53 protein-coding genes (2 of these 53 cut by a window edge) are annotated in these 56,706 nt (G+C 63.8%); 22 read left to right on the top strand and 31 right to left on the bottom strand.

Annotated features, from left to right (window positions below):
• Window positions 1-453 carry the start of a M3 family metallopeptidase gene (locus AC1KVG_RS04230; RefSeq protein WP_481093586.1) on the bottom strand. Its footprint begins 1,572 nt before the window's first position, so the window shows 453 of its 2,025 coding nt (coding positions 1-453); the start codon lies at window positions 451-453; the stop codon falls past the left edge of the window.
• Between the two features lie 115 nt (window positions 454-568).
• Complete coding sequence (locus tag AC1KVG_RS04235) at window positions 569-1,672, bottom strand: PLP-dependent cysteine synthase family protein (RefSeq protein ID WP_115039700.1); 1,104 nt, start codon at window positions 1,670-1,672, stop codon at window positions 569-571.
• A gap of 133 nt (window positions 1,673-1,805) precedes the next feature.
• On the opposite strand from AC1KVG_RS04235, the gene AC1KVG_RS04240 reads away from it, so the two are divergent.
• The 6 genes from AC1KVG_RS04240 (at window position 1,806) to AC1KVG_RS04265 (ending at window position 9,258) form a co-directional block, all read left to right on the top strand.
• On the top strand, window positions 1,806-2,207 hold the full coding sequence (locus AC1KVG_RS04240; protein ID WP_268212814.1) for a CopL family metal-binding regulatory protein: 402 nt from the start codon (window positions 1,806-1,808) through the stop codon (window positions 2,205-2,207).
• A gap of 82 nt (window positions 2,208-2,289) precedes the next feature.
• Window positions 2,290-4,125: a copper resistance system multicopper oxidase gene (locus tag AC1KVG_RS04245; RefSeq protein ID WP_481093631.1), complete on the top strand. Its 1,836-nt coding sequence runs from the start codon at window positions 2,290-2,292 to the stop codon at window positions 4,123-4,125.
• Window positions 4,126-4,343: 218 nt separating this feature from the next.
• Window positions 4,344-5,423, top strand: coding sequence for a copper resistance protein B (locus tag AC1KVG_RS04250; RefSeq protein ID WP_481093632.1), 1,080 nt, complete (start codon window positions 4,344-4,346; stop codon window positions 5,421-5,423).
• Window positions 5,424-5,656: 233 nt separating this feature from the next.
• On the top strand, window positions 5,657-6,181 hold the full coding sequence (gene gloA / locus AC1KVG_RS04255) for a lactoylglutathione lyase (protein ID WP_481093587.1): 525 nt from the start codon (window positions 5,657-5,659) through the stop codon (window positions 6,179-6,181).
• A 346-nt stretch (window positions 6,182-6,527) separates the two neighbouring features.
• Window positions 6,528-7,286, top strand: a complete 759-nt coding sequence (locus tag AC1KVG_RS04260) for a hypothetical protein (RefSeq protein ID WP_104550615.1) — start codon at window positions 6,528-6,530, stop codon at window positions 7,284-7,286.
• A gap of 106 nt (window positions 7,287-7,392) precedes the next feature.
• Entirely contained in the window at window positions 7,393-9,258 is a 1,866-nt protein-coding gene (locus tag AC1KVG_RS04265) for an XVIPCD domain-containing protein (protein ID WP_481093588.1), read from the top strand.
• A 135-nt stretch (window positions 9,259-9,393) separates the two neighbouring features.
• Here AC1KVG_RS04265 and AC1KVG_RS04270 read toward each other — a convergent pair whose 3' ends face one another.
• Entirely contained in the window at window positions 9,394-10,551 is a 1,158-nt protein-coding gene (locus tag AC1KVG_RS04270; RefSeq protein ID WP_481093589.1) for a hypothetical protein, read from the bottom strand.
• Window positions 10,552-10,780: 229 nt separating this feature from the next.
• Entirely contained in the window at window positions 10,781-11,254 is a 474-nt protein-coding gene (locus AC1KVG_RS04275; RefSeq protein ID WP_481093590.1) for a hypothetical protein, read from the bottom strand.
• A gap of 542 nt (window positions 11,255-11,796) precedes the next feature.
• Here AC1KVG_RS04275 and AC1KVG_RS04280 point away from each other — a divergent pair.
• Window positions 11,797-14,262 (top strand): hypothetical protein, encoded by a 2,466-nt coding sequence (locus AC1KVG_RS04280; protein WP_481093591.1) that lies wholly within the window; start codon window positions 11,797-11,799, stop codon window positions 14,260-14,262.
• Window positions 14,263-14,635: 373 nt separating this feature from the next.
• On the opposite strand, the gene AC1KVG_RS04285 is transcribed toward AC1KVG_RS04280, so the two are convergent.
• Window positions 14,636-15,319, bottom strand: a complete 684-nt coding sequence (locus AC1KVG_RS04285; protein WP_481093592.1) for a hypothetical protein — start codon at window positions 15,317-15,319, stop codon at window positions 14,636-14,638.
• 89 nt (window positions 15,320-15,408) lie between these two features.
• Between AC1KVG_RS04285 and AC1KVG_RS04290 the strand changes: the two genes are divergently transcribed.
• Entirely contained in the window at window positions 15,409-16,044 is a 636-nt protein-coding gene (locus tag AC1KVG_RS04290; RefSeq protein WP_481093593.1) for a Crp/Fnr family transcriptional regulator, read from the top strand.
• Between the two features lie 275 nt (window positions 16,045-16,319).
• Here the strand turns inward: AC1KVG_RS04290 and glmS are convergent, their stop codons facing one another.
• On the bottom strand, window positions 16,320-18,149 hold the full coding sequence (glmS, locus tag AC1KVG_RS04295) for a glutamine--fructose-6-phosphate transaminase (isomerizing) (protein WP_481093633.1): 1,830 nt from the start codon (window positions 18,147-18,149) through the stop codon (window positions 16,320-16,322).
• Window positions 18,150-18,353: 204 nt separating this feature from the next.
• Between glmS and AC1KVG_RS04300 the strand changes: the two genes are divergently transcribed.
• The 6 genes from AC1KVG_RS04300 to AC1KVG_RS04325 all read left to right on the top strand — a co-directional run bounded on the left by AC1KVG_RS04300 (window position 18,354) and on the right by AC1KVG_RS04325 (window position 25,916).
• Window positions 18,354-19,625, top strand: coding sequence for an efflux RND transporter periplasmic adaptor subunit (locus tag AC1KVG_RS04300; protein ID WP_316693475.1), 1,272 nt, complete (start codon window positions 18,354-18,356; stop codon window positions 19,623-19,625).
• 40 nt (window positions 19,626-19,665) lie between these two features.
• Window positions 19,666-20,385 (top strand): ABC transporter ATP-binding protein, encoded by a 720-nt coding sequence (locus tag AC1KVG_RS04305; RefSeq protein WP_168957192.1) that lies wholly within the window; start codon window positions 19,666-19,668, stop codon window positions 20,383-20,385.
• Between the two features lie 12 nt (window positions 20,386-20,397).
• Window positions 20,398-21,690 carry an ABC transporter permease gene (locus AC1KVG_RS04310; RefSeq protein WP_481093594.1) on the top strand — a complete coding sequence of 431 codons (1,293 nt, stop codon included), beginning with the start codon at window positions 20,398-20,400 and terminating at the stop codon, window positions 21,688-21,690.
• Between the two features lie 63 nt (window positions 21,691-21,753).
• Complete coding sequence (locus AC1KVG_RS04315; protein ID WP_481093595.1) at window positions 21,754-22,962, top strand: ABC transporter permease; 1,209 nt, start codon at window positions 21,754-21,756, stop codon at window positions 22,960-22,962.
• Window positions 22,963-23,211: 249 nt separating this feature from the next.
• Window positions 23,212-24,555 (top strand): sigma-54-dependent transcriptional regulator, encoded by a 1,344-nt coding sequence (locus tag AC1KVG_RS04320; RefSeq protein ID WP_481093596.1) that lies wholly within the window; start codon window positions 23,212-23,214, stop codon window positions 24,553-24,555.
• Between the two features lie 8 nt (window positions 24,556-24,563).
• A complete protein-coding gene (locus AC1KVG_RS04325; protein ID WP_481093597.1) occupies window positions 24,564-25,916 on the top strand; it encodes a sensor histidine kinase in 1,353 nt (450 codons plus the stop codon).
• A 40-nt stretch (window positions 25,917-25,956) separates the two neighbouring features.
• Here the strand turns inward: AC1KVG_RS04325 and AC1KVG_RS04330 are convergent, their stop codons facing one another.
• The gene (locus AC1KVG_RS04330; protein ID WP_481093598.1) at window positions 25,957-26,922 is read right to left on the bottom strand and encodes a right-handed parallel beta-helix repeat-containing protein; all 966 of its coding nucleotides are present in this window, start codon (window positions 26,920-26,922) and stop codon (window positions 25,957-25,959) included.
• A 109-nt stretch (window positions 26,923-27,031) separates the two neighbouring features.
• Window positions 27,032-28,396: a bifunctional UDP-N-acetylglucosamine diphosphorylase/glucosamine-1-phosphate N-acetyltransferase GlmU gene (gene glmU / locus AC1KVG_RS04335; protein ID WP_023902452.1), complete on the bottom strand. Its 1,365-nt coding sequence runs from the start codon at window positions 28,394-28,396 to the stop codon at window positions 27,032-27,034.
• A 144-nt stretch (window positions 28,397-28,540) separates the two neighbouring features.
• Here glmU and AC1KVG_RS04340 point away from each other — a divergent pair, with 144 nt between their 5' ends.
• Complete coding sequence (locus AC1KVG_RS04340) at window positions 28,541-28,924, top strand: GtrA family protein (protein WP_006450430.1); 384 nt, start codon at window positions 28,541-28,543, stop codon at window positions 28,922-28,924.
• A 188-nt stretch (window positions 28,925-29,112) separates the two neighbouring features.
• On the opposite strand, the gene AC1KVG_RS04345 is transcribed toward AC1KVG_RS04340, so the two are convergent.
• From AC1KVG_RS04345 to AC1KVG_RS04390, 10 genes are all read right to left on the bottom strand, one after another.
• Window positions 29,113-29,682: a chorismate mutase gene (locus tag AC1KVG_RS04345; protein ID WP_006450429.1), complete on the bottom strand. Its 570-nt coding sequence runs from the start codon at window positions 29,680-29,682 to the stop codon at window positions 29,113-29,115.
• A 233-nt stretch (window positions 29,683-29,915) separates the two neighbouring features.
• Window positions 29,916-30,338, bottom strand: coding sequence for a F0F1 ATP synthase subunit epsilon (locus tag AC1KVG_RS04350; protein WP_006450428.1), 423 nt, complete (start codon window positions 30,336-30,338; stop codon window positions 29,916-29,918).
• Between the two features lie 143 nt (window positions 30,339-30,481).
• Window positions 30,482-31,888: a F0F1 ATP synthase subunit beta gene (gene atpD, locus AC1KVG_RS04355; protein WP_055824761.1), complete on the bottom strand. Its 1,407-nt coding sequence runs from the start codon at window positions 31,886-31,888 to the stop codon at window positions 30,482-30,484.
• Window positions 31,889-32,032: 144 nt separating this feature from the next.
• Entirely contained in the window at window positions 32,033-32,896 is an 864-nt protein-coding gene (atpG, locus tag AC1KVG_RS04360) for a F0F1 ATP synthase subunit gamma (RefSeq protein WP_055824759.1), read from the bottom strand.
• A gap of 190 nt (window positions 32,897-33,086) precedes the next feature.
• Window positions 33,087-34,634: a F0F1 ATP synthase subunit alpha gene (gene atpA, locus AC1KVG_RS04365; RefSeq protein WP_055824757.1), complete on the bottom strand. Its 1,548-nt coding sequence runs from the start codon at window positions 34,632-34,634 to the stop codon at window positions 33,087-33,089.
• Between the two features lie 47 nt (window positions 34,635-34,681).
• Window positions 34,682-35,209, bottom strand: coding sequence for a F0F1 ATP synthase subunit delta (locus AC1KVG_RS04370; protein ID WP_006450424.1), 528 nt, complete (start codon window positions 35,207-35,209; stop codon window positions 34,682-34,684).
• Between the two features lie 3 nt (window positions 35,210-35,212).
• Complete coding sequence (locus tag AC1KVG_RS04375) at window positions 35,213-35,683, bottom strand: F0F1 ATP synthase subunit B (RefSeq protein WP_006450423.1); 471 nt, start codon at window positions 35,681-35,683, stop codon at window positions 35,213-35,215.
• Between the two features lie 113 nt (window positions 35,684-35,796).
• Window positions 35,797-36,099 (bottom strand): F0F1 ATP synthase subunit C, encoded by a 303-nt coding sequence (atpE, locus tag AC1KVG_RS04380; protein ID WP_002814105.1) that lies wholly within the window; start codon window positions 36,097-36,099, stop codon window positions 35,797-35,799.
• Window positions 36,100-36,171: 72 nt separating this feature from the next.
• A complete protein-coding gene (atpB, locus tag AC1KVG_RS04385; protein WP_481093599.1) occupies window positions 36,172-36,972 on the bottom strand; it encodes a F0F1 ATP synthase subunit A in 801 nt (266 codons plus the stop codon).
• 25 nt (window positions 36,973-36,997) lie between these two features.
• Window positions 36,998-37,363, bottom strand: coding sequence for a hypothetical protein (locus AC1KVG_RS04390; protein WP_005920882.1), 366 nt, complete (start codon window positions 37,361-37,363; stop codon window positions 36,998-37,000).
• A 529-nt stretch (window positions 37,364-37,892) separates the two neighbouring features.
• On the opposite strand from AC1KVG_RS04390, the gene AC1KVG_RS04395 reads away from it, so the two are divergent.
• Entirely contained in the window at window positions 37,893-38,705 is an 813-nt protein-coding gene (locus AC1KVG_RS04395; protein ID WP_162498308.1) for a hypothetical protein, read from the top strand.
• A 284-nt stretch (window positions 38,706-38,989) separates the two neighbouring features.
• On the opposite strand, the gene lpdA is transcribed toward AC1KVG_RS04395, so the two are convergent.
• The 5 genes from lpdA to AC1KVG_RS04420 form a co-directional block, all read right to left on the bottom strand.
• Entirely contained in the window at window positions 38,990-40,822 is a 1,833-nt protein-coding gene (lpdA, locus tag AC1KVG_RS04400) for a dihydrolipoyl dehydrogenase (protein WP_115039682.1), read from the bottom strand.
• A gap of 16 nt (window positions 40,823-40,838) precedes the next feature.
• Complete coding sequence (locus AC1KVG_RS04405; protein WP_481093600.1) at window positions 40,839-41,486, bottom strand: hypothetical protein; 648 nt, start codon at window positions 41,484-41,486, stop codon at window positions 40,839-40,841.
• Entirely contained in the window at window positions 41,483-43,261 is a 1,779-nt protein-coding gene (locus AC1KVG_RS04410) for a dihydrolipoyllysine-residue acetyltransferase (RefSeq protein WP_481093601.1), read from the bottom strand. Before AC1KVG_RS04410 ends, AC1KVG_RS04405 begins: the two co-directional genes overlap by 4 nt.
• A 128-nt stretch (window positions 43,262-43,389) precedes the next feature.
• Window positions 43,390-44,148 carry a DUF2884 family protein gene (locus AC1KVG_RS04415; protein ID WP_481093602.1) on the bottom strand — a complete coding sequence of 253 codons (759 nt, stop codon included), beginning with the start codon at window positions 44,146-44,148 and terminating at the stop codon, window positions 43,390-43,392.
• A gap of 251 nt (window positions 44,149-44,399) precedes the next feature.
• Window positions 44,400-44,960 (bottom strand): DNA-deoxyinosine glycosylase, encoded by a 561-nt coding sequence (locus AC1KVG_RS04420; RefSeq protein ID WP_481093603.1) that lies wholly within the window; start codon window positions 44,958-44,960, stop codon window positions 44,400-44,402.
• A gap of 141 nt (window positions 44,961-45,101) precedes the next feature.
• Between AC1KVG_RS04420 and AC1KVG_RS04425 the strand changes: the two genes are divergently transcribed.
• A complete protein-coding gene (locus tag AC1KVG_RS04425; protein ID WP_006450414.1) occupies window positions 45,102-45,773 on the top strand; it encodes an OmpW/AlkL family protein in 672 nt (223 codons plus the stop codon).
• 246 nt (window positions 45,774-46,019) lie between these two features.
• Here the strand turns inward: AC1KVG_RS04425 and AC1KVG_RS04430 are convergent, their stop codons facing one another.
• The 5 genes from AC1KVG_RS04430 to AC1KVG_RS04450 all read right to left on the bottom strand — a co-directional run bounded on the left by AC1KVG_RS04430 (window position 46,020) and on the right by AC1KVG_RS04450 (window position 50,430).
• Window positions 46,020-46,577, bottom strand: coding sequence for a CcdC protein domain-containing protein (locus AC1KVG_RS04430; protein ID WP_006450413.1), 558 nt, complete (start codon window positions 46,575-46,577; stop codon window positions 46,020-46,022).
• A gap of 162 nt (window positions 46,578-46,739) precedes the next feature.
• Entirely contained in the window at window positions 46,740-47,543 is an 804-nt protein-coding gene (locus AC1KVG_RS04435; RefSeq protein ID WP_006450412.1) for a MetQ/NlpA family ABC transporter substrate-binding protein, read from the bottom strand.
• A 136-nt stretch (window positions 47,544-47,679) separates the two neighbouring features.
• Window positions 47,680-48,375, bottom strand: coding sequence for a methionine ABC transporter permease (locus tag AC1KVG_RS04440; protein WP_168957210.1), 696 nt, complete (start codon window positions 48,373-48,375; stop codon window positions 47,680-47,682).
• Window positions 48,372-49,379 carry a methionine ABC transporter ATP-binding protein gene (locus AC1KVG_RS04445; protein ID WP_023902439.1) on the bottom strand — a complete coding sequence of 336 codons (1,008 nt, stop codon included), beginning with the start codon at window positions 49,377-49,379 and terminating at the stop codon, window positions 48,372-48,374. Before AC1KVG_RS04445 ends, AC1KVG_RS04440 begins: the two co-directional genes overlap by 4 nt.
• Window positions 49,380-49,533: 154 nt before the next feature.
• The gene (locus AC1KVG_RS04450) at window positions 49,534-50,430 is read right to left on the bottom strand and encodes a DMT family transporter (protein ID WP_481093604.1); all 897 of its coding nucleotides are present in this window, start codon (window positions 50,428-50,430) and stop codon (window positions 49,534-49,536) included.
• 108 nt (window positions 50,431-50,538) lie between these two features.
• Between AC1KVG_RS04450 and AC1KVG_RS04455 the strand changes: the two genes are divergently transcribed.
• The 4 genes from AC1KVG_RS04455 (at window position 50,539) to AC1KVG_RS04470 (ending at window position 53,496) form a co-directional block, all read left to right on the top strand.
• On the top strand, window positions 50,539-51,024 hold the full coding sequence (locus tag AC1KVG_RS04455; RefSeq protein ID WP_006450408.1) for a YajQ family cyclic di-GMP-binding protein: 486 nt from the start codon (window positions 50,539-50,541) through the stop codon (window positions 51,022-51,024).
• A gap of 7 nt (window positions 51,025-51,031) precedes the next feature.
• On the top strand, window positions 51,032-51,859 hold the full coding sequence (locus tag AC1KVG_RS04460) for an alpha/beta hydrolase (protein ID WP_481093634.1): 828 nt from the start codon (window positions 51,032-51,034) through the stop codon (window positions 51,857-51,859).
• 148 nt (window positions 51,860-52,007) lie between these two features.
• Window positions 52,008-52,568, top strand: coding sequence for a DUF1415 domain-containing protein (locus AC1KVG_RS04465; protein ID WP_481093605.1), 561 nt, complete (start codon window positions 52,008-52,010; stop codon window positions 52,566-52,568).
• A 121-nt stretch (window positions 52,569-52,689) separates the two neighbouring features.
• Window positions 52,690-53,496: an SDR family oxidoreductase gene (locus AC1KVG_RS04470; RefSeq protein ID WP_115039673.1), complete on the top strand. Its 807-nt coding sequence runs from the start codon at window positions 52,690-52,692 to the stop codon at window positions 53,494-53,496.
• A 151-nt stretch (window positions 53,497-53,647) separates the two neighbouring features.
• Here the strand turns inward: AC1KVG_RS04470 and AC1KVG_RS04475 are convergent, their stop codons facing one another.
• Window positions 53,648-54,361 (bottom strand): pseudouridine synthase, encoded by a 714-nt coding sequence (locus tag AC1KVG_RS04475; RefSeq protein ID WP_115039672.1) that lies wholly within the window; start codon window positions 54,359-54,361, stop codon window positions 53,648-53,650.
• Window positions 54,358-55,425, bottom strand: coding sequence for a class I SAM-dependent methyltransferase (locus tag AC1KVG_RS04480; protein ID WP_481093606.1), 1,068 nt, complete (start codon window positions 55,423-55,425; stop codon window positions 54,358-54,360). Before AC1KVG_RS04480 ends, AC1KVG_RS04475 begins: the two co-directional genes overlap by 4 nt.
• A gap of 585 nt (window positions 55,426-56,010) precedes the next feature.
• Here AC1KVG_RS04480 and AC1KVG_RS04485 point away from each other — a divergent pair.
• On the top strand, window positions 56,011-56,271 hold the full coding sequence (locus tag AC1KVG_RS04485; RefSeq protein ID WP_006452568.1) for a hypothetical protein: 261 nt from the start codon (window positions 56,011-56,013) through the stop codon (window positions 56,269-56,271).
• 102 nt (window positions 56,272-56,373) lie between these two features.
• Here AC1KVG_RS04485 and AC1KVG_RS04490 read toward each other — a convergent pair whose 3' ends face one another.
• Window positions 56,374-56,706, bottom strand: the final stretch of a protein-coding gene (locus AC1KVG_RS04490) for a PQQ-dependent sugar dehydrogenase (RefSeq protein ID WP_481093607.1). 1,005 nt of this gene lie beyond the right edge of the window; only the last 333 of its 1,338 coding nucleotides appear in the window; the start codon falls outside the window, past its right edge; its stop codon occupies window positions 56,374-56,376.

The following is a 56,706-nucleotide window of genomic DNA, read 5'->3' on the forward strand; positions in this document are numbered from 1 at the left end:
AAAGCGCGCCTTGGACGCGTCATCCAGCTCGGCACCGCCGAGGCGGAAATCGCGCAGCGCGTTTTCCAGCACCTTGCGACGTGCCGCGTCGTAGTGCGCCGCTTCCGGTGATTCCGCGAGCGCCTTGTATTGCGCGTACAACGCCAGGTTCTGCGCCAGCGCGCTGCCGAAGCGGCTTAACTTGGGCAGATTGCTGTTGTAGGCCTCGCGCAGTTCCGGCGTATTGACCACCGCCTGCAAATGGCCCACCTGCCCCCACGCGCGCCACAGCCGCTCGGTGGCGTCGTCCAGCGGCACCACGAAGCTGTCCCAGCTGACCGGGCTGACCTGCTCGGCCGTTTTCACCGCAGCCTCGGCATCGGCCAGCAGGCGATCGATTGCCGGGCCCACGTGTTCGGGGCGGATCGCATCGAAGGACGGCAGTCCTGACAGGTCGAGCAGCGGGTTGGTCATGGAGCGCTCCGGCGGTGGACTGGATGACGGGTGACTGGATCAAGAATCAACAAGAATGGCTAGCAAAACGTCGCGAGGCGCAGCAGTGTTGATGGCAGCTTCTAGGATATGGCGGTCATTCCAGCGCCGCACAAGGCAACGTGGGCAAGTCACCGCCGCTGACGGCGATGGCAATGGCCGCATCGCTGTCGGTGACGTCGATGGTGTGCGCCACGTACCAGGCCGGGTCGTAATAGCTGTGCGCATAACGCTCGCCGGCATCGCAGAGGATGGTGACGATGGAGCCGGTGCGGCCTGCCTCGCGCATGCGCTGGGCGGCCTGCAGCACACCGACGAAATTGGTGCCGGTGGAACCGCCGACGCGGCGGCCGAGCGTGGCGCTGACGTGGCGCATCGCCGCCAGGCTCAAGGCATCGGGCACCTTGATCATCATGTCCACGCAGCTGGCGATGAAGCTGGACTCCACCCGCGGGCGGCCGATGCCCTCGATGCGCGAGCCGCCGGTGATGGCCAGCTCCTTGGGGCACTGCCCGTCCACCGCGCGACAATAACCGTCGAAGAACACCGACACCTCCGGGTCCACGCACAGGATGCGGGTTGCGTGGCGCCGGTAGCGCACGTAACGGCCCAACGTGGCGCTGGTGCCGCCGGTGCCGGGGCTGCACACGATCCACTCGGGAATCGGGTGCGGTTCGTCGGCCAGCTGCTTGAAGATCGACTCGGCGATGTTGTTGTTGGCGCGCCAGTCGGTGGCGCGCTCGGCGTAGGTGAACTGGTCCATGAAGTGCCCGCCGGTCTCGCGCGCGAGCTGGTGCGAGGCGCTGTCCAGATCGCAGGCGCGCTCCACCAGATGGCAGCGGCCGCCCTGGAATTGAATCGCGGCGATCTTTTCGGGCGAGGTCGAGGCCGGCATCACCGCGATGAAGGGCACACCCAGCAAGCGTGCGAAATACGCTTCGGAAATCGCAGTCGAGCCACTTGAGGCCTCGATCACCGGCCGCCCCGCACGCAGCCAGCCGTTGGTCAGCGCGTACAGAAACAACGAGCGCGCCAGCCGATGCTTGAGGCTGCCGGTTGGGTGGCTGGACTCGTCCTTGAAATACAGGTCGATGCCCGGATAGCCCGGCAGGTCCATCGGAATCAGGTGGGTGTCGGCCGAACGGTTGAAATCGGCTTCGATCTTCTGGATGGCGGCGGCCACCCACTGGCGCTGCGACATGGCAGGACTGTGCGGCGAAGGAAGCCCCAATTCTACCGCTGCCAGGCGCGCAGCCACGGCCGGCGGGTCATCGGGCGGACAGCTGGGAGCCGATGCTATGCTCATCGCACCTGTTCGCCTGCCCTGACCGCCTGTGCTGCGTTGCCTGCTCCGCCTGCTGCTGTGCCTGTGCCTGGTTGCCAATACGGCCACCGGCGCGTGGGCGTCGGTGGGCATGGCGATGCCGGCGATGGCCTCGGGTGCGATGGCACCGGCTGCGTCAGCTGCGCAGGCTTCCATGCCGGCCGCAATGCCTTGCCATGCCGACATGCAGCCGACTGCCGCCGTGCCTACCCACGACAACGCCAAGCACGCGCACGCAGCCGATTGCTGCAAGCTGGGCAGCTGCGACTGCCTGCAGCACTGCAGCCTCGCCTTGCTGACCCTGCCTGCGGTGCCCGCAGGCCTGCTCGGTCACTCGGCGTTGCCGGCCAACCTGGCCGAAGGACGCAGCAGCCCGGTGCCCGAGCAACCGGTTCGACCTCCCATCGCCTGAGCGCTGACGGCCTTGGCCGTCATCGGGCCCGCGTGCTTACTGCGCGGGGTTTCTAAGCGATGCGATGCGCCCACCCTCCTCGGTGGGCCGCAGCGGAGATGTCATGTCTTTCGATCCCAATTCTTTCGATCCACCCTCCAACGGCAGCCTGAGCCGACGCCGCTTCGTGCAGGGCATCGCCCTGGGCGGTGTTGCCGCCACCACCGCCCTGTGGCGCAGCGATGCGCGTGCGTCCAACCCGGTGAACACGCCGGTCCTGCGCGGCAGCAGCCAATCGCTGCAGATCGGCTGCATGCCGGTCAACCTCACCGGGCGCGCGCGCACCGCCATCACCGTCAACCAGAGCCTGCCTGCGCCCACGCTGCGCTGGCGCGAGGGCGACACGGTGAGCGTGCGCGTACGCAACGCGCTGCCCGACCAGCCTACCTCGGTGCATTGGCACGGCCTGTTGCTGCCGGCCAACATGGATGGCGTGCCGGGGATGAGCTTTGACGGCATCGCGCCGGGCCAGGAATATCACTACCGCTTCGCGCTGCGCCAATCCGGCACTTACTGGTACCACAGCCATTCGATGTTTCAGGAGCAAGCCGGCTTGTACGGCGCCATCGTCATCGACCCGCTGACACCGCCGCCGTATCGGCATGATCGCGAGCATGTGGTGCTGCTCTCGGACTGGACCGATCTGGAGCCGGCCGCGCTGTTCCGGCGGCTCAAGCAGATGCCCAGCCACGACAATTACGCACAGCGCACCGTGGGCGATTTCCTGCGCGATGCGCGCGAAGACGGCATGCGCGCAACGCTGGCCGATCGCGGCATGTGGGGGCGCATGCGCATGACCCCCACCGACCTGTCCGACGTCAACGCCAATACCTACACCTACCTGCTCAACGGCGTCGCGCCGGCCGGCAACTGGACAGGGGTGTTCACCCCCGGCGAGAAGGTACTGTTGCGTTTCATCAACGGCTCGTCGATGACCTATTTCGATATCCGCATCCCCGGCCTGCGCATGACCGTGGTGGCCGCCGATGGCCAGTACGTGCACCCGGTGAGCGTGGACGAGCTGCGCATTGCTGCTGCAGAAACCTTCGACGTGATTGTCGAACCCATCGGCCAGGATGCGTTTACGTTGTTCGCGCAGGACATGGGTCGCACCGGATTCGCCTGCGGCACGCTGGCGGTGCGGCATGGCTTGCAGGCGCCGATTCCTGCACTGGATCCGCGCGCAATCCTGACCATGCAGGATATGGGACATGGCGATGGCATGGCGCATGCAGATCACGCCATGCATGGCGGTGATGCGACGCAGGGCGATCCACACGCAGCGCACGCGATGGCAATGCCGATGCCGGCAACGCACATACATGGGCATGCGAACCAGACTGCGCAGAACAAAGTACCTCACCACCCCGCCAGCGAAGACGGCAACCCGCTGATCGACATGCGCAGCAATGCCACCGCACCGCGCCTGGACGACCCTGGCGTTGGCCTGCGCGACAACGGCCGCCGCGTGCTGTGCTACGCCGACCTGCACAGCGTGTTCGACGATCCGGATGGACGCGAGCCCGGGCGCGAGATCGAGCTGCATCTCACCGGGCATATGGAAAAATTCGCCTGGTCGTTCGATGGCGTCGGCTTTGCTTCGGCAGAGCCCTTGCGGCTGCAGTACGGCGAGCGGCTGCGCATCGTGCTGGTCAACGACACCATGATGCAGCATCCCATCCACCTGCACGGCATGTGGAGCGACCTGGAAGACGCCGACGGCAATTTCCAGGTACGCAAGCACACCATCGACATGCCACCCGGCACCCGCCGCACATACCGCGTGCGCGCCGATGCGCTGGGCCGCTGGGCCTACCATTGCCATCTGCTGTACCACATGGAAGCGGGCATGATGCGCGAAGTGCGGGTGGAGGCATGAGCGCGCCTCGTACGCAAGACGTGGTGCTGCTCGCACTGCTGCTGAGCGCATCGGCTACTGCACAGGAGCATGTGCCTGAGGCGATGGATTCATCCGCGCATGCCGATGGCACGCATGCAATGCAGATGACCGACCACGCAACGGCTGCCCAGCCGCAGACGTCCACCGCGACAAAGGCATCGCCGCCATCTGCGCAGGAGACCGCAGATGCCATGCAGATGGATCACGCGCATCTGCAGCACACCAGCGCCGCGTCGCCACCGGCGAACGCTGCCGACAGCACGCCTGCGCAACGCCCGGTGCAAGCCGACGTTTCGGCATCGCCGACATCGATGCATAACGCAGGCATGCAGCACGCCGACGTCAAGCATGCCGCACACCAGGCCTCTACGAATCCACAACCGGGTCACAGCCAGCAGCCCCAGGCAGACATGGACCACGGGGCAATGGACCATGCGTCGATGGAACACGCCCCGATGCAACATGGAACAGCGCAGCATGGGCCGATGGATCACACCAACATGCAGCACGCGCTGCACACCGAAGCGGCGACCCAAACGCCGGCATCGCCCACCACCAGCGCACTGCCGCGCGAGCCTATTCCCGAGCCCACCGCCGAGGAGATTGCTGCGGCATTTGCACCTCTGCAGCACCATGCGATGCACGCGGCAGGCATCAATCACTACGTGTTGCTCGATCGACTGGAAGCGTCCAATACCAACCGCGGCAGTGGTCAGGATTGGGAAGCACGCGCCTGGATCGGCGGCGACATCGACCGGCTCTGGCTGCGCAGCGAAGGCGAGCGGCAGGACGGGCGCACGCAGGACGCATCGTTGGAGGCGTTCTACGGTCACGCCATCTCGCCATGGTGGGATGTACTGGTTGGCGCACGTCAGGACATCGGCGCGGGCGCGCGTCGCAGCTGGGCCGCGTTCGGCGTGCAGGGACTGGCACCCTACAAGTTCGAGACCGAAGCCACGCTCTACATCGGCAGCGGCGGCCGTGCCGCACTGCGACTGGAAGGCGAGTACGAGGTGCTGCTGACCAACCGGCTGATCCTGCAACCACGCGTGGAAGCCAGCATCGCGCTGACCGACGATGACCGGCGCGACATCGACAGCGGATTGGAACAGGCCGAGTTCGGCCTACGGCTGCGCTACGAAATCACCCGCCGCTTCGCGCCGTACATCGGCTGGGTACACAGCCGTAGCTTCGGCGATACCGCCCGAGGCGCCACGATCGAAGACGAACCGGCGCGCGACAGCCGCTTCGTTGCCGGCTTGCGCATCTGGTTCTGAGACGGCAGCTGTGCGTGCATGGACCTGATCGTTCGGGTCCATGCAACACCCTCTAAGAGGGCAAGGAAGTCTGCTTACAGCGATCACCTAAAGAACAGCCGCGATGAGCGAAAGAAGCATAACGGCCAGATCACCGATTTCTCGCATTGCAGACATACCGACAACCATTGCCTCGCTACTATCGGCATCCACCGCAGACAGACCTGCTCCCCCATTCCATCGAGGAGACCGCAATGCCTTTGACCGACCTGCAACACGTTCCCGGCGCCAGCGCCGCACCTGCCGACACCGGCGGCTTCGTGTTCAACCACACCATGCTGCGCATCAAGGATGCCGGGCGTTCGCTGGATTTCTACACCCGCGTGCTCGGCTTCCGCCTGCTGGATGCACGCGATTTCGCCGATGCGAAATTCAGCCTGTACTTTCTCGCCTTGTTGCCGGAAGGCACCGCAATCCCCGAAGAAGATACCGACCGTCGTCTGTGGATGGCCGGCATTCCCGGCGTACTGGAACTCACCCACAACCACGGCACCGAAACCCAGGACGGCCCGGTCTACCACGACGGCAACAGCGAGCCGCGCGGCTTCGGCCACATCTGCATCTCGGTGCCCGACATCCACGCCGCCTGCGCCCGCTTCGACGCCCTCGGCGTGCCGTACCAGAAGCGCCTGGAAGATGGCCGCATGAAGCACCTGGCCTTCATCAAGGACCCGGACGGCTATTGGGTGGAGATTATCTCCAATACGCCGCTGGCCTAAGCACGCGGGCCACCCGGCAACTCTGACGTTTCAGCAGATGGGTAAGGCAACAACGGGGATGCGGACGTGAAAACGCCTCCCGTCCCCTGCCCGGAGGCTCTACGCCCAGCAGGAAGCCGGCACCGCCAGGTGCGGCGTGACGACTGGACACATCGCCGGGCTGGAGTAGACTTTCGCCGCCCTCCGCAATGGATGCACATTGATGCTCGCCAGGAAGATCCCACTGATCCTTGCGTTAGCGCTGCTCGCCGCCTGCAAACCGGAGCCACCGGATGCCGCGGCTTCGAAGACGCCAACCCCCACGGCCAGTACTGCCACTAAACCTTCAGACAAGGACGCTTCTCCCATGCAGGATGCAACCCAGGGTTCAACCCAACAGATCCAGCCGCCCCGTCCGGACAGCGTGCTGTATTTCATCAGCAACGTGGACGGCGACGGCGCGACGTCTTACGAGGTCGCCAATGGCAGCTGGATCAATTACTGGTATGGCTTCCAGTTCGAACTCGGTGGTACGCGTTATTACACCGGCTTTGCCTGGGAAACGCCCGAGCTCTATGGCGCCGAGCGTGAGAATCACTCTGCTGCGCCGGGTACCAAGGTGACCTTGGCCCACGCCACCTTTGTGACCAGCGAACCGGGGAGTAAATCGCCCTGGAAGCTTCTTGGCGCAGAGCCGTACATCGGCGAATTCGGCGGAATGGAACAAGGCAACACCGTCGACACGACGCGCAAGGCAGAGAACGTTGTCACTGACGACGGCCGGCTGGTCCTGGCCGTGCCCACATGGAGCCTGCAGTCGGGCGTACGGATCCTTTCCTACGATGCATTCGTGTTCAACCCGAAGGAAACCGATGACGTCAACGACAAGCATTGGACCTATATCGGCAATATCCCGGCGGGGCAGGACAACAGTGCAAATTGTGGCGAGGATGCGCCCGGGAAGATTGCCTGCGTCAAGAACAGCAGCACGCTTGCGTTCGTTAAGCAGCCCGGCCTGCCCGCGCTGCGGGTGAGCGTTTCTGCAGACCCGCCGACCAGCGGGGGTGACGAAACGCTTGAATACCGCTACGATGCGGCCCAGAAATCGTACTTGCCGACCCCTTAATACAGGACCAAAGGAATTGGTTCGGGCGGCGTACCGCTGCAGCCGCGTGGCTGCAGCACTCAATCAAGGACCTTGAGCGATGCCGACGAATTACTCACGAGCCCAAGTGCTCGACATCATCGAACGTGAAGCGACCGAGCGGAATATTCCGCGTGACGACTTCCTGCGTTTTGCCCACGTAGAGACTGGCGGTGCCTTCGACGAGTTGGCCAGCCGCGGAGCCGGTGGCGCGAAGGGGCTCTTTCAGTTCACTCCCCCGACTGCCGCGCAATACGGCATCGCTGGGCGCGAGTTGGACGCTGTGGTCAACACCGACGCAGCCGCGCGGTTGTATCTGGATAACAGGACGAGTCTGGTTGACCGGCACGAACGCGATGGCCGGCCTTACCTCTCGGGCAAACCTGCGCCGGACGGCCTGGACATGTACTTGGCCCATCAGCAGGGCGCCGGTGGCTACCGCTCTCTTCAGACTGCGATCGCCACGGGATCTTTTGGTCTGGAAAGCACACGCGCCAACATCATCAACAATGTCGGCGAGAAAGAGCTGAAGTCACTGACGGGTGTCGATTCGGCGACGTTCCGCAGTATGTCCGACAAGGATATGGCGCAGACGTTCGTGCAGTACTGGGATACGAAGATGGACCGTATCCGTATCCCTGAAAAAGGCATCGAGCCCATTTCGGCCACGCAGCAGACACCGTCGTCGCAGGCTGCGCCATCGCAGTCCGCGCCTGCCCAGCCGGAGAAGGCTGCAGCGCAGGGCATCGCGCTCCACGCCGCCTATGACCTCACCAACAAATACGACCACGTCAAGTACGGCCTGGGCGCGAAAGATCCGGACAAAGGCAAGGTCGATTGCTCTGGCTGGGTGGTCGAGATGCAGAACGCGACCATGGATGAGATCAACAAGGGCGCCGGCAAGGCTGTCTTCACCAAGGACGAAAAGTTCAGCCCTGGTTTCGACAGTGCATCCGAACTGCTGCGCAAGGCCGAGCAGCGCTCTGGTGTGCTGATCCAAGGCAAAGACGTCACTGCCCAGACCCTCAAAGAGGGCATGATCATTGGTGAGGACAATGGTCCCCAGAGCTGGGACAAGGGGCGCTACAAGGGCATCGACCACATCACCATGGTGGTGCGCGACCCCAAGGATGGCGAACTCAAGATCAGCCAATCGCGTGGTGGCGAGGGTGTCGAACTCAGCTCGTTGGATTCTTACCTTGAGCGCAAGCACGCCAAGGGGGTCAAGCTTTACGCCAGCGACCCGCTGTCTGAGGCGCGCGACCTGCTGCAGGACCGCAGCCAGGACAAGCAGCAGTCCCACGCAGCCACAGAGCACACACCCAGCCAGGCACGCGCCGCCGCTGATGCGCCGGGTGTCCTGCGCGAAAATGCACGTGGCACCGAAGTTCATGCCTTGCAGCAGACGTTGCAACAGCTGGGCTACAAGGACGCTGGCGGCAATGAACTCAAGGCCGACGGCGCATATGGCCAACGGACGAGTGACGCGGTCAAGGCATTCCAGCGTGCACACGGGCTGCAGGACGATGGCGTGGTTGGCCGCGACACGCTCACTGCACTGAAGCAGGCAGAAAAAACGCCGCTGCTTTCGGAGAAAACCAACCCCGACCACCCGCTGTTCAACCAGGCCGTCAGCAAGCTGGAACAGCTGGGTCCGAACGCATTCGCCAACCGGCAGCAGCTGGTGAACGCTGCCGGCCACATGACCTTCGAAGCAAAGGTCAGCGGCCTGCAGCGCATCGACATGGTGGCGCAAAGCAAGGATGGCAACGGGTTGTTTGCCGTACAGGGTCAGCCACATGACCCGGCACACCAGCGGATCTACACGGACAAGGCGGTAGCTGCAGAACGTCCGTTGGAGCAAAGCAGCAATGCTGTGCGACAGGAAGCGCCGCAGCCGCAGGTTCAAGATCAGCACGAGCAGCAACGCAACCAGCCGCGCAGCGTAGTTTGATAGATCTGCAATCCAGAACAGAAGGGGCACTGATCGATAGATCAGTGCCCCTTCTGTTCTTAGTGATGTATTTACCGTGATTTTTTGTCAGATCACATCAGGCGCTGGATATCCGGCGTCGAACGATCTGACAATTCAATTGGATGCCGCAACAGCTTCCCTGTCGGGGAACCACTGCGGCAAACGCTCGGCTAATTTCGCCGCACACTCGTCGCTATAGGCTTGCGCAGCGGCTTTGACCAATGCGTAATCGTTGGCTTCCCATTCCTCGATCGACGCAGTGCGAGGAGTGGGCTGGCAACCCAAGCTATACGGACTGGCTTTGCGCTTCAGGAACCCGCTTGACTCACCACCGATGCTGACTTGGTAGCGTAGTTCGTACGGGGATTTATCGTCGCTCAGGCTCTGGTAGACCAGCCGCCATTCGGACATGAGCACCTGCAATGGAAACGAATCAATCGGCATTGCGCCGGGCTTTGCGGTGAAATAGCGCTTCAACTGCGCGTTGATTGCCTCGCGCTGTATCGCGTACCCAGGGTTGCCGATATTTTCTATCGACTCACCTTTCAACTGGCGTTTGTCAAAGGTGAATCCACCAACCCTGCCGAAGATCGCAGCAGCCATCAAATTTCCAACAACCTGCCCAGCGATGACCGCGCCGGTATGACTACGACGGATCACGTGCAACATCTCATCACCGGCCGGCTGACCATTGGAGCTGACGACCATGCGCGCCTGTAATGGCAGCAGCAGGGCCCAGTCCGCAGAAAGCGATAGCGCAGCCGCTGCATCCCCACCGGCGATGGTCGCAGGCAGATCTTCTGCCACCACCACTACCGTCCCTGCCTCAGCAGCAACCGCATAGGCGGTTGCGGTTGAAAAATCCCCGCCCGCAAATGCAGGGACGACCGCGATGGCTTCGGCAACACGCGCAGCCGTACAGAACGCGCTGGAAGCACGCATCTGTACTTCATGAAATTCGATGCCGTTGATCTGATGCACGACCGCATCCTGGCCGTACTGCGCCACCAGTTTGGCAACAATGGCCTCCTGCTCGACCGGCTGCTGGCCGCAGACCTTGGCCGCGGCGATGCGCGACCAAGCGAACTGCAGCGCAGGATCCCACCCCATCGCGTCTTCGCCCACAAACCCGTGGTCGTAGTGGTAGGCGTAGATGGCCGGGTCGATTTCTTGCAAGGTCATCCCGCCCACACCCGCATAACCGGGCGGAACATCGCCAGCCATCGCAACGCCGCTCAGTGCCGAGATCGCCACCGCAATCAATGCTTTCATAGATTCCTTCCACTGGAAATGGCGTCGCATTGCGTGTCCCCCACGCAATGCGACAAGACACTGTCAGACCGCGCGGACAGCGGCCAATAGCACAGTGCTCGGTCCATCAGACAACGATCCGCAGTCGGCTTGAACGCTCAGTTGCGAACATAGTGTGGGCGCATCACGCGCACTTGGCAGTCGGGGCGGTCCCCACATCTGTAGGGACCGCCCCGGAAGTGGCGGTTATCTATGCATGCAACAGTCCGCCAGTACTGCGCTGCCACTCGCGCGGCGGGCGCAGTGCGGCAAGCGTGTGGACCAACTCGCGATAGCTGTGGGCCAATTGCGCGAACAGGCTGGCATCGCTGCAACGCGTGTCGGCCACATCGGAATAGGCGCCGCGCCCCAGGTCGATGAAGTAGTCCACGCTGAGCCGGCGACGTTGCGCCACGCCGGGAAACAGCCCGGCAATCAGCAGACAGCCATCGCCCACATCGCGTAGCAGATCGGCACGCACACTGCCCATCTGTTCCTGCGCATGCAACCACGCCAATGCCTGCGTGCGCGAAAGCAGATGCGCATCGCGCTGGAAGCGCAGCAACACGAACACCAGATAATGCTCGCGCGATTCGTCCAGCGGCCGCGCGATGCGCTGCCCTGCCTCACGTACCAACGCCTGCCACAACTCGGCCGGCGCGCCCTGTTTGAAAGACTCGTGCATACGTCCTCCTGCGTGGTGGGACCCTCGCCAAGACAGAAGCATATTCCGGGCCAAACGGTTGGCAGTGCCGGGTGTCGAGCGCTAATGCAACCCGTGCCGACGAGCGCAGATGGCGGCATGGTGCGTGGCCACATGCCAGCGGCATCGAAGCCGCATGTCCATCGCAACGGCCGGGTGGATCCGAGACACCTCACTGTGTCGATGCCTCGGCATGTCGACGAAAGCGCGCAACAGCACGACTTGTCCGAAAAAGTGACCTGGCTCGCGCAGCGAGACATTGGCATCAAACGAACGCGACTGTGTGATCCATGTTCGCATTCAAACGCGTGCGCCTCTCTAGGATGGCCGCTGCCCGGCGCGCCCGATGCCGCTGGACATCCAGGTTCTGCGGTCGCGGAGGCGCGATGCACATGCATGACGCCCAGCCCTTGCCGTGCTGCATCGGCGGTCGCAGAACTTCCCAGCGGGATCAATGCGCAGTGGTTTGGCGCGCTCCCGCAATTCCCGGAAGTCTTGTGCTTCCGCAACAGGAGTCATCCGAGATGGGTGTAAAAACGTCAGTCGTTTCACTATTCCTGGCATCCACGCTGTGGCTGTCCAGCAGCGATGGCCACGCCTTTGCACGGCCTGGCAGCGCGCCGGAGACGCGCACACCTGCAAGCAACAGCAAAACCACCGCGATCGGTCCTGCGTCCGCGGCGTATCCAGGTCCGACAGAGGTGCCCGCCGGCACGGCGATGACGTTCTGGGCATCGCAACCGGTCGACCGCAACGAGACGGTGGTAGTCAGCGGTGGCAACATCGACCCCAGCGCCACGGTGCGCCTCACGCGGCTCGACGATGGCGCGGTGGGTAGTCCGTTGGAGGCGACAGACAGCACCAATAGCGGCTGGAGCAGCGTGACACCGACGCAGGCCACCGAGCAATCGCTCAAGTTTCAGCTTCCCGATAGTGCGCGCGGCGTCTATGCGTATCAGATCGTCACCGGCAGCGGTGCGGGGGCAACGACGCTGGTGAATGCGCCGGATATCTGGTTCGTGCAGGGCAATGTCGGCGGCGGTGCATCGCCGCGTGGCAGGCTCAATGTGTTCGGCACCGCCTTGGGCAGGATGTCGGCATCGAGCCAGCCGGTGCGGCTTGCGCTGGTCAAGAATGGCACCGTGCAGCGTATCGTGATCGCCGACGAATCGAATCCCAAAGAAGGCATGTACGCACAGAGCTTCGCCATTCCGGCCGACATGCCCGAAGGCGACTACGAGCTGTATTTGCACAATGGTTCCGGCGGTCCCAGCGCATGGAGCCGCTATCAGAATTTCGGCGTCGGCGCAGATCGCACCGCCCCACGTCGCACCATCACCACCGTCAGCATTGCCTATCCGACCAACTGGCCGAACATCCAGTGCAGGGTGGCCCCGGCGATCGGCAACGGCGCACCGGACGATGCGAGTTTTGCCGCCGCATTCGCCTGCGCGGCCAACGGCGGTGTGGTGTCGATTCCCGCCGGCAGATACACCTTGTCGCAGCAATACGCACAAGGATTCAATCAGACGATTCCTAACCACGTGGTGATCGCGGGCGCGGGCAAGGACGCCACGGTGCTGTCCTTTCCGATTGCCAATAACACCACGTTGTTCAAGGGCAACGGCATCTTTTACACGCCGCCACGTCAACCCAAGTGCGATCAGCAGATCAACTGGGCCACCAACCTGTTTGGCATACGCGACCTGGCCATCGAAGCGCCCGCCATGCGCGAAGGAACCGGCATCGTGTTCGAGCATATGCCGCTGACGGATCTGCGCTCGGTCCCCTTCGTGCGCGATATCCGGCTCACCCTCGGCAGGCAAACCGATCGCACGGCCAACGGGCCGCTGACGACCGGCATCCAGGCAAGCAATATCTCCAACCTGCAGATCAGCGGAAACGACATCACTGCCAGCAAGCCGATCACCATGGATAAACACGTCTACGGCGCCACCGTGCAAAACAACACACTGCGTTGGCATGAGCTGGCACTGACGTTCAATCATGATGTGCAAAACGCGCTCATCACGCACAACCGGCATCTGTCCGCCGGTGCGCCCTACCATCAAACGCCCTCGGAACTGGGTTTCGCTGCGCCCGGTCGTGATGTGTACTACGCAGACAATGCCAGCCAGTATCCACAGGATGCGCAGCAAACCTGGCAGCTGACGCTGGACGAGGGCATCGGCAACTATCTTGGCAAGGTCGCTGCCAGTTCGGGGACGACGCTGACGTTGGCCAACAATGCAAAAGACGTTCCGTATCTGTGCGATCCCGATGGCAACTCGGTGATGATCGTGTCCGGCAAGGGTGCCGGCCAGATGCGTTACCTGATGGGCAATACATCGCCGCTGGGTAACCGCGTGAACCTGGACCGTGCATGGGACATCCCGCCCGATCAGAGCTCCATCGTCACCATCGTGACGACCAATGGGCGGATGTTGTTCGTCAATAACGACCATGGTGGCGCTGGCCCGATCACCAACTTCTTTCCATCCGCCGACGTCATCCATGCATACAACCGGCTGCATCGCTTTGGTGCTGGAATCGTGCAGCCCACCGGGTTTTATACCGATGCCAACTCGCTACTGGCAGGCTGGCATTCGCAGATGCTCAATAATGAAATTACTGCAGATGCGGTTGCCAACCCGTCCTCGATCGGTGGCCAGACGGCAGTATTCAACCTGCAGGGAAGCAATCTCATGATCAGCGAAGGCAAGCGGGAAAATGCCTGGTACACCGATGCCGTCACCAGCACCGGCATCATCCGCAATAACCGCTTTGCCGCAGGCGCAACTGGAAGCGTGGGCCTTTGGGATCGGGTGAAGAACTCGCTGATCGAGAACAACACCACCCCGGAGGTCCGCATTCAAAACGAAAACGTCAAGGACGCATTGATCCGCGGCAACCGCACGGCAAGCGGGCAAACGTCGCCGGTCATCATGAATGAGCCCCGCCCGGGAAATGGAAATCTGATCGTGCCGTAGCTGACGCGGGTACCGGTACGCTGCGCCCATCGTGTCGCAGCGTACAGGCCTAATTGCTCAGCCCGCGCAACAGGCGCGTTACGCCGAGGACGCGGCTCTGGATAACACCATCTGGTGAACGCTCTTCGGCATGAATCCGCGTCGAAGGCGCCCATCTCGCAGTGAGCGCAGCGCTTTATCGGCCGTTCCTACTCCACCGTCACCGACTTGGCCAAGTTGCGCAGCTTGTCCACATCGGTGCCGCGCGCCAACGCGGTGTAATTACGCCAACAGTTGCACCGGAATGGTGTGGATCACCGGCGACAGCACGCCGGCGTGGCGCGGGGTGCGGATCACGTGCACGCCTTCGGAACTGCCACTGCAGGGCACGTCATCAGGTACGCAAGACCAGTGCCTTTCGCTCTTCACGATTCACGAGCCACGTGAGCAATGCACCGGGCAGCAGGAATCCCAGCGTTACAAGCAAGCCGTGGAGCATATGTACCGCCGGCTCGTCCAGCACGGCGATGTGCTTCATCGGAGACAGCCACGGAGAAAGATTGAAGAACGCGATCGTCAAGACGACAAGCGACAAAGTCCAGTTCACCCCACGCTTGCGCGCCGAATTCCAGGCGTAAGCGGCCAGCACAACAACAAAGAGTCCTTCGATCACCCAAGAGGCGGTGCCAAGCCGTCCCCACATTCCCAGACCAAAGTGGGTCTGGGAATGCGGCAAAAGTGCCAGGTCATTGTTGTGCATTGGCCAGTCGGCAAGGAAGTGAGAGAAAGACGCGATGAACGCCAGAACTGCAACGCGCCTGTCTTTCCAGAAGAGGCCAGCCCAGACCAAAGACCAAACGACCGCCGCCAAGAGCGAATGATCCCAGTCGATGAATGTCAGGTCGAAGAACAGATAGGGGCCTGCAGCAAGGTTGGGCGTTACGATGTCCCAGCCAAGCATGATGAAAATACCGTCCAGGATGTCGAGGAAGCCGACGCCCAGCAGTAGCGGAAGCGTCGGGATGCTCGGAAAGCGGGCTTTCAAGGCTAGTCCGATCGCAAAGTGACCCACATACATGGCTGGTGCTCCAAAGATTAGGCCTGCATGGTGCCCCCGTTGAACCCTCCAGACTGTAAAATCAGAACAGTTCGACCACGGTCCCGGCTATGCCTGACGATGGAACCCTGAGTCCAGAGATTGCAGAGATTTTTCTCTCTCAGGCATCGGTTCGAACGTGTGTTGCGGGCCGGCGGATCTTTGATCTGGGCTCTTCCCCTGCCTGCATGTTCGGCATTCTCAGCGGCTCGGTCCGGGTCTCACTGGAGCCGATTCAGCTCAGCGAGAGGCTGTCGCTGGTCCTTGGACCAGGCCAGTGGTTTGGGGAAGTTCCGCTACTGGATGAGCGGGCGCGGGCATTCAGCGCGGTCGCCCACGGACGTAGCAAGATCGCCGTCGTCTCGACTGCCGCCTTCAACCGTGTGATCGCATCCAACCCGGCGGCGCTCCTGGCCATCACCCGCCTGGTGTGCTCACGCTATCGCCAGGCCTTGGACTGGATTGAAGCCAACCAGGCACGTTCGCTCGAACGCCGGCTGGCGGCTCAGCTTCTCACTGCCCAACACAACGTCCGCATGCCACAGAGTGCGCTGGCCGACAGGCTGGGCGTCTCCCGTCCTACCGTGAACCGGCTCTTGAAAGCATGGAAAGCCCAAGGCTTGATCGACGTTGGCTACGGGAAAGTGAATGTGCTGAACATGGAAGCCCTGGCATCGATCCTCGCAGGGGAGCTAGAGCGCGACTAGCGCCCCTTGGCGCCTGGATGATCAGGCCAAGCGCTCCACCGCGGAACCGGCATGCGCGATCCGATTCTGTGGATGGCAGACCAGCAGGAGTTGCAAGCGTCGCGCTGTAAAAACGCAAAAGGGCGGGAGCAATGACGCCCCCGCCCTTTCGCTCTTTTCGGGTTTGGACGAAGCATTACCCGTCCGCCCGCCACACATCGGCGCTGGTTGGACGAACCATTGTCCAGTCGGACCGAGAGTTCCCTGCGACCGCCCACGATGCTGGGCTTCTGCCGCTACTCCACCGTCACCGACTTGGCCAGGTTACGCGGCTTGTCCACATCGGTGCCGCGTGCCAGCGCGGTGTGATAGGCCAGCAACTGCACCGGGATGGTGTGGATCACCGGCGACAGCACGCCGGCGTGGCGCGGGGTGCGGATCACGTGCACGCCTTCGGACTCGCTGAAGTGGCTGTCCTGGTCGGCAAAGACGAACAGCTCGCCGCCGCGTGCGCGCACTTCCTGCATGTTGGATTTGACCTTTTCCAGCAAGCGGTCGTTGGGTGCGATCACCACCACCGGCATCGCCGCATCCACCAGCGCCAGCGGGCCGTGCTTCAACTCGCCGGCCGGATACGCTTCGGCGTGGATATAGGAGATTTCCTTGAGCTTGAGCGCGCCTTCCAGCGCGATCGGGTAATGCAGGCCACGGCCAAGAAACAGCGCATTTTCCTTGGCCGAGAAGCGCTCGGCCCAGGCCATGATCTGCGGCTCCAGATTCAAGGCATGCTGCACGCTGCCCGGCAAAAAGCGCAGCTGCTCCAGATAATCGGCTTCATCTGCCTCGCTGATGCGGCCCTGCAATTTGCCCAGCACCATGGTGAGCTGGAACAACACCGCCAGCTGCGTGGTGAACGCCTTGGTCGAGGCCACGCCGATCTCCGCGCCGGCACGCGTGTAGCAGACCAGTTCGCTGGCGCGCGGGATCGCGCTTTCGGGCACGTTGCAGATCGACAGCGTGTGCAGATGCCCCAGCGATCTGGCGTATTTCAGCGCCTCCATCGTGTCCAGCGTTTCGCCGGATTGGGAGATGGTGACGATCAGATGTTTGGGGTTGGCATAGGCGGCGCGGTAACGGTACTCGCTGGCGATTTCCACGCTGCACGGCAGCCCGGCGATGGCTTCGATCCAGTAACGCGCGGTCATACCGGCGTAGTAACTGGTGCCGCAGGCCAGGATCTGCACGCCTTCGATGTCGCGCAACACCGCTTCGGCATTCGGGCCAAATAAAAACGCAGGAAATCCCTTCGCATCGATCGCCGCTTCGATGGTATCGGCCAGCGCACGCGGCTGCTCGTGGATTTCCTTCTGCATGAAGTGCCGGAACGGGCCGAGTTCCAGCGATGCCAGCGACACATCGGACAGATGCAGCGGGCGTTCGACCGGCGCGTCGTTGCCATCGAAGATGCGCACGCCATCGCGGCGCAGTTCGGCCGTATCGCCCTCTTCCAGGAAGATCACCTGGCGGGTGGCCTGCACGATCGCCGAGACATCGGAGGCGACGAAGTTCTCGCCCTCGCCCACGCCGATCAATAACGGGCAGCCCATGCGCGCGCACACGAAGCGCTCCGGCTCGGCCTGGCTCATCACCGCCAGCGCGTAGGCACCGGTGAGCTCCTTGACCGTGCGCTGCAGCGCGATCAGCAGATCGCCGGCGCTACCCAGATGATGATGGATCAGATGCGCGATGACTTCAGTATCGGTCTGCGACTCGAAGGTGTAGCCGAGCGCGCGCAGTTTCTCGCGCTGCTGCTCGTGGTTTTCGATGATGCCGTTGTGCACCAGCGCCACGCCGGCGCTGATATGCGGGTGCGCGTTGGCCTCGGTGACGCCGCCATGGGTGGCCCAGCGGGTGTGGCCGATGCCCAGCGTCGCGCCGAACTGCTCGGCCTGCGCTGCCTGCGCCATCTCCACCACGCGCCCGGTACGACGCACGCGGCGCAGCTGCGCGCCATCGAGTACCGCAATGCCGGAGGAATCGTAGCCACGGTACTCAAGACGCTTGAGTCCTTCGATCAGGACCGGGACCACATCGCGCCCGGCGATCGCTCCGACAATGCCGCACATAGGACAACCCTTGAAGACGAAGCCGCGCATTTTAGCGTGTCCGATCTTGTCCGCTGCATGACCGTGCCCGGACAGCGTGTCCGCGCCAGTGTCCGCGGACACTGCGGACACCTGCCACCCGAGCACAAAGACCTTTATTTTCAGACACTTGGCAATTGGCACAGGTTCTGCTTTATCGCAGTGACGCCATCGAGCCAGACGATCATGATTCGCGATACCTCTGCCCAGGACCAGGTTCTCCGTACATCCGCCCAGAGCGCGCCGTGGCGCCGTTGGCTATGGCCTGGCATCGCTGCGGTCGCCGTGCTGGCCGGTATTGGTTGGGCGGTCACCGCGTGGAGCGCCGGCAGCCGCTCGTTCGATGCCAGCCGGGTGCGTATCGCCACCGTCAGCCAGGGCGACCTGGTGCGCGACATCGCCGCAGACGGCCGCGTCATCGCCGCCAACAGCCCGGTGCTGTACGCCATCTCGGCCGGCACGGTGACGCTGAGCGTGGTGGCCGGCGACGTGGTCAAGCAGGGCCAGGAGCTGGCGCGCATCGACAGCCCGGAGCTACGCAGCAAGCTGGCGCAGGAGCAGGCCACGCTGGCCGGTCTGGAAGCCGAATCCAGCCGCGCCGGGCTGGATGCCACGCTGGCCCGTGCCAACGCCAGCAAGCTCACCGACCAGGCCAAGATCGACAAGCAGGCTGCCGCACGCGACCTGGAGCGCTATCAGCGCGGCTACGATGGCGGCGCCGTGCCGCAGGTGGAACTGGCCAAGGCGCAGGACACCTTGAAGAAGACCGATATCGACCTGCAGCACGCGCAGCGCGATGCCTCGCTGAAGAGCCAGGGTGCGGATCTGGATTCGCGCAACAAGCGCCTGCTCGCCGACCGCCAGCGCGCGGTGGTGGCCGAAGTGCAGCGCCAGGTCGATGCGCTCACGCTGCTGTCGCCGTTCGACGGCCAGGTCGGCCAGGTGCAGGCGGTGCAGCACACCCAGGTCGTGGCGAATGCGCCGATCCTGGGCGTGGTGGATCTGTCCAAGTTCGAAGTCGAGATCAAGGTGCCGGAGAGCTTCGCGCGCGATCTGGCGATCGGCATGCCAGCGCAACTCACCAGCGGCAGCGGCGAACCCTTCCCCGGCGCCATCTCGGCGGTGTCTCCGGAAGTGGTCAACGGCGAAGTCACCGCGCGCATCCGCTTTGCCGACAAGCAGCCGCCGGGCCTGCGCCAGAGCCAGCGCATGAGCGCACGCGTGGTGATGGACACCCGCCGCAACGTGCTCAAGGTCGAGCGCGGCCCGTTCGTCGAACAATCCGGCGGCAGCTACGCCTATGTGATGGATGGCAATACCGCGGTGCGCCGCCCGGTGCGCATGGGCGTCAGCAGCCTGGGCGAAGTGCAGGTGCTGTCAGGGCTGCAGGTCGGCGACCGCGTGGTGGTGTCCGGTGCAGATAACTTCGGCGATGCGCCGCGCGTCACAGTTCACTAATTCTCTTTCGCACACACCTCTTTAAGCAAAGGACTCGGCAATGCTCAAGATGCAATCGGTCTCCAAGGTCTTCCGCACCGAACAGGTGGAAACGCACGCGCTGCGGTCGCTGGACCTGCATGTGCGCGAAGGCGAATTCGTCGCGGTCACCGGCCCTTCCGGCTCGGGCAAGACTACCTTCCTCAACCTGGCCGGGCTGCTGGAAACCTTCACCAGCGGGCAGTATCTGCTCGATGGCGAAGACGTCAGCCATCTGTCCGATGACGCGCGTTCGCGCCTGCGCAACCAGAAGATCGGTTTCATTTTCCAGGGCTTCAATCTGATTCCCGATCTCAACCTGTTCGACAACGTCGATGTACCGCTGCGCTATCGCGGCATGGCCGCAGCCGAGCGCAAGCAGCGCATCGAAGAGGCCTTGACCAAGGTCGGCCTGGGCTCGCGCCTGAAGCACTACCCCACCGAGCTGTCCGGCGGTCAGCAGCAGCGCGCCGCGATCGCGCGCGCGTTGGCTGGCAGCCCGCGTCTGCTGCTGGCCGACGAACCCACCGGCAACCTCGACTCGCAGATGGCACGCGGGGTGATGGAACTGTTGGAAGAGATCAACAGCCAGGGCACCACCATCGTGATGGTCACCCATGATCCGGAACTGGCCGCACGCGCGCAGCGCAACGTGCATATCGTCGACGGCCAGGCCACCGATCTGGAACGCAATCCCAGCCTGATGCGTGCGCCCGTGACAGCGCCTACCCTGGCCGACTAAAGGAAGACTTTCATGTTCGGCTATTACTTCACTCTGGCGGTGCGCAGCTTCCGCCGCAACAAGATACTCACCGCGCTGATGGTGCTGGCGATCGCACTCGGCATCGGCGCCAGCATGACCACGTTGACGGTGTTCTACATCCTGTCTGGCGATCCGATACCTCAAAAAAGCGAACGACTCTTCATCCCACAAATCGATGCGCGCTCGCCGGGCCATCAAAGCACGGAAGCCCTGGAGCAATTGACACGCTTCGATGCCGAAAACTTACTGCGTGAGAAGCGCGGAGACCTTCAAGCGATGATGAGCGGCGGAAGCGTCCCGTTGGAGCCGGATAATTCGTCGGTGCGCCCGATGAAACTGGAGGCGCGCTATACCTCCGCCGACTTCTTCCCGATGTTCAATCCGCCATTTCTCTACGGTGGCGCGTGGACGGCAAACGAGGACGGTAGCAGAGCGCGTGTCGTTGTGATTACCGACGAACTCAACAAAAAACTCTTCAACGGAGAGAATAGCGTTGGGCGTACGTTGCGTATAAATCGTCAGTCGTTCCGCATCGTCGGAGTTCTGCGCGAATGGCGACTGACCCCCAAGTTCTACGACCTCAGCAACAGCAGTTACGCCAAGTCGGAACAGTTGTTCGTTCCGTTCAGTGCCGCGATGGAACTGAAATTCCAGTCCAGCGGCTCGCGCTCCTGCTGGGGCGACAGTAAGGATGCAAACAGCACCGACCAAAAATGCTCATGGATTCAGTACTGGGTTCAGCTGGATAGCCCGCAAAAAGCGGCGGCCTACCGTCAATACCTGGAGAATTACTCCGACCAGCAACGGCGCGCCGGGCGCTTCGAGCGGCCGACCAATGTCCAGCTGCGCAGCGTCATGCAATGGATGGACTACAAGAAAGTGGTGCCCAGCGACGTTCGCCTGCAGACCTGGCTGGCATTCGGATTTCTGCTGGTGTGTCTGGTCAATACCGTGGGCCTGTTGCTTGCAAAGTTCATGCGTCGCAGTGGCGAAATCGGCGTACGCCGCGCGCTTGGCGCCACCAAACGCAGCATTTTTGCGCAATCCCTGGTGGAGGCGGGAACGATCGGCCTGGCAGGCGGCATCTTGGGGCTCGGCCTCGCCACGCTAGGACTGTGGGGCGTGCGACAACAACCCTCTGATTATGCAGAGCTCGCACATCTTGATCCGCTGATGCTGCTGGTCACGTTCGCGCTTGCCCTGTCGGCAAGTGTCGTTGCCGGGATACTCCCGGCATGGCGCGCCTGTTCCGTGCCACCTGCCATCCAACTCAAAGCGCAGTGAGATGCCGCCCTGACGGCGCCGCGCGCGCGTCGCCGTTGGCCAGCAACCATCAAGGAATCTTCAATGGAAATCCGCCCCATTCTGTCCACCCTGCGCCGGCACAAGACCGCTGCGGCACTGATCATCCTCGAGGTGGCGCTGAGTTGCGCCATCATTTCCAATGCGCTGTTCCTGATCGGCAATCGCCTGGATCGCACGCAGCGCCCCAGCGGCCTTGCCGAAAACGAGCTCGTGACCATCAGCATCAGCGGCATCGGGGAAGACGATAACGCCAATGCACTCACCGAGACCGACCTGGCCGCCTTGCGCAGTATCCCCGGCGTCAAGTTCGCCTCCGCAGTCAGCCAGATACCGTTCGGTCAGAGCATCTGGATCACCGGCCTCAAACTCACCGCCGATCAGGATATCTCCACGATTGACGTCAACAGCTACAACGGCGACGCCCAGACGCTGGACGCGATGGGGCTGAAACTTGTGCAGGGACGTCGTTTCACGGAGAGCGAATTCAGCTGGGACAGTGAAACGAAAGCTGATAGCCCAAGCGTCATCCTCACCAAAAGCGCAGCAGACAAGATGTTTCCCGGGCAATCGGCACTGGGCAAATCCATTTACATTGGACCGACACCCAGCAAGGTCGTTGGAATCGTCGAACACCTGGCGCGCGTTCTCGATTACGGCGGCGATTCCTCATACGACGACTCCATGCTGTCTCCGATCAAGGTGAGCTACAAAGATGGCGGGATGTATTTGCTACGCACCGATCCGGCGCGACGACAGGAAGTACTGCGCCAGGCCGTCGCAGTGCTGGAGAAGAACAGCTCCAACCGCATCATCAAGAGCCCCACAACAGTAGAGGAAATGCGCAACGACTATTATCGCCAGGATCGCTCCATGGCCTGGCTGCTTGTCACCATGAGCATCGCGCTACTGATCGTCACCGCATTGGGCATCGTCGGCCTTGCCAGCTTCTGGGTGCAGCAGCGCACCAAGCAGATCGGCATCCGCCGCGCACTGGGTGCGACACGAGGCCAGATCCTGCGTTACTTCCAGATCGAAAACTTCCTGCTCGCCTCGATCGGCATCGTGCTCGGCATGTTGATGGCGTATTCGATCAACCTCTGGTTGATGGCGCGTTACGAGTTGCCACGCTTGCCGTTGATCTATCTCCCGATCGGCGCAGTCACCTTGTGGGTACTCGGCCAGATCGCGGTGTTCTGGCCGGCCCGCCGCGCGGCGCTGGTGCCACCGGCGGTGGCAACGCGTAGCGCGTGATGTACCGCTGCACATCGTCGGGGCGATGCCTCCGACGATGTGCAGCGGCGGTAAGCCGCTTAGACAGATCGCTCGATTGGTCACCACCTCCAAAACCGCAACCGCCTGTGCAAACCAAACGTAGTGGTGTGCAATCCAACCAAGCGCATGCATTCACACACTTCAGCTGCAATGCGCAACACAGTTCCGCCACGCACCGAATCCTGTTCTGATAGCCCTTCCTGCCAGCCCCCACTATCGAGCAACGCGATGCCGCAGATTTTGATCATCGACGACAACACCGCCGTGGCCACCGCGCTGGAGGTGCTGTTTTCGTTGCACGACATCGACGCACGGCACGCGCATTCGCCGCAGGCCGGATTGGCGCTGCTGGACGAGCAAGGGTTCGATCTGGTGATCCAGGACATGAACTTCACCGCAGACACCACCTCCGGCGAAGAGGGCGAAGCGCTGTTCGCGCAGATCCGTCAGCGCCATCCCGATCTGCCGGTGATCCTGCTCACCGCCTGGACCCATCTGGGCAGCGCGGTGGGCCTGGTCAAGGCCGGCGCGGCCGACTATATCGCCAAGCCCTGGGACGACACCAAGCTGCTGACCACGGTCAACAACCTGCTGGAACTCTCCGAAGCGCGCCGCGAACTGGAACGCCGCCGCGAGCGCGAGCGGCGCGGTCGCGAGCAGCTGACCCAACGTTACGATCTACGCGGCGCGGTGTTCGCCGACCCGGCCAGCGAACGCGCGATCGCGCTCGCCTGCCAGGTCGCACGCTCGGACCTGCCGGTGCTGATCACCGGCCCCAACGGCAGCGGCAAGGAGAAGATCGCCGAGATCATCCAGGCCAACTCGCCGGCGAAAAACGGCCCGTTCATTGCGCTCAACTGCGGCGCGCTACCCGGTGAATTGATCGAAGCCGAATTGTTCGGCGCAGAAGCCGGCGCGTATACCGGCGCGAACAAGGCGCGCGAAGGCAAGTTCGAAGCCGCCGATGGCGGCACGTTGTTTCTCGACGAAATCGGCAACCTACCATTGGCAGGTCAGATGAAGTTGCTGCGCGTGCTGGAAACCGGCCGCTACGAGCGCCTGGGCTCCAATCGCGAACGCCACGCCAAGGTGCGTGTGATCAGCGCCACCAATGCCGATCTGCAAGCGATGATCCGCGAGGGCAGCTTCCGCGAGGATCTGTATTACCGGCTCAACACGGTGGAAATCGCGCTACCCGCACTGGCCGAACGCCCCGGCGATATCGGGCCGTTGGCCGAGCACTTTCTGGCCGGCGACAAACCGCTGTCCACGCAGGCGCGCGATGCCTTGCAACGGCATGCCTGGCCCGGCAACGTGCGCGAGCTGCGCAACGTGCTGCAACGTGCGTCTTTGCTCGCGCAAGGTGTGCGTATCGAAGCCAGCGATCTGAATTTGCCACACGCAGCCGCGCCGCGCCCGGCGGCGCCGGCGGCAGGCGAACCGGATCGTGCTCGCATCGAACAGGCACTGGCGCGCGCGCAAGGGGTCATCGCTCAGGCCGCCGCCGAGCTGGGCCTGAGCCGACAGGCCCTGTATCGGCGCATGGACCGCTACGGCATCACCTCGGAATGAATCCCCGCATGTGGCAGCGTTCCTTCACGTTCTCGCTGTTTTTGCGGCTGTTGCCGGTGCTAGCGCTGGCGGCCGCGCTGCCTTGGTTCACGGCGTACTGGCTGGACCGTGGGTGGGAAGTGGCGGTGTTATCGGCAGTGGTCCTGCTGTCGGCAATGTGGTTCAGCCTCAGCCGCGCCACAGCGCCGATGCGCTCGCTGTTCCGCGCATTGGCCGGCACCACCAGCAGCTACCGCGATGGCGAATACAACTTCGGCGTGTACTGGCGCGGCACTGACGAGCTGGCGCAGCTGGTGCAGGCGCATGCAGAACTGGGCGAGGTACTGCGCGCGCAACGGCGCAATCTGGTGCAGCGCGAATTGATGCTCGACACCATGTTGCAGAACACCCCGGTGGCGATGTTGCTGGTGGTGGCCGGTGGCGATGGCGTGCGCCGTATTGGCTTCTCCAACAACGCTGCGCGCAAGCTGCTGCATGACGGCCGCAAACTCGAAGGCCAGCATCTGGACGATGTGCTCGGCCGCATGCCAAACGAATTGCGTGATGCGTTGGCACGCGGCGGCGATTGTCTGTTCGCAGTACGCGAAGACGGCGATGACGAAGACGACGAGCAGATCTATCACCTCTCACGCCGCAGTTTTCATCTCAACGGACGCGGCCACGAGCTGTTGTTGATCCGCACCTTGACCAACGAATTGCGCCGCCAGGAAGTGCAGACCTGGAAGAAGGTGATCCGTGTGATCAGCCACGAATTGAACAACTCGCTTGCGCCGATCGCCTCGTTGGCACATTCCGGCGCCGAGTTGCTGCGTCGCGAACGCACCGATCGGCTCGGCATCGTGTTCGAAACCATCGAAGAGCGCGCACGCCATCTGGAAGGCTTCATCCGCGGCTATGCACGCTTTGCCAAGTTGCCGCAGCCGCAGCTGCAGACCATCGAATGGGCGCCGTTTCTGGAGCGCTTGCGGCAACAGATTCCGTTCCAGCTGCAAGGCACGCTGGCGGATGTCTCCAGCCGCATCGATGCGGCGCAGATCGAGCAGGCATTGCTCAACCTGCTCAAAAACGCGCACGAAGCCTGCAGCGAGGCGCAGCCACCCAACAGCGATGTCGCTGTGCGCGTCACCCGCGTGCCGCAATGGCTACGCATCGAAGTGCTGGACCGCGGCAATGGCATGAACGAGGCCGTGCTGCATAACGCGCTGATGCCGTTCTACTCGACCAAGCGCAACGGCACCGGGCTCGGACTTGCGCTTACCCGCGAGATCGCCGAAGCCCACGGCGGACGCATCTCGCTGCACAATCGCGAACACGGCGGGTTATGCGTCACCTTGTTGCTGCCGTCTGCGGTGGCCGGTTAGTTCGCTGCAAGCTGTAGCGAACAACCGTTTGATAACGGCTTCACTCGCCACGAAGCGTGCCACGCTCTTCGATGCGCGGTTTCTTCAACGCACCACAGGCGTCGTCTGCACCCGTCGTTCGCGTGGCGTCGATCGCGCCGTAATAGCCAGCCCCCACCGTGTTGTCGAAGAACTGCCCGCCTTGCGAGGGACACTCGCCTTCAGGCTTGATCCAGTCCGAAAACGCCGCGTACTTGCCGGCACGGACGAAGCGGTTGGCACCCACATACGTATTGTCCGAGGCATCGCGGGTGCGTACGGCATCGCCGTTGACGTTGGTAAAGGTATTGCCTTCGATGCGGTTACCGGAGGAGTGACGCGCCAGATACAGCGCATGGATGAAGCCCGAGGTCTTGGTGTCGTTTTCGATGGACACGAAGCGATTGCGTTCGATGCGGTTGTCGCGCGAATTCTGCAAACGGATCGCTGCGAACGAGTACGCAGCCTCGCTGCTGCTGCCATGGATGCCACCGATCCGCTCGAAGGTCATATTGCGGATCACGTTGCCGCTGTTGCCGTCCTGGCTGCGTTTGCTGCTGCCCAGGTCCATTGCCATCCAGTAATTGCTGACTTTCAAACCGGTAAAGGTCAGCCGCGTGGCAGCATTGCCGCCGCCCTTCAGCGTGAACCAGGTCGCGCCACCGCGTCCATCGAACCACGGTGGCGTGGCGGCATCGGATGCTGCGATGAAGCGAATGGACGCGCCGTTGGTGAATGTCCATTGCACCGACTGCCGCAAATAGGTGCCTGCGGCAATCACCACATCTACCGCGCCGGTGGGGCGCCGTTCGAGCAAGCGCTGTTGGGCGGCACTCAAACTACGCAACGCCGTCGAGGCACTGGTGCCCGCCGCGGCGTCGTTGCCATCTGGCGCCAGATACAGCCGAAAGGTCTGTGCGGATACCGCCCCTGGTAGCAGCGCTGCCAAGAACACCATCAATAGCAGTGCGTAGCGTCGCGTTTGCATCGGGCACCTCGTAATCGTTGGCGACGTGCGTGGTCTGCCAGTGTCGTCACTGCACAGCACAGGTGCAGCATGCGGTGCAGTACGACGACCAAGCCGCATGCAGCCACCGCTATTTCTTGGTCGGACGCTCCCAGCCTTCGATCACGGTCTGACGCGCACGCGCCACGCTGAGCTGGCCGGCAGGCGCATCGCGGGTGATCACCGAGCCCGCGCCAATGTTGGCCATGGCACCGATGACGATCGGTGCCACCAACGCGCTGTTGGAGCCGACGAAGGCGCCATCGCCGATGGTGGTCTGCGACTTGTTCACGCCGTCGTAGTTGCAGGTGATGGTGCCGGCGCCGATGTTGACCTTGCTGCCGATCACCGCATCGCCCAGATAGGTCAGATGGTTGGCCTTGCTGCCTACGCCCATCGTGACCTTTTTGGTCTCGACAAAGTTGCCGATATGCACGCCATCGGCCAGCACCGTGCCAGGCCGTAGCCGCGCGAACGGGCCGATCATCGCTGCGCCCTCGGTCACCACCCCTTCCAGATCGCAGTGCGCACGCACCTGCGTACCGGCGCCGAGCGTGACATCGCGCAGCCGTACGAACGGGCCGATCACTACGCCATCGCCCAGCGTCACTTCGCCTTCCAGAATCACATCGATATCCAGTTGCACGTCATTGCCCACTGTCACCGTGCCGCGTTGCTCCACGCGCGCCGGGTCGGCCATGCGCACGCCGCGCAGGCACAGCGCACGTGCCGCACGTGTCTGCCAGGCGCGCTCCAGTAGCGCAAGTTGCCACAGGTCGTTGGCACCTTCCACATCCTGCGGATCACTCACGTGCACCATGTCGGCCGGGGTGAAATCGGCCGCGGCGCTGGCAAACACATCGGTGAGGTAGAACTCGCCCTGCGCGTTCTGGTTCGACAAACCACTCAGCCAACGACGCAGCGCCGTGGACTCGGCGGTGAGGATGCCGGTGTTGATGGTGCGGATGCGGCGCTGCTCGTCGTTGGCATCCTTCTGCTCGACGATCGCGGCGACCTTGCCTTCGGCATCGCGGAGGATGCGGCCGTAACCGCTGGGATTGGGCACATCGGCCACCAGCACCGCCATGCGTCCGGGTGCGTGCAGCAGTTGCAGCAAGTCGTTGGACTGGATCAGCGGCACATCGCCGTACAACACCAGCACCGTGGCTGCGTCCGGAATCGCATGCATCGCCTGCTGCACCGCATGCCCGGTGCCCAGTTGCTGACGTTGCTCGGCCCAGTGCAGATCGCTTTGCGCAGCGAACGCCGCCTGCACCTGCTCACCGCCGTGCCCGTGCACCACATGGATCGCGGCTGGCTGCAACTGCCGCGCAGTGGCGATCACGTGCGCCAGCATCGGCTGGCCGGCCAGCGGCTGCAGCACCTTGGGCAGGGACGAGCGCATGCGCTTGCCCTCTCCCGCGGCCAGGATCACGACGTGCAGGGGCAAAGTCATCGAAGCGTTCCAAAACGTGAGATGGACAAATTCTAGTCGCTGTCTCGGCAGCGCGTCGTTACCGCATCGCCGTCTTTTGGTGATTACGATTTTTAAGCGCCGCTGCCGTTAGCATGAGCGCCCTCTCACGATCACCCGGCCCGCATGAGTCTGTTCCGCCAAGGCAGCCAGTTCACCCTGATTGGCGCCCTGCAATTGGCTGTGGATTGCGGCATCTTCATTGCCGCCACGGCGGCGGGCATGCCGACAGTGCCTGCCAATCTGCTCGGGCGCATCAGCGGTGCAGTGCTTGGCTTCTGGCTCAACGGCCGCTACACCTTCGCCCAGGAAGGTGGTGCACGTCTGGGCTGGCAGCGCTTCCGCCGCTTTGCGGTGATGTGGCTGGTGCTCACACTGATCAGCACCTGGCTGCTGTCGGCGACGGTGGATCTGCTCGGCCTGCGTCAGGCCTGGCTGGCCAAACCGCTGGTGGAAGGCGGGTTGGCGATCGTGTCGTTTTTTCTTGGCCGGCATGTGGTGTATCGCTGAGCGAGCGCACTGACGCTAACGCAGTGACCGAAGACGCTGCTGCTTTCGATTGAAGAAAACGCGATCCATGTCGCCGCCAGGTGCAGATCAGCCAATACACGTTTAGCGCATCGCTGATCGCGTGCTCGGTAGAGCGTCCCCCTCCTGAGGGGACGATCCGCACTTAGGTGCTGGTGGCGGTACGGGGTTCAGCGGCAGAAATCGCCCAGACTGCGTACCAGTGCGGCGCGATGCAGCGCATCCAGCTGCCATTGCGCGGCGTAATGCGCTGCTGCGCGCGCGGTGCTGGCCGGGCACTGGGGCGCTGCGCGCAAGGGTGCAACGTCGGCCAATGCATCGAGCAATTGTCCTTGCAGCTGATCTAGGCGCACACGCAACGTCGCCAGATCCGGACGTGCGGTGTCCGGCGCGCGTCCGCGTTCGCGCCAGTGATTCAACAGTGCGTACTGCACCGCCTTGTTGGCCTCGATCTGCGCCGCAAAGAACCGCGCCGCATCCTCGGCATCCAGCCCGTGCGCAGCGGCCTGATCGCGCACGCTCTGCAGCACCGCCGCCTCGCGGGTCTGATCCAGCACCGGCTTGCCGCTGTCCCACTTGCTCAGCGCCACCGCATCGCCGATCGCATTGCGCTGCACGATGCGATCCAGCAACGGATCCAGCGGCGGCTGGCTACGCGCCGGCAGTGCACAGCCCAGCAGTGCGACGGCCAGCAGGCCGGTCAGCGCGTAACTGCGAAAGCCATCGATCGTGCGGGTCATTGGGTGTTCCTCAACGTGCATGGGTGAGAGGCCGCGCCGCCTGCAGAAGGCGGCATCGTGCAAGGCACGCAGTGTGCCTGCTCCCTCGGTGCAGGTGGACCGCGCCACGCAGGCGCATCTCCAAAAACGAAAACGCCGACACGATGGTCGGCGTTTCCAGTGCCACACCTGCGTGTGGCTGTACATCTGTTGTCACGCTTGCACGCGCCGCGAGGGCGCACGCCATCGTGCGTTTAGTGCTTCAGCGTACGACGCAAGCGCTCCAGCGCCTGCAGCTGCACGGTCGCCTCGGCCAACCGACGCTGTGCTTCCGCCACATCCACCGCGTCGCCACGGTTGGCCAGCAGACGTTCGGCCTCTTCCTTGACCTTGCGTACCGCAGCTTCGTCGATGTCCTGGGCACGCACCGCGGTGTCGACCAGCACGGTCACCACCTGCGGCTGCACTTCCAGGATGCCGCCGGAAATGGCGAAGTCCAACTGCTCGCCGCTGGCGGTGGTGACCACCACCTTGCCCGGCTTCAGCCGCGTGATCAGCGGCGCGTGCTTGGGCGCAATGCCCAGCTCGCCCAATTCGCCGGTGGCCACGACCAGCGTCGCCTCACCGTGGAAGATTTCCTTCTCGGCGCTGACGATGTCGCAACGGATAGTGCTCATGGTGCCTTACCTTGTGAGGCGGGGATTGGGGATTCGGGAGTCGGGATTGGCAACCGCAGCTTTCACTGTGGCCACTCACCTCGTCTCCGCACCCCGCTCACCGCTGTACCAAATCCCGAATCCCGAATGCCAAATCCCGGCTCTTACGCCTTGGCGCTCATCTTGTTGGCTTTCTCGACGGCTTCTTCGATGCTGCCGACCATGTAGAACGCCTGCTCCGGCAGGTGGTCGTATTCGCCGTCGCAGATCGCCTTGAAGCCGCGGATGGTGTCCTTCAGCGAGACGTACTTGCCCGGCGAGCCGGTGAACACTTCGGCCACGTGGAAGGGCTGGCTGAAGAAGCGCTCGATCTTGCGTGCGCGCGATACCGACTGCTTGTCTTCTTCGCTCAGCTCGTCCATGCCCAGGATCGCGATGATGTCCTTCAGTTCCTTGTACTTCTGCAAGGTCTGCTGCACGCGCTGGGCGGTGTCGTAATGCTCGTGGCCGATCACCAGCGGGTCCATCTGGCGGCTGGTGGAATCCAGCGGATCCACGGCCGGGTAGATACCCAGCGAGGCGATGTTACGGCTCAGCGTGACGGTCGAATCCAGGTGGGCGAAGGTGGTCGCCGGCGACGGGTCGGTCAGGTCGTCCGCAGGCACGTACACGGCCTGGATCGAGGTGATCGAACCGCTCTTGGTCGAGGTGATGCGCTCCTGCAGCACGCCCATTTCTTCGGCCAGGGTCGGCTGGTAGCCCACTGCCGACGGCATGCGGCCGAGCAGCGCGGACACTTCGGTACCGGCAAGCGTGTAGCGGTAGATGTTGTCCACGAACAGCAGCACGTCCTTGCCCTTGCCGTTCTCGTCCTTCTCGTCGCGGAAGTACTCGGCCATGGTCAGGCCGGTCAGCGCAACGCGCAGACGGTTGCCCGGCGGCTCGTTCATCTGGCCGTACACCATCGCGACCTTATCCAGAACGTTGGAGTCCTTCATCTCGTGGTAGAAGTCGTTGCCCTCACGGGTACGCTCGCCCACGCCGGCAAACACGGACAGACCGCTGTGCGCCTTGGCGATGTTGTTGATCAATTCCATCATGTTGACGGTCTTGCCGACGCCGGCGCCGCCGAACAGGCCGACCTTGCCGCCCTTGGCGAACGGGCACATCAGGTCGATGACCTTGATGCCGGTTTCCAGCAACTCGGTGCTGGAGGACTGGTCTTCATACGACGGCGCAGCACGGTGGATTTCCCAATGGTCCGAGGCCTGCACCTCGCCAGCCTCGTCGATGGGGCGACCCAGCACGTCCATGATGCGGCCCAGCGTACCGGCGCCGACCGGCACCGAAATGGCACGCTCGGTGTTGGTGGCCAGCAGGTTGCGCTTCAGGCCGTCGGTGGAGCCGAGCGCAATCGTGCGCACCACGCCATCGCCGAGCTGCTGCTGCACTTCCAGGGTGATGGCGGTGCCTTCGACCTTCAGCGCGTGATAGACCTTCGGTACTTCATTGCGCTGGAATTCGACGTCGACGACCGCGCCGATGATCTGAACGATCTTGCCCTGACTCATTTTGCTGCTCCGGTTAGCTTTGTTCTGTCCGAGTGGCAGATGCCATCTCGTGGAATTTTGTGATCTGGGATTCGTGATTGGGGATTCGCAAGGGCGCCATCCGCTGCGCTCCTACCAATCCCGAATCCCCAATCCCGGCCGTGCCTATACCGCGGCTGCGCCGCTGACGATTTCCGAAATTTCCTGGGTGATCGCCGCCTGACGTGCCTTGTTGTAGACCAGTTGCAAGGTGCCGATCATCTTGTTGGCGTTGTCGCTGGCGGCCTTCATCGCCACCATGCGCGCGGCATGTTCGGAGGCCACGTTTTCCAGCACGGCCTGGTACACCAGCGACTCGATGTAGCGCGTCATCACGTGCTCCAGCACGGTGGCGGCATCGGGTTCGTACAGGTAATCCCAATCGTGATGGGCCACCTTGTGCTCGGCGGCCGGCAGCGGCAGCAGCTGATCGAAGCTGGCCTTCTGCGTCATCGTGTTCACGAAGCGGTTGTAGACCAGATACACGCGGTCGACCTTGCCCTCGACGAAGGCATCCAGCATCACCTTGATCACACCGATCAACTGCTCGATCTGCGGACTGTCGCCCAGATGGGTGACGCTGCCGACCATGTTGACCTTGATGCGACGGAAGAATGCCGAGGCCTTCTGACCGATGGTCACCACGTCGATCTCGGCGCCCTGCTCCTGCCACGGGCGCACTTCGCCCAGCATCTTGCGGAACAGGTTGTTGTTCAGACCGCCGGCCAGGCCGCGGTCGGAAGAGATCACGATGTAACCGACCCGCTTGACCTGCGCACGCTCGACCAGGAACGGATGCTGATAGTCGGTGCTGGCCTGCGCCAGATGTCCGATTACCTGCTTCATCGCCTGCGCGTACGGACGCGAGGTCTTCATACGGTCCTGCGCCTTGCGGATCTTGGAGGCCGAGACCATTTCGAGCGCGCGCGTCACCTTGCGGGTGTTCTGCACGCTCTTGATCTTGGTTTTGATTTCGCGTCCGCCTGCCATTGCTCGCTCGCTTCGCTGGTGGGATTCGGGATTGGTGATTCGGGATTGGCCAAAGCCTCCCGCATCCCGCACCACGACTCCCGAATACCTGAATCTGGAGATTCGTAAGTGGTGCTTCGAGTGGCCTAAGCCCCCCGAACCACCGCTCTTACGAATCCCGACTGCCCAATCCCAAATCCCGGCTACTGACTTACCAGCTACCGGTGGTCTTGAACTCTTCGATGCCCTTCTTGAAGCCGGCTTCGATGTCGTTGTCCCAGCCGCCGGTGGTGTTGATCTTGGAGATCAGCTCACCCTGGGTGTTGGCGAAGTGCGCGTGCAGGCCTTCTTCGAACGCCAGCAGCTTGTTGACCGGCACTTCATCGAGGTAACCCTCGTTGACGGCGTAGATCGACAGCGCTTGGTTGGCGATGGACATCGGCGCGTACTGCTTCTGCTTCATCAGCTCGGTGACGCGCTGACCGCGCTCGAGCTGCTTGCGGGTGGCTTCGTCCAGGTCCGAGGCGAACTGCGCGAACGCCGCCAGCTCACGGTACTGCGCCAGCGAGATACGGATGCCGCCGGACAGCTTCTTGATGATCTTGGTCTGGGCCGCACCACCGACGCGCGACACCGAGATACCGGCGTTCACGGCCGGACGGATACCGGCGTTGAACAGGTCGGTTTCCAGGAAGATCTGGCCGTCGGTGATCGAAATCACGTTGGTCGGCACGAACGCGGACACGTCGCCGGCCTGCGTTTCGATGATCGGCAGCGCCGTCAGCGAACCGGTCTTGCCGGTCACCGCACCGTTGGTGAACTTCTCCACGTATTCCTCGGACACGCGCGCAGCGCGCTCGAGCAGGCGGCTATGCAGATAGAACACGTCGCCCGGATAGGCTTCGCGACCCGGCGGGCGCTTGAGCAGCAGCGAGATCTGGCGGTAGGCCACGGCCTGCTTGGACAGATCGTCGTACACGATCAGCGCGTCTTCGCCGCGGTCCATGAAGTACTCGCCCATGGTGCAGCCGGCATACGGGCTGATGTACTGCATCGCGGCCGATTCGGACGCGGTCGCCGCCACCACCACGGTGTGTGCCAGCGCGCCGTTCTCTTCGAGCTTGCGCACGATGTTGGCAACGGTCGAGGCCTTCTGGCCGATCGCTACGTACACGCACTTGATGCCGGTGCCCTTCTGGTTGATCACCGCATCGATCGCCAGCGCGGTCTTGCCGGTCTGACGGTCGCCGATGACCAACTCGCGCTGGCCGCGGCCGATCGGAATCATCGCATCGACCGACTTGTAACCGGTCTGCACCGGCTGGTCGACCGACTTGCGCCAGATCACGCCCGGCGCAACACGCTCCACCGGTGCGGTCTGGGTGGCGCCCAGCGGGCCCTTGCCGTCGATCGGCTCGCCCAGTGCGTTGACCACGCGACCGAGCAGCTCCGGACCCACCGGCACTTCCAGGATGCGACCGGTGGTCTTGGCCACGTCGCCTTCGCGCAGGTTTTCGTAGTCGCCCAGCACCACGGCGCCGACCGAATCGCGCTCCAGGTTCAGCGCAAGCGCGAAGGTGTTGTTGGGCAGTTCGATCATTTCGCCCTGCATCACGTCGGCCAGGCCGAAGATGCGCACGATGCCGTCGGACACGCTGGTCACGGAGCCTTCGTTGCGCGACTCCGCGGACAGCTTGACCGTCTCGATGCGGGTCTTGATCAGGTCGCTGATTTCGGAGGGGTTGAGCGTGGTTGCCATCGTTCAGTCCTAGGTGCCGGCCGCGAGGGCCATGCGTTTATGTGAATTCAGTGGGCGAGCGAGCTTTGCAGACGCGCGAGCTTGCCCTTCAGCGAGCCGTCGATGACCACGTCGCCGGTGTCGATCACCGCGCCGCCGATCAACGAAGCATCCACCGCGGTGGTGATGTCCACCTCGCGGCCAAAACGCTTCTTCAGCGCAGCAGCGATCGTGTCCAGCTCGGTCGCGGTCATTTCAGTTGCCGAGGTCACCGTCGCCTTGACGACATGTTCGGCCTCGGCACGCAGCTGTTCGTACAAGCCTGCGATTTCCGGCAGCACCGACAGGCGCTGCGCATCGGCCAGCAGGCCAAGAAAGCGCAGATAGTCTTCGCTCGCCGTTGGCGGCGCCAGCAACGTCACTGCCTGTTCCTGGCGCAAGGCCGGGTTGAGCAGCAATGCAGCCACGCGCGGGTCGCCGGCCACCTGCGCCGAGAACGCCAGCGCATCGGACCAGAGTGCGAAGGTACCGCCCTCACGCGCGATCGCAAACGCGGCACGGCCGTAGGGACGGGCAAGTGTGAGGGCCTGGCTCATCGATTAAATCTCCGCCGCCAGCTCGTCGAGCAGCGCCTTGTGGGCGTTGGCATCGATTTCGCGCTTGAGCAGCTTCTCGGCACCGCTGACCGCCAGCACCGAGATCTGCTTGCGCAGTTCTTCGCGGGCACGGGTGGCAGATGCGTCGATCTCGGTCTGCGCCAGATCCTTCTGACGGTTGGCTTCGGCAATTGCCTCGTGCTTGGCCGCTTCGATGATCTGGTTGGCGCGCGCATGGGCCTGATCGATGATCTCGTTGGCCTTGGTGCGTGCGTCCTTCAGTGCTTCGTTGACCTTTTCCTGCGCCTGCGCCAGATCCTTCTGACTACGATCGGCCGCAGCCAGACCTTCAGCGATCTTTTGCTGACGCTCTTCGATCGCCTGCAGCAGCGGCGGCCAGATTTTGGTCGCGACGATCCAGATCAGACCGGCGAAGGCCAGCGCCTGGGCAAAGATGGTAAGGGTGATGTCCATGGGTCGCTCAATCGCTCTTTAGGGGTGAAAGCGCCGCCGCATGGCGACGCTTTCCGACCTTCATCCGCGGAGACAACCGCACGCGGTTGCCCCCACATCCTGCTACCGCTGGATCAGCCAGCAGCCTGCGACAGACGCTCGATGAACACCTGGGCCAGCGGGTTGGCGAAGGCGAACAGCAGGCCGACAGCGACGCTGATGATGAACGCGGCGTCGATCAGGCCGGCGGTGATGAACATGCGGACCTGCAGCACCGGGATCAGTTCCGGCTGGCGCGCGGCAGATTCCAGGAACTTGCCAGCCATGATGGCCAGACCGAGGCCGGCACCCAGCGCGGCCAGGCCGATCATGATGCCGACGGCGAGGACGGTGGAGCTCTGGACTTGAGCGAGGTTGGTCAGGACGGCGAGGTACATGGTGATCTCCGAACGAAAGTTTCTAAGGGTGATGGATGAATCGGGATGAAGCAGATGAAGGGTGCAGCAAACTCAGTGACTGTCTTCGGCAAGGCTCAGATACACGATCGACAGCATCATGAAAATGAAGGCCTGCAGCGGAATCACCAACAGGTGGAACAGCATCCAGCCGAGGCCGAATACGCCGCCAGCAACCATGCCGGCGATGCCCGCACCGCCCAGCACCCAGATCAGCAGGAAGACGATCTCGCCGCCGAACATGTTGCCGAACAGTCGCATCGCCAACGAAATCGGCTTGCTCAGCCACTCGACGATGTTCAAAAGCAGGTTGAACGGCATCATCCACTTGCCGAACGGCGCCGTCAGGAATTCCTTGGTCATCCCGCCCACGCCCTTGGAGCGCAGCGAGAAGAAGATCATCAGGAAGAACACGCTGATCGACATGCCCAAGGTGGCATTGACGTCGGCGGTCGGCACCGGCTTCCAGGCGTGGATGCCTGCCCAGCCCAGCGGGATGGCAATGAAGTCGGCCGGGATCATCTTGATGAGATTCATCAACAGGATCCAGAAGAAGATCGTGATCGCGATCGGGGTCACCAGCTTGCTGGTGCCGTGGTAGGTGTCCTTGGCCTGCCGGTCGACGAACTCCAGGCAGATTTCCACGAACGCCTGCCACTTGCCGGGCACGCCGGCGGTGGCATTGCGGGTCGCCGTCCAGAAGCCGACGACCATCACCAGGCCCATCAACACGGCCATGACCAGGGTGTCGACGTGAATGGTCCAAAACGTACCGCCACCCTCGCGAACCGGATAGATCAGGTTCTGCAAGTGATGCTGGATATAGGAGGTAGGTGTTACTGCCTCGCCCGCCATGTGTCCGGAGCCCTTTAAGTTCGAATCAACGCCTGGCCAGAGCCAGAACCTGAAAAATCAGCCCGATGGCGATACCCGCCAACAAAGCCAGAGGAGGCAGCCGCCACAGGCCGAAGCCAAGCGCCAGCGCCACGAAAACCAATACCCACTTCAACACCATCGCCAGGATCAACCGAACCATGGCAATACCTGCCGCCTGGATCCCGCCCCCTAGCGCGGTCCGTGCTGCGACCCAGCCGCCCAGTACCGTCGCAAATCCGGTCAACGCCAGACCGGCAGCGTAACGGGGACCGACCAACAGCAACCCCAGACTGGTTATAGCTACAGCGGCAAGCGGATATACCGCAGCGCGCAGCATCAACCGCCGACCCGCGTCAACGGAGTTCAGCACTACGGTTACCTTACGTGTGAATGAGTGGGAAGCGCAGATGCGCCTCGTCGAGCCGCGAAAGTATAGCAATGGGACAAATTGCGAGACAACCGGCAGAAGTCACTAGCTGCTGCGGCGCACCATACATGTGCTGCGGCAACGGGTGGGAACTTTGCCACAAACAGACGGTCATAACCTACGAGGCCTGCACATCCTCGTCGAAAGGTACTGCCGCAGGCTGCGTATAGGAGCCCTGGGAGACCGGGGCTCCTGCTTTTTACGCATTTTGTCGCACCCTGCGACCTTCCCATCGGCGGTCCAATCGACGCGTTCCTGGCGCGATACCAGCCTCGTCGTTTCGTTATTGGCGCCTCAATTGCGCGGCGCACGACTAAAGTCGAACTGCCCGCAGCACCGGACCGTTTTGTCCGATTGCTATTTCGGCCTTCACATCGAATCGACAGCTCGTTCACTTGTGAACGACACCATTTTATCGATAGTGCGCGCCACAGGTCGGTTGCCTGCCTCTCTTAGAACTATGGAGCTCCCCATGAAACACCTTCTCGCACTGGTCATCCCGTGCGTACTGGCTGCCGCTTACGCCGCGCCTGCCCATGCCGAAGACACCGATGATCGCTTCCAGATTCGTCTCGGTGCGATGAACGTCGACAACGACAACACCATCCGTGGCAACACGCTGGTGGCAGGCAACAACGTGTCGGTCAATGAAGATTTCAAGCTCGGCGGCAAGGAATGGGAGCCACGTGTCGATGGCGTGTTCCGCATCAGCACCCGTCAGCGCCTGATCTTCGATTACTTCAAGTACGACAAGGATCGCCGCGAGACCCTGACCCAGGATCTGAGCGGCGGCGGCATCACCGTGCCGACGGGCAGCTTCATCAAGGGTGAGCTGAAGTATCAGGTCGCCACCCTGGTGTACGACTACTCGGTCATCGATTCGCCGGAATTCAGCCTGGGCCTGCAGCTCGGTGCCGAATACGCCAAGGTCGAAGCCAACGCCTATGCCGATCTGGGCAGCGTGTTCAGCGGCGACGTGCTCGACGAGAAGGCCGACGGCGTTGCGCCGGTGGTCGGTATCCGCTTCACCGCACGTCCGAGCGAGCATTGGCTGTTCAATGTGCAGGGTCAGTACCTCAACACCAGCTGGGGCAACTTCGACGATTACAAGGGCGACCTGAGCCGCGCCAACGCGATTGCCGAATACCGCTTCACCAAGAACTTCGGCCTGTTCGCCGGCTACGACTGGTTCAAGCTCGATGTCGACCAGCGCGGCAGCGATGGCCTGATCGGTTTGAAGCAGGAGTTCAAGGGCCCGGTTGCAGGCGTGACGTTCGCGTTCTGAGTTACACCCACCGTTGAACCCAAAAGGCCCGCTTTTTGCGGGCCTTTTGCATTTTTCCATGTGCCGAATGCGCCGCTATGGCGTTGGGCAGAGGTGCGCGGCGACGCACGCATAATCGGCCAACGGCATCTCACCCACGCTGTCGCGCCGCACGTCTACCTGATCTGGATCCTCGATGGCCTGGGAATCCAACGGGCTTGCTGTGCGATCAACACCACGACGCCCAAACGACGACGCCCCGCGCAAGGCGGGGCGTCGTTGGCACTGCACGCAATGTGCGCGGCTTACTTCTTCTTCGGGATGTACAGGTCGGTGATGGTACCGTCGTAGACTTCGGCGGCCATGCCGACCGATTCGCTCAGGGTCGGATGCGCGTGGATGGTGTGGCCGATGTCTTCGGCCTCCGCGCCCATTTCGATGGCCAGACCAATTTCGGCCAGCAGATCACCGGCATGCACGCCGACGATGGCGCCACCGATCACGCGATGCGTTTCTTCATCGAAGATCAGCTTGGTGAAGCCTTCGGTGCGACCGATGCCGATTGCGCGGCCACTGGCGGCCCACGGGAACTTGGCCACGCCGACCTTCAGGCCCTTGGCCTTGGCTTCGGTTTCGGTGACGCCGACCCAGGCGATTTCCGGGTTGGTATAGGCAACCGACGGAATCACCCGCGCCACCCATTCCTTCTTCTCGCCGGCAGCCACTTCGGCGGCCAGCTTGCCTTCGTGGGTGGCCTTGTGCGCCAGCATCGGGTTACCGACGATGTCGCCGATGGCGAAGATATGCGGCACGTTGGTGCGCATCTGCCGATCGGCCGGGATGAAGCCGCGCTCGGTGACGGTGACGCCGGCCTTGTCGGCGCCGATCTTCTTGCCGTTGGGCGTGCGGCCCACAGCGACCAGCACGCGATCGTAGGCGGTCGCTTGCAGACCCGGCTTTTCGCCTTCGGTCGCGGCTTCGAACGACACCGTGATGCCGCTGGCGTCGGCCTTGACGTCGGTGGCCTTGGTCTTGAGATGGACTTCCACGCCCTGCTTCTTCAGGCGGTCGGCCAGCGGCTTGACTAGGTCCTTGTCGGCGCCCGGCATCAGCTGGTCCATGAACTCGACCACGGTGACCTTGCTGCCCAGCGCGCTGTACACCGTGGCCATTTCCAGGCCGATGATGCCGCCGCCGACCACCAGCAGGGTCTTGGGGATGTCGTGCAGCTCCAGCGCGTCGGTGGAGTCCATCACGCGCTTGTCGTCCCACGGGAAGTTCGGCAACTTCACCGCCTGCGAGCCGGCGGCGATGATGCAGTGCTCGAAGCGCAGCAACTGGGTCTTGCCGTCGTCGCCGACGATCTCCAGCTCGTTGGGCGAGACGAAGCTGGCCACACCGGTGACGGTGCGCACCTTGCGCTGCTTGGCCATGCTGGCCAGGCCGCCGGTGAGCTTGCCGACCACTTTTTCCTTGTACTCGCGCAGCTTGTCCAGGGTGATCTTGGGCTGGCCGAAGTCCACGCCGAAATCGCCGGCATGCGCCACTTCATCGATCACAGCGGCGGCATGCAGCAGCGCCTTGGACGGGATGCAGCCGACGTTGAGGCAGACCCCGCCCAGGCTGGCGTAGCGCTCGATCAGCACGGTGTCCAGGCCCAGGTCGGCGGCGCGGAACGCGGCGGTGTAGCCGCCGGGGCCGGCGCCGAGCACCACCATCTTGCATTCGATATCGGCCGGCTTGCCGCTGGCCAGCGCCGGCTTGGACGGCGCCGGCTCGGCCGGGGCGCGATGCGAGGGCGTCACCGGCGGCTTGCTGCCCGGCGCGGCGGCCGGTGCTGCAGCAGCCGGCGCAGGCTTGGTGTCGGCCTTGGCGGGCGCAGCCGGTGCGGCGGCCTCGCCTTCGGTTTCCAGCAGCAGCACGACCGCCCCTTCGGACAGGTTGTCGCCGACCTTGATCTTTAGCTCCTTGACGACACCAGCTGCCGAGGACGGCACTTCCAGCGTGGCCTTGTCCGACTCCAGCGTTACCAGGCCCTGATCCTTGACCACGCTGTCGCCGACGGCGACCAGCACTTCGATGACGGGGACATCGCTGTAATCGCCGATGTCTGGAACCTTGATTTCAATGACCGCCATTTGCTTCTCCTGTGGCTCAACCGGCCGTGCCGGCAAGCGTCTGCTGGAGTTCATCCAGCGACGATTCGATTTGGGTCCAGCGTTTGTCGCGCTTCTTTTCCTTGCCTTCGCTGGCTTCGATCAGCAACGCGGCCTGCTGCACCAGCAACTCGCCGGCGCCGCAGCCCGGACGCGCGCCGCTGTAGCGCACGCCATCGACCTGGAACGACAGCACCTCTCCCTCGCTCACCGGCGCGGTGCGTCCGGTCGGTGCGAGCTGGGTCAATGCGGCGGTCCAGTTGCTGACCAGGCGCTTTGCCAACGCTGCCGGAATCGGAATTTCCACCGTTTCCGGGGTCTGCTCGGTGCGGAACTGCACGCTGCCGCGATCGCTCTGGCTGACCCAGCTGTAGACGCGCTCGTCGGCGCGGCTGTGGCGCAGGGTCCAGTCGGCGCCGTCCTTGCCCGGCAGCAGCGAGACGCCGCTTTCCACGCCGCGGGTGGGCAGCGTGAGCAACGACAAGCTTGGCTTGCCGCCAGCATCGAGCAGCGTGGTCACCGCGGTGCCGTAGTTGCCCACCGCCGGCGGCCAGCCGCGCCCGAGCGTGCTCTCGCACTCGCGTGCCGCCGCAGCCGTGCACGGCAGCACGCCCAGCAGGGCGAGCGTCAGCAGCGCCGCTCTCACAGCAGGACGCGTCGCATGTCGGCCAGTACCTGGGCGAGATAGGTGGTGAAGCGTGCGGCCAGCGCGCCGTCGATGACGCGGTGGTCGTAGCTCAACGACAACGGCAGCATCAACTTGGGCGCGAACTCCTTGCCGTTCCACACCGGCTGCATCGCCGACTTGGACACGCCCAGGATCGCCACTTCCGGCGCATTGATGATCGGCGTGAACGCCGTACCACCGATGCCGCCGAGCGAGCTGATCGAGAAGCAGCCGCCGCTCATGTCGGCCGGGCCGAGCTTGCCGTCGCGGGCCTTCTTGGCCAACTCGCCGCTTTCCTGGGCGATCTGCAGCACACCCTTCTTGTCGACGTCGCGGATCACCGGCACGACCAGGCCGTTCGGCGTGTCGGCGGCGAAACCGATGTTGATGTACTTCTTCAGCGTGAGGTTTTCGCCGGCCGCATCGAGCGAGGCGTTGAACTCGGGGAATTTCTTCAACCCCGCGGCGCTCGCCTTGACCAGGAAGGCGAGCATGGTCAGCTTGATGCCGGCCTTCTCATTTTCCTTGTTCAGCGCCACGCGCAGGGCTTCCAGGTCGGTGATGTCGGCCGATTCGAACTGGGTGACGTGCGGAATCATCGCCCAGTTGCGTGCCAGGTTGGCACCGGAAATCTTCTTGATGCGCGACAGCGGCTGGGTTTCGGTCTCGCCGAACTTGCTGAAGTCCACCTTCGGCCAGGCCAGCAGGTTCAAGCCGTTGCCACCACCGGCCGGCGCAGCACCGGCTGCGGCAGGCGCGCCGCCGCTGAGTGCGGCCTTGACGAAGCGCTGCACGTCCTCACGAGTGATGCGGCCGCCCTTCTCGCTGCCCTTGAGCTGGTTCAGATCCACGCCGAGCTCGCGTGCGAACACGCGCACCACCGGGCTGGCGTAGGCCACCTTGGACGGCAGCACGCTGTCGGCGTCGAAGGTCACCGGCGGGCTGGACGGGTTGCCGGCCGATGGCTGGCCGCCCTGTGCAGACTGCGACGCCTCGCTGGAGCGCGCGCCCTGTACCTGCGCGATCTCGCGCTGGGCCAGCTTGTCCGGTACCGCAGACACCGCGACCGGCTCGACCTTGCCCGCCGTTTCGGCGGTATCGGTGGTGGGCTTGGCCGGGGACTGCGCCGCACCGGCACCGCCATCGCTGGCAGCGATGATGGCGACCACATTGCCCTGCGAGAGCGTGTCGCCGACCTTGACCTTGAGTTCCTTGACCACACCGGCAGCCGAGGACGGCACTTCCATCGTGGCCTTGTCCGACTCCAGCGTGACCAGGCTCTGGTCCTTGGCGACGGTATCGCCGACGGCGACCAGCACTTCGATCACCGGGATGTCGGTGTAGTCGCCGATGTCGGGCACAAGCGCCTCGACCAAGCCGCCTTCCGAGGATGCGGCAGGCGCGGCCGGCTCAGCCTTGGCGGCCGGCGCCGGGGCGGCAGCGGGCGCGGCCTTGGCCGGAGCAGCGGGCGCAGCCGCCGGAGCGGGGGCAGCCGCGGTTTCGGCACCGGCATCGGCCACTTCGATCAACGCGACCAGCGCGCCCTGCGACAGCGAATCGCCGACCTTGACCTTGATCTCCTTGACCACGCCGGACACCGACGAGGGCACTTCCATCGTGGCCTTGTCCGATTCCAGCGTGACCAGGCTCTGGTCCTTGCTGACCGTATCGCCGACCGACACCAGCACCTCGATTACCGGGACATCGCTGTAGTCACCGATATCGGGGACAAGTGCTTCCTTGATTTCGGCCATACGGGGAACTCCGGCAACAGAATGGGGAAACCCCTATTGTGGCCGGCTGCGGGCCGCAGCGCCAACCATTGCCGTGGAAAAAGTCGCACGCCGGGTGGGATGCAGCGTTTGCGCACGCACGCGCTGGATCATTTCGAGGCGCGTCGATCCACCCGCAACAGTTGCAGTGGCTCGCCCGAGGGCAAACGATACGCCAGCGCATTGTCCAAGCCATCGAGCGCTTCCACCCGCTCGCACAGTTGCTGCGCGCGCGGCCGCAACGCACGTGCCTGCGGCTCGATCAGGCGCTCGATGCGCGCTTCCACGCCATCCAGCGACCGCAGCTGCACATCGTTACCGGTCAATGCCGACTGCACCGCTCCGGCGACGACATCGCCGATCAGTTGCGGCAGCAGCTCGGCCACCATGGCGCCGATGTCGTCATCGATGTCGATCGTAGTGAGCTGGCTTTTGCTGAAGCTCTGCTTCAGGCGCGTATCGATCTTCTCGCGCACGTTCGCCATCTGGGTGCGGGTGGCCTCCGGGGTGCGGCTGAAACCGGCCGCCACTTCGCCCAGCGCGGTGACGGCGATATCGGCCGCTTCGCGCCCGACCTCCTGCGCCAGCGGTACCACGTCGCGGGTCTGGCGCTCGAACTGGATCAAGCGGGCGCGATCGTCCGCGCTCAGCGCGACCCAGCGGTCGTCGACGAACAACGCGCCCTGGCGCATCACTAGGCGCTGCGGCGTGCCCGATTCGCGGATCAGGATCAGGCTGCGCGGGTTGAGCGTGAGGTCGTAGTCGCTGCTGACTTCGCAGTGCAGATCCTCGGCCGCTGCCGCGTCCACGACACCGAACATGCCTGCCAGCAGCCCTAGCGCCATCATCAATCCGTGCTTGCTCGTCATCGCGCTGCTCCGTTGTGCATTGGGTGCAGCATGCCCGCGCGTGCCGGAGGCGTGCCTGTGCCGGACGCTGGCATGACTTATGGCCGATAGCGGTGCCGCAGCCGGTCAAATCGGCGCTGCAGTTGGTATGCGCGTTGGTTCAAGCCGCTAAAACGCGTGCACATCGCTCGACCGGCACCATGCGCCTCGCTCGTGTCCCGATCATGGGCATGTCTTCGATCACGACGTCGATGCATGCCTGGCCAATGTCGCTAATCCAAGGCATCGCGCAACGGCTGCCAGGCGTCGCACAAACGTTGCAACGACCACGCTGCGTTGGCCGGGCTGGTGGACGGCAACGCCCAGACCGGCACTGCCTGCAACTGCGTTGGCAACAGCGGCTGCACGTGCCGACGCCATGCCTGCGCCGCAGCGGCACCATTGCAGGCCACCGCGCGCAGTTGCGGCAGCGTTGCCATGCGCGCTGCCAACGGGTTGACCACGATGCTGCTGGCGACGATGGCCGTATCCAGGCTGCCGCGCCGTTCGCATTGGCCGATCACATCCCACAAGCCGACGCCGCAGTGCGCCAACGCCTCCAGACACTCGACATATGCAGCGCTTGCATCGATACCCAACAAAACCTGCATCAACGGCCAGAACCGATTGCGTGGGTGCGCGTAGTACATCGCCGCGTCCAGCGAGGCGTTGCCGGGCATCGAACCGAGCACCAAGACACGGCAATCGCCAGGAATGTGCGCTGGCAGGCCTTGCAACACGTCGTTTTTCGTCACGGCGATCGCACCTGGGTGAATGTCTTTTTCAGCTTGCATGTCGCAACCACGGCCTTCTCCGGAAACTTGCTGAACAAACGAAATTTTAGCGAGCTGCGGGTGGGCGTGGATTCAGATTTTCAGGAATAGCTTTGGCGCGGCCCACTCCACGGGCCCAACAAGAACACGAGGAGACCCCCAATGCGTTCCATTTCCATCCTGAGCCTGGCTGCTGTATCCGCACTTGCGTTTGCGCCGTCTGCATTTGCACAAGACACCACCTACACCGGTGACACCTCCTCGGCTTCCACCAGCGCCGATAGCGCCTCTGGCAAGCATTGGGCAGTGGTCGGCGGTGTGGCCCTGATCAAGCCGAAGAACGACCCGGCTCCGGGCCTGGACGTCGACGGCGGCCCGGCGCCGACGCTGAGCGCCAGCTACTACATCAACGACAACTGGGCCGTTGAACTGTGGGGCGCAGCCGACAAGTTCAACCACCGCGTCAACGCCGATGGCGTGGGCAAGGTCGGTACCGTCGAACAGCAGCCGATCGCCATCAGCGGCCAGTACCACTTCGGTCAGGCCGATAACGTGTTCCGTCCATTCGTGGGCGTGGGCTACTACGAGTCGAACTTCAGCAACGAGAAGATCGACGCGGCCTCGGCCAGCGGCCAGCACGTGGGCCTGGACACCGCCAAGGGTGTCATCGGCACCGTCGGCGTGGACATGAACATCAACTCCACCTGGTTCGCACGTGCCGACGCCCGCTACATGCGTTCACGTCCGGAACTGCGCGAAGGCGGCCAGGGCACCGGCAGCGAGCTGGAACTGGATCCGTGGACCGTCGGCTTCGGTGTCGGCGCGCGCTTCTAAGCACGTTCGACCAAGCTAAGTGTCAGTTGAAGAAAAACGGGCCGCAAGGCCCGTTTTTTTATGCGTGGAAATCGTGGCGCTCTACATATTTCGGCGCGCTGAATCTCGCTCGCGTTCTATCTACGAATGCCGGGCGGGATGGGCGGGCTTACCGCGTCGGTGCCTATTCCGCGCGAGTGTGAGTGTCGCCAGTGCCAGTGCCAGTGCCAGCGAAGCATCGACATGCACTCACGTGCAGGCGCCAGCTCAACGCCAGTAAACGCTGCCGCGCAAGCGTGCACTGCGCCAACGCCACCACAGCAAGGTGGCATACGCGAGCGCATATCCAAGCAATACGCCGGCCGCGCCCAGCAGACTGGCATGACTGAGCCAGCCTTCCGTGGGCCAGGCCACGCCCTGCCAGGCGCTGCGCCAGCCCTGCACCATGCCGGCGATGACGCGTACTACCACCAACGCCGTCACTGCGAGCACCAGCCACAGATTGGGCCGGTAAAACAGGCCCTGCTGGGTGCGTTCGAAGCGGGTCAGCCGCAACGCCAGCAGACCCAAGGCCAGCCCGCAGGCCCAGCCGAATGCGGCGTGGCTGATCGCGCCGGGCCAGAACGCCGCAGCAACCAGCGCGAAAATGACGAACAACACGTTAGAGAGCGCAGCCGAGGCCAGATTGATCATCAACAACCATCCGCGGGCCTGTCGCCGCGCCGTACCGACACGGAAGCGCTGCACCAGCGACAACGGAAACAGCACCGCGAACACCGCCAGAGCGATGATCACGGCCAGCGGAATAGCGAGGAGAAGTGGCATCAGATGCTCAGTTGCGGCGAACAGTGGTTAGCAAAACGTCGCGGGCGCACGTCAGGCGGAGGTGGACGGCGCGCTCAGAACCGCAGTGCACGAGGAATGTGTGCCGCGACGGGTACCGATCGCACCCGCCTGGCCACTGCACAGCCGTGTTGATGACCGCTCTTAAAACGCCGGCAGTACCGCGCCTTTGTACTTCTGCTCGATGAAGGCCTTCACTTCCGGGCTGGTCAAAGCCTTGGCGAGCTTCTGCACGCGCGCATCGTCCTTGTTGTCCGGGCGGGCCACCAGGAAGTTCACGTACGGCGAGTCCTTGCTTTCGATCGCCAGCGCATCGCGGGTCGGATTGAGCCCGGCGTCGAGTGCGTAGTTGGTGTTGATCAGCGCCAGATCGACCTGGTCGAGCACACGCGGCAGCATTGCCGAATCGAGCTCGCGGAACTTCAGCTGCTTGGGGTTCTCGACGATGTCGCGCTGGCTGGACAACGCGTTGCTGGGATCCTTGAGTTTGATCACGCCGGCCTTGTCGAGCAGGATCAGCGCGCGGCTGTTGTTGCTCGGGTCGTTGGGGATCACCACGTCCGCGCCGGTGGGCAGTTCGGCCAGCGTCTTGAAGCGGCGCGAATACGCACCGAACGGTTCGATATGCACGCCGACCACGGTCACCAGCTGGCTCTTGCGGTCGCGGTTGTAGGCGTCCAGATAGGGCTCGGTCTGGAAGTAATTGACGTCGATCTGCTTCTGTACGACCTGGTCGTTGGGCTGCACGTAGTCGTTGAACACGCGCACGTCCAGCTTGACGCCCTGCTTGGCCAGCAGCGGTTCGACCACCTCCAGGATCTCGGCATGCGGCACCGCGGTGGCGGCCACGGTCAGCGTGTCACCGCCGCTGCTGCCACCGTTACCGCCGCAGGAGGCCAGGGCCAGCGTGGCCGCAGCCAGGAGGGAACGAAACGCGAATGTGCTCATGTAGGGATCCGTGGGAGGAGGAATGCGGCACTGCCGCAAGAGGTAAACCTAGCAGACCGCGGGTGCAGCGGCGATTCGCAAGCCCATGTTTCGTGCGTGACCCTCCACGCCACGCGGCACCCGGTCGCAGCCGACCTCAGCGCCGGCTGTAACGCGCCACCAGCCGGTCGCCCAGCATCTGCAGCAGCTGCACCAGCACCAGCAAGGCGATCACGGTGACCAGCGCGACATCCGAATGCGAGCGCAGATAGCCTTCGCGATACGCTACATCGCCCAGGCCGCCCGAGCCGATCGCACCGCCCATCGCAGTGAAGCCGATCAGCGCGATGGTGGTCACGGTGGCGCCGGCGATCAGGCCCGGGCGCGCTTCGGGCAGCAGCACGCGCAACACCAGCTGCCACGTGGTGGCGCCCATCGCCTGGCTGGCTTCGATAATGCCGCGGTCCACCTCGCGCAAGGCGGTTTCCACCAGCCGCGCGTAGAACGGTGCAGCGCCGACCACCAACGGCAGGATCGCGCCGCGCACGCCCAGCGAGGTGCCCATCAGCATCAGCGTGAGCGGGATCATCGCAATCATCAGGATGATGAAAGGCACCGAGCGCAGCAGATTGATCAGCGCCGCGAGTGCGCCGTACAGCACCGGGCGGCGGCGTAGTTGGGGCGCGCCGCACAGGAACAGCGCCACACCCAGCGGCAGGCCGATCAACAACGTCAGCGGTAGCGCGCCGGCCAGCATCAGCAAGGTGTCGAGCGTGGCCTGGCCGATATCGCCCCACTTGCCGGCATCGAGATTGCGGAAGAACCCATCGGCAGCGGCGATCAACAGAGTCATACGCGTAGATCCTCCACTTGCACACCAGCCGCGACGAAGCCGGCACGTGCCGCGTTATGGTCGCCGCCGGTCAAGGCGACGATGAGCTGGCCGTACGGGGTGTCCTTGATGCGGTCCACGCGCCCGGACAGGATGTTGTAGTCCACGCCGGTCTCGCGCGCGATGCGGCCAAGCACCGGTTCGTAGGTGCCATTGCCAAGAAAGGTCAGCCGCACGATGCGCCCGCCCACCGCAGCGAAGTCGCGATGCAGCTCGGCTTCGTCCACGTGCTCGGCTTCGGAGACAAAGCGCCGCGTGGTGGCGTGCTGCGGATGCAGGAACACCTCGGTCACCGGGCCGGTTTCGACCAGCTTGCCGGCGTCCAGCACTGCCACGCGGTCGCAGACGCGGCGGATCACGTCCATCTCATGGGTGATCAACACGATGGTCAGGCCCAGCTCGCGGTTGATCTGCGCCAGCAGTTGCAGCACCGAGGCGGTGGTCTGCGGGTCCAGCGCGCTGGTGGCCTCGTCGCACAGCAGGATCTGCGGCCGGGTGGCCAGCGCGCGCGCAATGCCCACGCGCTGCTTCTGCCCGCCGGACAACTGCGCCGGATACTTGTTGGCGTGCTGCTCCAGCCCCACCCGCGCCAGCAGCTCGGCCACGCGCGCATCGACCTCAGCGCGCGGGGTGCCGGCCAGTTCCAGCGGAAACGCCACATTGCCGGCCACGGTGCGTGAGGACAGCAGATTGAAGTGCTGGAAGATCATGCCGATACGGCGGCGCAGCGTGCGCAGGCCCTGGCTGTCCAGCGCGGTGACGTCCTCGTCGCCGATCAGCAGGCGCCCGCCGCTAGGTTCTTCCAGCCGGTTGATCAGCCGGATCAACGTGGATTTGCCGGCGCCGGAATGGCCGATGATGCCGAACACTTCGCCGGGGCCGATCCGCAGATCGAGCGGGTGCAGCGCCACGATCTGGCGACCGTCAACGGAATAAGACTTGTGCAGGCGCTGAAACTGGATCACCGCGCGTGGCCGATTGGGGGGCCGTGAAGCCTACCAGTCAATGTTTGCGGACGATATTCCATTGAGTTCTAAGGTAGGGAGTGGGGATTGGGGATTGGGGATTCGCAAAAGCCAAAGCGCCTTGCCGTTGCTCTAGCGAATCCCGAATCCCCAATCACAGCCTATCCAACGGTGGCGGCCTGTCGGCCTTCCGAATCCGCTCCCGCCGCAACAAATACAGCCCGCTGGCGACGATGATGCCGGCGCCGGTCCAGGTCCAGTTGTCTGGCAGGGTCTGCCACAGCAGCCAATCCCAGCCGATCACCCAGACCAGGCCGGTGTATTCCAGCGGCGCGATCATCGAGGCTTCGCCGCGCAGGAAGGCCTGGGTCAGCGCGATCTGCCCCAGCGCCCCGGCTAGGCCCATGCCGGCGATCAACCAGGCGTGCTCGCCCCGCAACGGCACCCAGCCGGGGATCGCCAGCAGGCCGGCGCCGATCGCCATGAACAGCAGAAACCACACCACCATCGCCTGCGGGGTATCGGTACGCGTCAGCAAGCTCACGGTGATGGCCGCGATGGCGTAGGCAGTGGCCGCCAGCAGCACCATCAGGCCGGGCAACGAGATCAAGCCATCCACGCCAGGGCGCAACACCACGATCACCCCGACCAGGCCGATGGCAATCGCGGTCCAGCGCCGCGGGCCCACACGCTCGCCCAGCAACGGCACCGATAGCGCCGCCACCAGCAGCGGCGCCACGAAATACAGCGTGTAGGCGGTGGACAACGGCATGCGCTTCAAGCCGTAGACGAAGCAGCCGATCATCACCATGCCCAGCACCCCGCGCAGCAGATGCAGCCCCCAGCGCACCGGCACGATCGAACGCGGCCCGGCGGTGGCGAACACCCACACCAGCACGAACGGCAGCGATGCCGCGCCACGCAACAAGGTGACCTGCAGCGGTGGGTAATGCGCCGACAGCAGCTTCATGCCCGCATCCATCAGCGAGAAGCAGGCCACGGCGGCCACCATCCAGGCGATGGCGGGAAGCGGAGAACGGGTGTTGGGCATGACGCATTATCGCTGCGCCTGCGCACCGACCGCCAACCCCCGTCTCGACAGTACGCACGACGCGATGCCCTAGAATGGCGGCTGTTTTTCAGATAGCAGGAGCTTTGCATGCCTTCCTTCGACGTGATCTCCGAAGTCGACAAGCACGAACTGACCAATGCGGTGGATCAGGCCAATCGCGAGCTGGATACGCGCTTCGATTTCAAGGGCGTGGAAGCCAGGTTCGAGCTGGAAGACGACAAGGTGATCAACCAGTCCGCGCCCAGCGATTTCCAGGTCAAGCAGATGACCGACATCCTGCGCGCACGCCTGCTGGCACGCGGCATCGACGTGCGTTGCCTGGAGTTCGGCGATATGGAAACCAATCTGGCCGGTGCGCGCCAGAAGGTCACCGTCAAGCAGGGCATCGAGCAGAAGCAGGCCAAGCAGCTGGTGGCCAAATTGAAGGAAGCCAAGCTCAAGGTGGAAGCGCAGATCAATGGCGACAAGCTGCGCGTGAGCGGCAAGAAGCGCGACGATCTGCAAGATGCGATGGCGCTGCTGAAGAAGGCCGATTTCGAGCTGCCGCTGCAGTTCGACAACTTCCGCGACTGAGCCAAGCATCGACAGCACTGACCTCAAGCCCGGCAACGCCGCACGCTGCCACTGGCAACATGCGGCGCAGGCACGCACGCCGCTGGCGCTGCTGTACCTGCACGGGTTCATGGCCAGCCCGGGCGAAGCCGGCGAGCTGCCCGAGCAGATGGCCGATACGTTAAGCGCCAACCTGTACGTGCATCGTTGGCCTGGCCATGGATCCAGCGCAGCCGACGCGATGCAAGGACTCACGCCTGCCGCGTTGCAGGCATCGGCACTGCAAGCATTGGCGCAGGCGCAGCGGATGGGCGAGCGCGTGGCGATCGTCGGCTCGTCCATGGGCGGCACTCTGGGGTTATGGCTAGCAGCGCAGCAGCCCGACGCGGTGGCTGCGGTCATCGCATGGTCGCCCGGCATCCGGCCGGCCAACCCTGCACTGCTCGATCAGGTCTGCGCGGCGCAGGCGCCATTAACCGATCCACGCCCACGCAACGCCGCATCCTTGGCGTTCTGGTCGAACATCATCCACCCGGATGGATTCCGCGCGCTGCGCAGTCTGTTCGCCAGCGTGGCCGCCGATCCTCCGTGGTCGCGTGTGCGCTGCCCGGTGTTTGTTGGCTACTACCGCGCGGCCAACGGCGAGGAAGATCCAACCGCCTCGGTGCCGGCGATGCTGGACATGTTCGATGCGCTCGGCACCGCGGCAAGCCGCAAACAGGCGATGGCATTCGACACCGGCGCGCATGCGATCGGCTCGCCGCACAAGACCCCGCATGCCGAGGCGGTTGCACAGGCATCGATCGCGTTTGTGCGTGCGCATGTGGCAGCTCCTGCGCAGACCGAGACTCGATAGACCAGCGGCGCCAAGGCCGAACTGCACGTTGCAATGACAGTGCACACCGCCATCGCTCGCGCCTGCTTGACCGGGCCGCCGGAACAACCGCGCGCGGCTGCGAAAACACCGATCGCATACACTGGCGCTCCATCCCGCCGCCGCCACGATGACGTCCACGCCTTCCTCGCTTGACCCGTTGACCGCCACCCGCCAGTGGATCGAGCGCGCGGTGATCGGTTTGAACCTGTGCCCGTTCGCCAAGGCGGTCTACGTCAAGGAGCAGGTGCGCCTGGTCCTCAGCGACGCCAGCACGCCCGAAGCGCTGCTCGAAGAACTGGCCGAAGAACTGGTGTTGCTGCGCGACACGCCGGCAGAGCAGATCGACACCACCTTGATCGTGCATCCGGACGTGCTCACCGATTTCCTGGATTACAACGACTTCCTCGACAACGCCGATGCGGCCGTGGAAGCGCTGGATCTGGACGGCGTGTTGCAGGTGGCCAGCTTCCATCCGGACTATCAGTTCGCAGGCGCGGCCGTGGACGATGTGGCCAACTTCACCAACCGCTCGCCCTTCCCCACCTTGCACCTGCTGCGCGAAGACAGCGTGGAGCGTGCGGTGGCCGCCTTCCCCGACCCGGACGTGATCGTCGAGCGCAATATCGAGACGCTGGAACGCCTGGGCCAGGACGGCTGGGAACGTCTGTTGAACGCATCGACGCACTGATCAGCCGAGACACGGCGCGCGCAAGCGCCGCCGATGCGGCGACAGCCCGCGCGCGCATCTTGCTGCGACCACCACAACGCACGCGTTACAGTGCCGACGACCTCACTGACGCGATGCTCCGATGCCCTTGATTCCTGCTGTTTCCTCATGGAACCCGTCCCCGCTGCAGGACCGCGTGGTGGTGATCACCGGTGGCGCGCAAGGCATCGGCCGCGGCATTGCGCAGGCAGTGCTGGGCGCGGGCGGCAGCGTGGTGATCGGCGATCTGGATGCGGACGCCGGCAAGGCATGTCTGCACGAATGGGCACTGCCGCAACGCAGCGCCTTCGTCCGTTGCGATGCGGCGCGCGAACCCCAGGCAACGCGCTTGATCGCCGCCGCACTGAAACGCTTCGGTCGCCTCGATGGCCTGGTCAACAACGCAGGCGTGGCCGATCCGCATGTTGCACCCTTGCCGCAACTGGAGTGGAACGAGTGGAATCGCCGGCTGGCGAGCCTGCATGGCGCATTTTTGTGCAGCAAGCAGGCCTTGCCTGCACTGGCGCAAGCCCAGGGCGGCGGCGCGATCGTCAATATCGCCTCCACCCGCGCCTGGCAATCCGAACCGCATAGCGAAGCCTATGCCGCCGCCAAGGGTGGCCTGGTGGCCTTCACGCATGCATTGGCGCTGAGCGAAGGCCCGCAGGTGCGCGTCAACAGCATCAGCCCGGGCTGGATCAGCACCGATGCCTGGCGTGCACCGCAGCGCAGGCGCACGCCCAAGCTCTCGCGCCGCGACCATGCACAACACCCGGCCGGCCGGGTGGGCACGCCGGAAGACGTCGCGCAGCTGGCGGTGTATCTGCTGTCGCCGCAGCTGTCCGGCTTTGTGACCGGTCAGGACTTCGTCGTCGATGGCGGCATGTCGCGCAAGATGCAGTACGTCTAAAGTCTGGCGCAGGTTAGCTACTTGGAGCGGGGCGACAAAACGACGTGCACCGCCAGGCGGGCGCGGCCGTCTTCGTGGTTCCCATCAGCAGCACACGAACACGTTGGCGGGTGCGGTGTTCTCACTGCTTGCGGGACCTGTGGGGCATGGATCATGCCTGCTCGCTGCGGCCGAACAACACCTCAAGATCGGGCGCTTCCAACGTGCGCCATTGCCCGGACGGCAGACCGTCCAGCGACAGCCCGCCGATGCGGCTGCGGTGCAGCGCCACCACATGATTGCCGGCGGCGGCAAACATGCGCCGCACCTGGTGGTAGCGGCCCTCGTGCAAGGTCAGGCGCGCTTCGCGTGGGCCGAGCACATCCAGTTCGGCCGGCAGCAATGGTTTGGTTTCGCCTTCCAGCAGCAACGTGCCGCTGAAAAACAGCGCGGCTTCGTCGCCACGCAAATCTTCCGCCAGGGTGACGTCGTACACCTTGTCCAATGCGGACTTGGGCGAAATGATCCGGTGCAGCAGCGCGCCGTCGTCGGTCATCAGCAGCATGCCGCTGGTTTCGCGATCCAGCCGCCCCACCGGTGCCAGCACCGGCGCGCGCGAACGGAAGCGCAGTGGTAGTAACTCGTAGATCAGCCGGCCGGTGTCCTTGGTCGAGCAGGTGTAGCCGCTGGGTTTGTGCAGCAACAGGCTAAAACCCGGCGGCGGATCCAGCGGCTCGCCATCGATGCGGATCGCGTCGTGCTCCACCTGGTCGTCGGCATACAGCACCTCGCCCTGGACATCGGTGACCGCGCCCTGGCGAAACAGCTGGGTCACCTGCTTGCGGCTGCCATAACCGAGATTGGCGATGTGCTTGACCAGCTTCATGCGCGCGCTCCACGGCCGCGGATGGCAGAAATCAGCTTGAAACCGTGGCGTTCGGCGGCCACGCGTACCTGCCCGAAGCTTTCGTTGAGCACGTATTCGTAAGGCAGATGCCGGTTGGCGACCAGCAACAGCTGCCCGCCCGGGCGCAGCGCCTGCGCGGCCACCGAGATGAAGCGCTGCCCGATATCCGGGCGATCGGCACGCGAGGGCGTGTGGAACGGCGGATTGCTGACGATGAAGTCGTACTGCGCCACCAGGCCGGCGGTGACGTCGTGCCAGTGGTACTGCAGCTGCGCCGGATGCGCGATGCCTTGCAGATTGCGCTGCGCCAGGGTGAGCGCGCGCGCCTCGGCCTCGTACAGATCCAGCGCGGTGACCTTGGGGCAACGCGCCAGCACTTCGGCCGACAGATAGCCAAAGCCCGCACCCAGATCGGCGCCGTGCCCAGCCAGCGTGGGCGGTAGATGCTCGACCAACAGCGCAGAGGCAGGATCGATGCGGTCCCAGGCGAACACGCCCGGGCGGCTGACGAAGCGCCCGTCCAGAATCTTGCGCGGCGCATCCAGCGCGGCCCAGCGCGCCTGCAGCGCCACATCGGTGTCGGCAGGCAGCGGGGCGCTCCAGTAGGTGCGGCAATGGTGCTTGGTCAGGCTGCCGGCCAGGCCGGTGAGCTGACGCAGATCGGCTTCGCCCGAGCGCGCGCCCTCGTTGTTGGACTGGCAGGCCACCACGCGGCCACCCGGCGCGGTCAGCGCCACGGCGCGCGCAAACAACGCACGCGCTTCTTCGCGCTGACGCGGCGGCAGCACCAGCACCAGTGCGTAGCGGGTGCTGTCGGCTTCGATCTCGCTCTCTTCGCGCACGTTCCAGCCGCTGCGCTCCAGCGCCTCGGCGAACGGCCGAAAGCTCTGCTCGCAGGTCAGCGTCTCGGCGGCGGCATGCTCACTGAGCGCAAAACCATCCCGCGCGCGCAGGAACAACACCGGGCCGTTGGGCCACGGCAGCACGCCCTGGGCGAAGGGCAGGAACAGGGTTTGAAGCGGGGCGTCGTGCGGGCCAGCCATCGGATCATCGGGTCGGGAACAGGCGGCCATTGTAAGGGACCGCTGCCGGCTACCCGGCGGCGCCATCCGCTGGGAGCTCTCAGTTGCGCTGATCTTGATTGATCGAGTCAAAAGCTTAGTCGGTCGAGGGCGCGGTGCCCTCACCGCTCGCGGGACACGCCGTAAACCCGTCCCTGGGGGCTCGGTGGCGGCATCCATGCCGCCACACGGTCCCGCAATCGGCAAGGACACCGCACCAGAAAGTTTGCCGGCTGTTTTATTGAAAACCATGCACACCGACCATCTTGACTGGCCCTTGCCCGCCCACCGTCGCGGGACCTTACGCGGCATGGATGCCGCGTAAGAGCCTACATGGACGTACTTGCGGCGTGTCCCGCGATGGTGGGCGGGCAAGGGCCCTGCAGCCAAGCCGCAGATCAGCCGCCCTGCAATAGAACAACCTTAAGTAGTTAGGTCAGCCACTCCAAGCCGATTCCAATTGCGTGACCTGGCAACGGCATGCCTTCCAATGTCTATACGGACTATTGATGCGTACGCAACATCTGCCCGCCTAGGCTGAAAGCACGCCCACACCGGAGAGACGCGATGCGAGCCTTGTTCGTAGGTGGAGTTGTCGACAACAGCGAAATGGATCTGGACGACACTCCGCCACCGATGCATTACCCCGAAAACACCGGCGCCGGCCGGCCGCGTTATCGCCTGCATCAGGTGGGCGAACGCGACGATGGCAGCTTGGCCTATGCGGTCTATGGCGCACCGGAAATGGCCGACGATGACATCAGCCGGATCACCGAGGAGCGTGGCTACGCGCGTCGCTTCAGTGCGTCTCCAGAGGCGCCGCGCTAATTGCGCTTAAGCGACCTGATTGTGTTTGAGTGAAAACGCGCATGAAAAAACCGGGCCTGGGCCCGGTTTTCTTGTTTGAACGCCTGGATCAGCGCGTTTGGATCAACGTGCCTTCGAAGTCACCCGCCAGATCACATTGCCCACATCGTCGGCCACCAGCAGCGCGCCGCTATTGTCGGGCGCCACACCGACCGGACGGCCCTGTGCATTGCCTTCGGCATCCAGAAAACCGTCCAGCACGGTGATCGGCGTGCCGCTGGGCTTGCCGTCGACGAACGGCACGAACAGCACCTTGTAGCCGCTGGGCGGATCGCGATTCCATGAGCCATGCTGGCCGATGAAAGCGCCCTGGCGGAAGCGCTCCGGCAGCAACGTACCGCTGGCAAAGCTCAGACCGAGCGAGGCGGTATGCGGCCCGAGTGCGTAATCGGGCTT

Source organism: Xanthomonas sp. NCPPB 3959 (assembly GCF_056675575.1).

Bases quoted from the DNA above. Each gene is read 5' to 3' on its own strand.
- AC1KVG_RS04235 (WP_115039700.1), bottom strand. From the start codon at position 1,672: ATGTCGCAGCGCCAGTGGGTGGCCGCCGCCATCCAGAAGATCGAAGCC.
- AC1KVG_RS04250 (WP_481093632.1), top strand. From the start codon at position 4,344: ATGGATCACGCGCATCTGCAGCACACCAGCGCCGCGTCGCCACCGGCG.
- gloA (WP_481093587.1), top strand. From the start codon at position 5,657: ATGCCTTTGACCGACCTGCAACACGTTCCCGGCGCCAGCGCCGCACCT.
- AC1KVG_RS04260 (WP_104550615.1), top strand. From the start codon at position 6,528: ATGCAGGATGCAACCCAGGGTTCAACCCAACAGATCCAGCCGCCCCGT.
- AC1KVG_RS04270 (WP_481093589.1), bottom strand. From the start codon at position 10,551: ATGAAAGCATTGATTGCGGTGGCGATCTCGGCACTGAGCGGCGTTGCG.
- AC1KVG_RS04275 (WP_481093590.1), bottom strand. From the start codon at position 11,254: ATGCACGAGTCTTTCAAACAGGGCGCGCCGGCCGAGTTGTGGCAGGCG.
- AC1KVG_RS04280 (WP_481093591.1), top strand. From the start codon at position 11,797: ATGGGTGTAAAAACGTCAGTCGTTTCACTATTCCTGGCATCCACGCTG.
- AC1KVG_RS04285 (WP_481093592.1), bottom strand. From the start codon at position 15,319: ATGTATGTGGGTCACTTTGCGATCGGACTAGCCTTGAAAGCCCGCTTT.
- AC1KVG_RS04290 (WP_481093593.1), top strand. From the start codon at position 15,409: ATGCCTGACGATGGAACCCTGAGTCCAGAGATTGCAGAGATTTTTCTC.
- glmS (WP_481093633.1), bottom strand. From the start codon at position 18,149: ATGTGCGGCATTGTCGGAGCGATCGCCGGGCGCGATGTGGTCCCGGTC.
- AC1KVG_RS04300 (WP_316693475.1), top strand. From the start codon at position 18,354: ATGATTCGCGATACCTCTGCCCAGGACCAGGTTCTCCGTACATCCGCC.
- AC1KVG_RS04305 (WP_168957192.1), top strand. From the start codon at position 19,666: ATGCTCAAGATGCAATCGGTCTCCAAGGTCTTCCGCACCGAACAGGTG.
- AC1KVG_RS04310 (WP_481093594.1), top strand. From the start codon at position 20,398: ATGTTCGGCTATTACTTCACTCTGGCGGTGCGCAGCTTCCGCCGCAAC.
- AC1KVG_RS04315 (WP_481093595.1), top strand. From the start codon at position 21,754: ATGGAAATCCGCCCCATTCTGTCCACCCTGCGCCGGCACAAGACCGCT.
- AC1KVG_RS04320 (WP_481093596.1), top strand. From the start codon at position 23,212: ATGCCGCAGATTTTGATCATCGACGACAACACCGCCGTGGCCACCGCG.
- AC1KVG_RS04325 (WP_481093597.1), top strand. From the start codon at position 24,564: ATGTGGCAGCGTTCCTTCACGTTCTCGCTGTTTTTGCGGCTGTTGCCG.
- AC1KVG_RS04330 (WP_481093598.1), bottom strand. From the start codon at position 26,922: ATGCAAACGCGACGCTACGCACTGCTATTGATGGTGTTCTTGGCAGCG.
- glmU (WP_023902452.1), bottom strand. From the start codon at position 28,396: ATGACTTTGCCCCTGCACGTCGTGATCCTGGCCGCGGGAGAGGGCAAG.
- AC1KVG_RS04340 (WP_006450430.1), top strand. From the start codon at position 28,541: ATGAGTCTGTTCCGCCAAGGCAGCCAGTTCACCCTGATTGGCGCCCTG.
- AC1KVG_RS04345 (WP_006450429.1), bottom strand. From the start codon at position 29,682: ATGACCCGCACGATCGATGGCTTTCGCAGTTACGCGCTGACCGGCCTG.
- AC1KVG_RS04350 (WP_006450428.1), bottom strand. From the start codon at position 30,338: ATGAGCACTATCCGTTGCGACATCGTCAGCGCCGAGAAGGAAATCTTC.
- atpD (WP_055824761.1), bottom strand. From the start codon at position 31,888: ATGAGTCAGGGCAAGATCGTTCAGATCATCGGCGCGGTCGTCGACGTC.
- atpG (WP_055824759.1), bottom strand. From the start codon at position 32,896: ATGGCAGGCGGACGCGAAATCAAAACCAAGATCAAGAGCGTGCAGAAC.
- atpA (WP_055824757.1), bottom strand. From the start codon at position 34,634: ATGGCAACCACGCTCAACCCCTCCGAAATCAGCGACCTGATCAAGACC.
- AC1KVG_RS04370 (WP_006450424.1), bottom strand. From the start codon at position 35,209: ATGAGCCAGGCCCTCACACTTGCCCGTCCCTACGGCCGTGCCGCGTTT.
- AC1KVG_RS04375 (WP_006450423.1), bottom strand. From the start codon at position 35,683: ATGGACATCACCCTTACCATCTTTGCCCAGGCGCTGGCCTTCGCCGGT.
- atpE (WP_002814105.1), bottom strand. From the start codon at position 36,099: ATGTACCTCGCCGTCCTGACCAACCTCGCTCAAGTCCAGAGCTCCACC.
- atpB (WP_481093599.1), bottom strand. From the start codon at position 36,972: ATGGCGGGCGAGGCAGTAACACCTACCTCCTATATCCAGCATCACTTG.
- AC1KVG_RS04395 (WP_162498308.1), top strand. From the start codon at position 37,893: ATGAAACACCTTCTCGCACTGGTCATCCCGTGCGTACTGGCTGCCGCT.
- lpdA (WP_115039682.1), bottom strand. From the start codon at position 40,822: ATGGCGGTCATTGAAATCAAGGTTCCAGACATCGGCGATTACAGCGAT.
- AC1KVG_RS04410 (WP_481093601.1), bottom strand. From the start codon at position 43,261: ATGGCCGAAATCAAGGAAGCACTTGTCCCCGATATCGGTGACTACAGC.
- AC1KVG_RS04415 (WP_481093602.1), bottom strand. From the start codon at position 44,148: ATGACGAGCAAGCACGGATTGATGATGGCGCTAGGGCTGCTGGCAGGC.
- AC1KVG_RS04420 (WP_481093603.1), bottom strand. From the start codon at position 44,960: ATGCAAGCTGAAAAAGACATTCACCCAGGTGCGATCGCCGTGACGAAA.
- AC1KVG_RS04425 (WP_006450414.1), top strand. From the start codon at position 45,102: ATGCGTTCCATTTCCATCCTGAGCCTGGCTGCTGTATCCGCACTTGCG.
- AC1KVG_RS04430 (WP_006450413.1), bottom strand. From the start codon at position 46,577: ATGCCACTTCTCCTCGCTATTCCGCTGGCCGTGATCATCGCTCTGGCG.
- AC1KVG_RS04435 (WP_006450412.1), bottom strand. From the start codon at position 47,543: ATGAGCACATTCGCGTTTCGTTCCCTCCTGGCTGCGGCCACGCTGGCC.
- AC1KVG_RS04440 (WP_168957210.1), bottom strand. From the start codon at position 48,375: ATGACTCTGTTGATCGCCGCTGCCGATGGGTTCTTCCGCAATCTCGAT.
- AC1KVG_RS04450 (WP_481093604.1), bottom strand. From the start codon at position 50,430: ATGCCCAACACCCGTTCTCCGCTTCCCGCCATCGCCTGGATGGTGGCC.
- AC1KVG_RS04455 (WP_006450408.1), top strand. From the start codon at position 50,539: ATGCCTTCCTTCGACGTGATCTCCGAAGTCGACAAGCACGAACTGACC.
- AC1KVG_RS04465 (WP_481093605.1), top strand. From the start codon at position 52,008: ATGACGTCCACGCCTTCCTCGCTTGACCCGTTGACCGCCACCCGCCAG.
- AC1KVG_RS04470 (WP_115039673.1), top strand. From the start codon at position 52,690: ATGCCCTTGATTCCTGCTGTTTCCTCATGGAACCCGTCCCCGCTGCAG.
- AC1KVG_RS04475 (WP_115039672.1), bottom strand. From the start codon at position 54,361: ATGAAGCTGGTCAAGCACATCGCCAATCTCGGTTATGGCAGCCGCAAG.
- AC1KVG_RS04480 (WP_481093606.1), bottom strand. From the start codon at position 55,425: ATGGCTGGCCCGCACGACGCCCCGCTTCAAACCCTGTTCCTGCCCTTC.
- AC1KVG_RS04485 (WP_006452568.1), top strand. From the start codon at position 56,011: ATGCGAGCCTTGTTCGTAGGTGGAGTTGTCGACAACAGCGAAATGGAT.